Below are 42,129 nucleotides of genomic sequence, written 5' to 3'. Positions count from 1 at the left end.
TGCTCGATCATCAGGACGATAGTGAGGACGACGCAGACGTCGATCAGGATCAGGCGAGCGATGAAGGCGCGCTTCTTGGCGCGGTAGCTGCTCATTCCTGGTCTTCCGCCAATCGATAATCAAGCCACAGGTGGGCATACCACTTCTTTGTCGTGCGCCCTCCGACGTGGGCAGGAACCAGCACGCATCGCTCTGTCTTCTCGTCGAATGACTCCAAGATGTATGCGCACCCGCTTCTTTTCTTGATTACTTTTTTCCCGATGGCATCGATCGTCATCTGCTTATGAAGGGCGATCTGCTCTTGAGTGCTCATGCTGCGCGCCTCATAGCCTCAACGTGCCGCAGCACGTCGCGCAGGTTGAGCGCCTTGATCCGGATCGAGTGGCCGGCCATAACCCAAGCTAGGGCGGCGCGGGGGTCGCGAGTGCTCATGCTGCCCCCTTGTGCAACTGCTTCCAGCGTTTATCCGCCGCGGTGCTTGCCGAGGTACGCCAGTAGAGGTGATCGTTATCGGTGAGCAGGCCGAGGGCATAGGCGAGCTCGATCATCCCCTGGGCAAACCATTCACTCGGGCATTTCGATTTGCCGATTGACTCGATCTCGTGGCGGATCATCTTCTCGGCCTTAGCCTTGTCCCATGCTCGTTGCGATGCGCTCATCAGGCAGCCCTCGACTCTTCGAAGTCAAAGCGGTTGATGCTGCGAACGCGGTCCAGCTCTTCATGGCCCAGGCGCTCAATCTCGAAGGCGTCGCGCTCCAGCAACTTGCCGACCTCGCGAACGTCGTAAGGGGCATCGATCGACTCGGCGCCTGCGAATGTGAAAAGGTCTACGCCGTCCTCGCTGTAAACCTCGAGGGTTAGGCGGAGCCCGTGGTGCTCAATGGCGATTTCCATGGTGTGTCTCCTGCGTGCATGAGGATGCGCCCGGCTAGCAGGTGCATTCCGATGGAGGCGGGGGAGTGGAGGTATGGCCGGTTACGCCGGCCAGGCGGTCGCTCTGTCGCTGGGTGCGCGACTACACCCCGAAGCGGGAACCGCACGTTCATGCGGCGCCTTGGCTTGCCGTTTACTCGAACGGGGGCGCGCTTTGGTCCGGGTGTTTGCCGCACCTGACCTGCGGCTTGTAGGAGCCGCGCTAACGCCACCGCATGCCGAACGGCCACGGTGTTGCAGTGTCTGTGCCGGGAGCTGCCACCCCGCCCGGCGCGGGTTAAACGCTGACTGCTGGAGTCAGTTGCCCTCAGGGCAGATCAGAGGGGGATGCTGGGGAAGCATCGGGGAGCGAGCTGTCCGGGCCCTGACCTCCGGACTTATCCATTTCTGGTTTCCACGCCATCTACATACGCGGCAGTTCAGCTCGCTCTCCGATACCGCCCCGCAGAGCGGATCGGGCCGATTCACCGGATTACGACGTGTCGGCGCACGTCCTCAACCATCCCCGGCATTAGGGCCGTCTATTCCGGCTGTCAGATGCGGGCGGCATCGGTGGAGTGGTCTGGCCGGCGCTGATCTCGGCGACTTTCATGCCCCGCCCCCGGACTTACGAGCTGCCTGGCGGTTGTAGCGCATCAGCCTGCGCATTCAGACCACTCCCCGATGCCGCCCGGGGCTACTTGGTGCGGATGCCGGCGGCGTGGATGGCGGCGCGGCCGTGATTTTCGTGGAATCCGTAGCGCGATTCGGCCGACTTCCGTGCGCATGCGGCCTCGAAAATCGATTTATGAGATCCAAGCCACTTCAGAGATCCTCCAAGACGGATATAGGCTTGCCAACGATTAGAACCTTTGTTCCAGAAAACGCCAGTAAGGGGAGTGCTTGCACCCTTCCGCTTGGACGCATTGCGCTGGTTCTCTTGGTTAGTTGCTTCGCGTAGATTGCTGATGGCGTTATTCATGCCATTGCCGTCGATATGGTCTACGAGGCTTGGCCAGCGGCCATGAAAAATTGCGAACGCGATTCTATGTGCGAAGTAGTTCTGACCATCTACGCGCACCGTTAGATATCCCCTGTTCATATAGCCGGCCTGCTTGCCGGCGCAAACTGCGTTGGATCGCTTCATGCCGCGGTCACTATTAAAGTGACTCCTAGGTCGATGCTTCCAATAGATCAGTCCAGTATCAGTCTCATAGTCAAAGCATTCATGAAAATATCCAACGCTCGGGATTGTCTTTGACCTTACCTTGTCTTGTTCCATGTCTCTCTCCTGCTCAGGCGTTTCTGGCTTCCAGCATGGCGTCGGCGTATTCGTAGGCGAACTTGGCGAGAATCGGGACAGCTTTTGCACCGCGGTTCTCGCCATCCTTGTTCGGGTGATTTATGAGCGCAGCCAGCGCCTTCGCCGCGAACTTGTCCCGCAGCGTCTCCTCCGGCGAAATAAGCGCCTTGATTGCCGCCCTGACCTCGACTTCGCTTTGAGTCTCAAGCCAGGCGTCAAGCGCGCCATTTCCGCCGTTTAGTGCTTCGATCAGATTCATGTCTCTCTCCTGTGGGCGCCCCGTTGCCAGGGCTGGATTGTTATTCAGCGGGATCCCATGAAGTTCCAGCCGCGCCGAACTACCTCAAGACGGTAGTGGCTGGTGTGCGGGATTGATCCGTGGTGGTCGACAAGATCGACCCAGACGAACCCTTCGGTGCCTTCGTGCTTCTGCTGCTCGCCCCAGGCGAATGCCTGGGCCTGAGCGTTATGGCCGCGGAACTCGGCGCGGATCCTGCCGCCTTCTGCTGATGCGATTGCTTGGTACATGTTCTGTCTCCGGTTGCTTCCCGGATGCCCCTGTCGCCAAGGGCATCGAGGAAACGTTCGGTTTTGCTGTCTTCTTGCGCAGGATGCGGTCGCTTATCCGCTGAGGCTTTCACGGGGACCCGGGAGCGTGCCTCTGTCGGCTGTCCCGTTACTCGCCTCAACACGCCTCGCCGGCGTGCCCTCGCTTGAGTGTCCTGTGCCCAGCACCGGGATATGCCCGGCTACTGCCTGCCGCTGCCCGGCAGGTGCGCTGGCTATGCATCGGCCAGCTCGGCGTTCTCGATTGTGTAAAGAGCGTTCCCGGAGAACCGGAGGCATCGCTGCCTGTCTCTGCGCTGGGGTGCGCTTCGATGGGGTAAATATAAGCAGGCTTATCTGGATGGTCAATAAGTTTGCTTATATTTTTTCTCGACCAGCAAAATAGCCCTATCGGAACGGTTGTGACCGAGTTCGCAGTAATGGCTTGGCGCTGTGTGTGTAAATGGATACTGTATACTTATACAGTACAAGGAGCAGCGTATGGCCAAGAGGAAAGCCCAGCAGCAGCCCCAGGAACTCACACCGCTGGAAAGGCTTGGGCTACGGGTTTCGTCGATGATCAACGCGCCGAAGGCGCAGCTGGAGCGCCGGGTAACGATTCACCGGCTGGACACAGATTCGGATGAGGCGTGGGAAGGGGTGATGGAGCTGCTGGCCGAGACGGATGGCCTGGAGATAGCGGCAAATGAGGACGGCAGCGTAACGCTGAAGTGGGAGCGCCAAACGGACGATGATGCCCCGGCAGATGATCGGGAGTTCGAGATGGTCGACGGCGGCGAAGCCCAATTCTGACGGTGCGAGTAGGAAGGGAGTAGCTGCGGACGGCCGCAGTGCGTGAACCAGGCGGCATCTTCAGCGCTCGCTATGGCACAGCCCCGAGCAACTGCTACCTTGGGTTAATCGATTCTGCCAAGGAGGGCGCCGATGATGATCAACTCAATCCTTTCTCTTGTGCTCGCTTGCTGCCTGCTTGTCTTGGGGGGATACCTGGCAGTCAGGCCTGGGGCTGGACAGCAAGGTCATGGCCCGGATCTGGATACTGTCGACGACGATGGGCTGTTTGATGGCTGGGACGCTCTCACTCCCAGAGAGCGGAGGAAGCGCCTGGCGGTATATCAGCGGCGGGTGAGGGCGCGGATCGCCGAGCAGGAGAGGGAGTGGCTACGGGTGCGGCTGAGGGAGTGCGCGAAGGGGTAAGACGAAAAGCCCCGCGCGGGGCGGGGCTAGAAGGTCAGGCAGCGAGCGCAGAAAGTAAGTGCGCCGGGGTGGTGTAGACGATAACCGAGGCGGCATCGGCCAGAGCTGTTGCGGCCTTGCGGTTTTCCTCTTCGTCGCTGGCTTCCAGGATGACCCGCCGTCGCGTGCCAAGGTGTGCATTTTTGATGTCCAAGAGCTTTCCCACGGCGCGATAGACGAGGCTCCAGTCCACCTTGCCATCTTTGGCGGGCACGGTCTGGATCAGCGTCGGCGCTTCTCCATCCGTCTCAATAGCGAACGGCAAGGTCAGTTGGTGCCCGCTGGCACCGGTGATGCGGTAGTCGATCTTGAGCTGCGGGTATGCGCTCTTCAGCGTCGATTCGATTATGCGGTCAAAGCGCGACGCCGGCGTCGGGCGCATCGCGCTGCAGGCGTAGCCAACATGCTCGGCGGCCTCAATGAAGCGCGCAAGGTAGAACCCCACCTGTTCCTCAGCGCAGATCTTGAAAATTTCGCCGTCGTCGGACAGCTCAAGGCCGCGCTCCGCGACCAGAGCGGCCAGCCGGCGCCCCTTCTCGGCGGTCGGTTTTACGCCGTGAGTCATGGCTGCGAACAGGGTGTCGGCATTGTCGCTGATGCGTACGCGTCCAGCTCCGAGCTCTTGCACGTAGGCGCCAATGAGCAGGCCGTCAAAGGCCAGCGCTAGAGGGGATTGCAGATAAACTACGCCGTCCGCCACCGGTTTGCATTTGAAGCCCAGCTGGCTCCCAATTAGTGTGCAGTTCATAGGCTGAATCCCATTTGGCCTTGCTCAGGCAGTTCGAACGGCGGCGCCCCGGATATGTTCGCTTTCGCCAAGAATAGCCGCCACAGCGCCTGATCGGTAGAGCTGACTAGGGGTTCGGCGTAGCCCTCACTGCCATCAGGTACTGGTATGTGCAGGTGGGGATGGTCGATCTGCTGCTGGAAGAAAGGTAGTCCTGCGCCCACTGCGTTGACGTGCACCGACGGACCGTTGTCGTCGATAGCGATGATCCTGGTGCTGTTGGCAATCAGCGCCATGGACAGCGTGTCTCTGGCGCCAGGAATACGGGAGCGCTTGAAGTAGAGGTCGACGAACCAGCCTTCAGCCGTCTTCCCATTGACCTCTAGGGCGGCGCGGAAGCTGTAGGGCGCAGGAAACCTACGGGCTGAGGTTGATCGCCAGACGATCCGGGTGCCGCCGGCCCATACCTTCGGCTGACTGGCGGCATGGATGGCTTCATCGTAGGGGATGGTTTTCGGACTGGCCATCGTGCTGGCTCGGCTTCCTTGCGTTGGTGGTTGTACTGAGTGCCCTACACCCCGACCTTGCCGGCGGGCAGACGGCGCCGGCTATGGCTTGTCGTTTCCGGCCAAGCCAGCCCCTGCATCGCTGAGGGTTTTCAGGAGTTGGCGCAGGCCCTCCATGTCACCATCGGATATCTGGCCTTCCTCTCCGCACACCTGAAACTCAACCTTCTTTGCTGCTGCAATTACGGGGATGAGCTCCTTCGGGGGCTCAACGTAGAAGTACTCAATTCCTGATCCTGGGTCGCTCTGGTATCGAGTCTTTATTTCTTGAGTTCTTCGGCCATCGATCAGCCAGTGAGTGTGATGGCAACTCGAAAATCTAGCGCGATCGCCATAGGTGATTAGCCAGGCAGCTACCATTGTTCTACCGCCGTTTGCTGGAATTCTTGCGTCTGCGCCGAACGCAAATTTTCCGCTTCCGTCTGGTATTGATCGCCAAGCGATATCCCTATCGCCAGTGAACCTGTTCACCTCGTCTTTAAGCACTCCGGCCATTGCGAAACTTGAAAAGCAAGCCATTCCAATAGCTGCAAGCAAAAGGCTGCGCATAAATCCTCTCGTCATCAAATCTCTCTCAGGCAGGCTGCTGGCTGCTCACAGCTTCTTGGCGTTCCAGACCAGCAGAACGCGAGCCTGGATGTAGGTATCGTCGATCCGGATCAGTCGGTCCTTGTGATTCGGGTTGTCCGAAATCATCTCGAAATGCTCCGCGTCGGCCACCTGTAGGCGCTTGGTGTAGAAATGGCCTTGCCAGACGAATGAGTAGATCCCGTCACCCTCGAACTCGCGGATGCTCACATCGACGATCATCGGGTCGAGGTGCTGGATTGTGGGCGCCATGGACTGGCCGTAGCCTGTCAGCATCTTGAGGTGGCAGGGGTCTTTGTAGATGACGCCAAGCTCCTGCAAGTGCTGCTTGCTGACGAGCAGATCCGGCATTATCTCGGGGTAGTCCGGGACCAGTTGTCCGCTGCCTAGAGCTGTCCGAACGTCGTAGTGCGCGATGCGAATTGCGTCACCGGGCGGGGCGGGGGGCAGGAAGTCGGCGATGATCACGTCGCTTGGCTGGCCGGCCGCCTGCTCTTCCTCGGTCAGGGAGTTAGCGACGGCATCGACGATCTTCTGCTGAGCCTCTGCACTCAGTCCTTTGCCATGCCTCTGCAGCATCTCCATCACCTTGGCCGCAGCAGCTTCCTTGTGATTTTCGAGTGCGGGCGCGATTAGGCCTGTCTCGATGCTCAACTCATGGCCTGTATCGCCAGGAAGCATCTCTCCCTCGCCACTGGCAAGCCAAATAGCGCTGACTCCGCACACCTTTGCCATTTGGGCCATGTGCGCACTTTTGAGCGTTTTCCCTGTTTCAAGCTGAGAAATCAGGGGCTGCTCGACATTTACAGCTTCCGCAAGCTGCCGCTGGGTAAGCCCAGCGTGCTTTCGGGCTGCCTTCATGCGCTGAGATAGATTCATGCGCTGGAATGTATAAGCGAGCTTATGGGCTTGCAAATAAGGCTCCTTATTGCCTACGATATAAGCAGGCTTATCAAGGGTGATGGAAATGAAAAACCCTATTCAACGACTGGTTGCCCACTTCGGAGACCAGATGAAAACAGCGAAGGAGCTCGGTGTTACTCAGCCGGCTGTATCGCAGTGGCTTTCGGGTGCATGCCGCATGAGTGCGGCCATCGCCTTTCGTGCTCAAGAAAAAACCTGCGGAGCTATCCAGGCCTGGGAGCTCTGCTCTGACATCCCAAGACCAAAGGCTGCATAACCATGACGATGACATTAAGCCCCGAGCAGGAAGCAAGGGCACGCGAGTATGAATCCCTCATTTTGCAGAGGGTTTCGTCCATCGGGCAGAAAACCATTGCAGACGCAACCGACCTGAGCATTTCGACGATCAGTCGCTGGGGGGACGGGGAATACGCCCGCTGGTGCAAGGTTCTTGCGCTGCTGGGTCTTCAGGTGGTTCCGGATGACGCGCGCTGCCATCCGGCCGACTACATCGACTCGCTTCGGGCATTGGCCAAGCGCTGCCTTGACCACGAGAGCAAGCGTCCCGGTCCGCTGGGGTGGGACTGATGAGCACTTTCCTGCAGGCACAAAAAACCCCGGACAAGCGTGGCAGCAGCCGGGGTTCTGTTGACGCAGCTAAGCACAGCAATCAACGAGGTGAATTGTGACCAACATCGTTCAACTACGCAACACCGGGGGGTTTACCCGGATGGACAACGAGCTGTACGAGGCGCTGATCGGCGCCGATCTGTCCGGGCGCGAGCTGCGTGTCGCCCTGGCGGTGCATCGCTTCACTGCCGGCTACAACACCGAGACGGCGCGCATCCCGGCAGCAACCATTGCCAGCCTGGCCAATCTTGCCCGGGAAAACGTCTCCCGGATCATTGGCGAGCTGATCCGTCAGCGGGTGCTTTACCGTGCCGGAGGCAGCAAGGCGCCCATCGGCATTTCCCCTGTTTCGGAGTGGAAGATTGACCCGAAACACGAGGACAAGAAGGCCAAGCCGGAAACGACACTTAGTGTTAAATCCGACACGTCCTTAGTGTCATTTCCGACACACATTAAAGACAGTAAAGACATTAACTCCCTTACGGGAGTCGTCGACGCCGAGCGTCAACCCGAGCAGCAGCCGGCCGAAGTTCCCGAGGCCAAGCCTGTTCGCCAAAAGTCCTCGATGCCTGCCTGCCCGCACCAAGCCATTGTCGACCTATACCACGAAATCCTCCCCGAGCTGCCGGCCGTCGCCATCCTGAACGACACCCGCAAGCGTCACCTGCAGAGCCGCTGGCGTGAGAACGCCGTCCACCGTGATCTGGACTTCTGGCGTGAGTACTTCGGCATGGTGAAGGCCTCCGCCTTCCTGACTGGCAAGGTTGCCGGCCGCATGGGTGCCAAGCCCTTCCGCGCTTCGTTCGACTGGCTGATCAACGCCAGCAACTTCGTGAAGGTCGTGGAGGGCAACTACCATGCGTGATCCCTACAGCCTCGAAGCCGAGAACGGCGTCCTGGGCGCGATGATCAAGCGGCCCGAGCTGATCGACGTCCTGTCCGCTGACCTGTCCGCCGAGGATTTCTACTGGCCTGAGCATGCAGGCGTGTTCCGCGCCATCCTTGGGCTGGTTTCCGCTGGCCAGCCTGTCGACGTGCTGACCGTTGGCGATGCGCTGACCAACGTACCGGACGGCCACACTGGCCTGTCCTTCGCCGGCGAGATCGTCCACAACACGCCGAGCGTGGCCAATGCCGCCCGCTATGCCGAGATCGTGAAGGAACGCTCCCTTGATCGCGCCCTGATCCTCTGCGGTGATCGCCTGAACGAGATTGCCCACGGCAACCAACCAGCCGCCGACAAGGTTGCCGCCGCGCAGGCCGAGGTGCTGGCTCTCGACGCCGATGCCGCGACTGCCGAGGTGATCATGGCGGGCGACGTGCTTCGCAGCCACCTGCCGGTCCTTGAGCGGCGGGAGGAGTTGAGGGGCGAACTGGACGGCCTGAGCACCGGCATTCCTGACTTGGACGAGAAGCTGCAGGGTCTCAAGCCTGAGCAGCTGATCATCCTGGCCGGCCGGCCGGCGATGGGCAAAACGACCTTGGCCATGAACATCGCCGGGCATTCCGCCATTCGCCTGAAGAAGCAGGTGCTGGTGGTCAGCCTGGAAATGAGCAACGGCCAGCTGATGGACCGCTTCCTCGCCGCCGAGGGCAAGATCCCGCTGCAGGACATCAAGAGTGGCCGCGCTGCGGCTGGGGAGAATGGCCTGCGCCTGACGGTGGCCGCCGGGAAGATCGATGCCTCCGGCCTTGCCATGTCGGAACGCCCTGGGCTGACCATGAGCCGCATTCGCTCGATGGCTCGCCGCCATAAGCGCCGCTACGGCCTAGACCTGATGGTCATCGACTACCTGCAGTTGGTGGATGAAGAAGACCGGTCTGGCAACCGCACCGAAGCCGTCAGCGCAATGACCCGTGCCGCGAAGCTGATGGCTCGTGAACTGCAGATTCCGGTGATCCTCCTTTCCCAGCTCAACCGTTCTCTGGAGCAGCGCCCCAACAAGCGCCCGGTGAACTCCGACCTGCGCGAGTCTGGCTCTATCGAGCAGGACGCCGACATCATCCTGTTCGTGTACCGCGATGAGGTTTACCACCCGGAAAGCGAGTTCAAGGGCATCGCCGAAATCATCATCGGCAAGGGCCGGGACATCGAAACCGGCACCGTCCGCACTGCCTTCCTGGGCCAGTTCAGCCGGTTCGAGCAACTGGCCGCCGGCTGGCAGGAGCCAGAAGAGCAGCAGCCCAAGGTCACCAGCTTGGCCGGCCGTTATTCGCGTGGTGGCAAGTGATGATCCTCCCCGACCAAGAACAGCAACGCCGCTGGCGAGAACTCCGCGACGAGACCAAGCGCAAGCAGGCCGAGTCTCGCCGGCAGCGCGCCGAGCAGATCCGCGCCGAAATCGAATCTTTAGAGGCCCTCAAGGCCGAACACGCCGCCGCCGTCGAGGCGCTGATGAAGAAGGAGGCCAGGGCATGAAAGTCGGCCACGAAATCCCCGTCAACTCGACAGCCGCCCGCGTGATGGGGCGGGGCGAGGTTTACGAGTCTCGAAAGAAGTATTCCGCCATTTGCCAGGACGTGCCGCCGGCCATGCGCAAGCCGACTTCGCAAGAGCTTGGCAGCCAGTCATGGGCTGACCTGAGCGGCGTCCGCTTCGGGCGTTTCACGGTTATCGCTCAAGCCGCAGAGGTCAAGGGGTGGGTGGTCCGCTGCTCCTGCGGCAACTACTCGACCCGCAGCGCCAAGTCGATCCGCAATCCGAACAACTCGACCGACTGCTGCGAGGAGTGCCGGCACCTGCTGTACCTCAAGCGATCCGAAATCTGGCGCAGGACTGGTAAGCACGTCGAGTGGGGGGAGCTGGCATGAACAAGAAACTCAAGGCCCTGTGGCGGGCGCACATCGTCGACGACGAGCCCGTGGAGGTCCGCATCGTGCGGCCGAAGCTATCCGAGATGCGGTTCGGCGAGCTGATGCAGAGCCTCAAGAAAGGCGTCGACATCGAGGATCTGAGGAGGGCTGAGCGTGGCTGATATCGAGAACCTGAAGCGGCTGGCTGAGGTCGCTAAAAATCTAATGTGGAAAGAGCTTGTCGATGCGTCGCGCCGACCTGGGGAAATATCGAATGCCTTTATGAAGGCCGCCAACCCCGCCGCCATCCTGGAGCTGATCGCCGAGAACAAAGAGCTTTGCGAAAGCCACGACCGTCTGCTGTCAGCGAACTTGAAGCTTCATCAGGAGCGCGACCGGCTTCGTGATGAGTTGACGAGGATCAAGGCTGAACAGGGGGCGAAGCATGCTTGAGTCGTCACGATTACGCGAACTTTTCGACTACAACGCAGAGACAGGGGTTTTTATCCGCAAAGTGCGGACAACCAATAACGTCAAGGTTGGGCAGGTAGCGGGCTGTATTCGTCCTGATGGGTATCTCGGAATCTATGTGGATAACCAATCTTACCAAGCGCATCGCCTTGCGTGGCTCTATGTGCATGGCAGATGGCCTGACGGCCAGATCGATCACATCAATGGAATTAGAACAGATAACCGCATTGCTAACTTGCGCGATGTTTCACATGTAGAAAATGGCAGAAATCAGCGCCTAGCCAGAAATAACACTTCAGGCGTGAACGGCATTCATTGGTTCAAGCGGCGCAATAAGTGGCGAGTTGAAATCACGGTAGATAGGAAAAAGCGGCACATAGGCTACTTCGAAAATCTTGAGGACGCAGTCGCTGCCAGAAAAGCTGCTGAGCAGTCATTCGGGTTCCATGAGAATCATGGCCGAGCCATCGACGCCGCGATGGGCAAGGGAGGGCGCGCAGATGACTGACCACATCATCCGCACCGAGCACGACCGCCGCCGGCTCATCGCCTTCCTGCAGGGCCTGGACCTGACCAAGCCGCGCAAGGTCTCCATTGCCGAGATCCGCAGCAAGCGCAGCGATGCCCAGAACCGCCTTCTCTGGTCGTGGAACGGGCTGATCCAGCGGCACCTGCGCGATTCGTTCGGGCAGATCGCCAGCGCAGAGGAGTGGCACGAGATCCTGGTGGCCAAGCTATGGCCGGCCGAGGTGCGCCCAGTCCATCTACCGGACGGCACCCGCTACCGCGTCGGCCGAGCCAAGACTCGCGGCTTCAGCATCCCGCAGATGACCACCTATCTGGAGTTGCTCGACCAGTACTGCGCCGAGCACCTGGGCCTGCTGCTGCCGCACCCCGAGGATTTGATGCTGGCGATCTACGGCGAGAGGAGGGCGGCATGACCAAGGCCGAGAAGCTCCACCTGTCCCGCGTTGCCGGCCTCGGCTGCATCGTCTGCCGCCAGGAATACGGCCAGCGCTCGCCGGCCGCAATCCATCACATCCGCGCCGGCCAGGGAATGAGTCAGCGCGCAAGCCATTTCGAGGTCATCCCGCTTTGCAGTCTTCATCACCAGAACGGCGGCCATGGGGTCGCCATCCATGCCGGGCAGAGGGCCTGGGAGGCGAGATTCGGCACGGAGCTGGAGCTGCTGGCTCAAGTGCGCCGACTGCTGGAAAGGGAGGATGCCGCGTGAAAGCTGAATACGTCGCCTGGAACCGCAGGCTGCTGGAAGAGATGGGGCTGATACCGAGGGGTGAGAACGAATGAATGCTGCCAGCCAACTTGAAACTGTGAATTTCCACGGCGACGAGCTCTCCGTGGTGATCGGGCCGTCTGGCGAGCATCTCGTCGCGATGCGGCCCATCTGCGAATACCTGGGGCTGCAATGGGAGGCGCAGCTCAAACGAATCAGGCGTCATGAGGTGCTCAAGACCTGCGTGTCCATCATGGACATGCAGATGCCTGGAGATGACCAGCGTCGCGGGATCGTTTGCCTTCCCCTCGAGTATCTAAATGGCTGGCTATTCGGCGTGGATGCCTCCCGCGTCAAAAAGGAGATCCGGCCGAAGGTAATCGAGTACCAGCGCGAGTGCTTCCAGGTGCTGCACGATCACTTCCATGGTGGCGGCCACGCCAGGAGCGCCATGCAGGCCCTTGGCGAAGCCATCGCCCTCATGGAGGCCGACAAGCGCGTTGCCAGCCTGAGCGGCATGGCCCTGGCCCGCTGGAAGAAGATCCGCAAGGAGCACATCAAGGCGGTCGAGCAAGCCACTCGCCGAGCTCAACTGCTGCTGGGGTTCTGACCATGAGCATCCGCAACCTGGAGTGGACCAAGGGCGCCCCTGAGCGGCTGGAGCCGGGGATGGTGGTGCTGATCGATAACTGCGTGCTGCTGGTTGGTAACGCCTCCCCGAGCGGGAGGCTTTGGGGTGGCCAGGCAAGCGAAGAGGATCTGGCGACTGTTGACGCCTGGGCCTGGCTGGTCAAGCCGCACACGCTCGAATGGATCGCCGACATGGCCAAGGCGCACGGGGTGGGCAGATGAAGGCCTGCCCGAAGTGCGCCGGCCCGCTGGTCCAGCTGCGGAGCCTCAACCTGCGCATCTGCAACGACTGCAAGGCCGAGTTCGACTGGAACCTGAAGCCGGGCCAGCCGCCGCTGATCACCAACAACCGCGACAGGAGAGCCAAATGAAAGCCCACGAGATCCTGGAAGCCGGCATCAGCCACATGAAGGACCGTGCCGCCACCTACGACAAGCCCGAGGGCGAGCGCAGCATGAAGGCGACGGTGGAGGCCTTCAAGGTGATCACTGGGCATGAGCTGACAGAGGAACAAGGCTGGCTCTTCATGGGGCTGCTGAAGATGGTGCGCAGCCAGCAGGGCTCGTTCCGCGCGGACAGCTACGAGGATCTGGCCGCCTATGCCGGGCTGATGGGCGAGGCGGCCCATGCGGAGCGTGCACAGTGAAAATTTCCCGCATCGACGTGATTGGGCAGAACGGAAATGACGGAGAGCACTACAGCAACGAGCCGTTCGGAGGCCGCTGGCTCATGGAATTTGGCCTTATCGACTGCGGAGAGCCGCCAGCAGATCGAGGCGCACAAGGCAGCCTGCCTGGCGCGCTGGAAGGCCGCGCAGGAACTGGCCTGCCAGATCCACGCCCAGCGCAGGGACAAGGGGAACGGATGGCGGATGTGGGCGGAAAGGGAATTGGTGGCAAGGCCGGAGCTGGAGAGGGAAGCGCGGGAGAAGCTGAACCGGTTGATGAAGGGGAAGGGCATTGACGGTGATCGGCATTGATCCAGTACCGAAGCCGCGCATGACCCAGCGGGACAAGTGGGCCAAGCGGCCTGCTGTCCTGCGCTACCGGGAGTTCTGCGACCAGGTGAGAGGCGCCGGCATGGCTCTCCCGGAGAGCGGGGCGCACATCGTGTTCCATCTGCCGATGCCGACCTCGTGGAGCAAGAAGCGCCGGGCCGAGATGGCTGGGCAGCCGCATCAGCAGAAGCCCGACGTCGACAACCTCGCCAAGGCGCTCCTAGATGCCTGCCTAGCCGAGGATCAAGGCGTCTGGGACGTGCGGGTGACGAAGCGCTGGGCAGAGCAAGGCGGAATTGAGATTCGACAGGGGGAAGTAGCATGAAACTGATCAGCGCTCGGCAAGCGTGGGGCGACGCTTACCACCATAGCCAGAAGTCCATACTGGAAGCTGCCGCTCAGCGGGCAGAACTTGAGCTGAAGAAGGATCGCATTCGGGCGAAGCGGATAGAGAAGGGCCGCCAAGTGATGCCGGCTAATGAGACTAGGTGGGGCGTCGATCATTCCATTGCACGCTGCGAACACATGCTTGCCGCTGGTCTTGTGCAGTCGGCTATCGCCACCCTGGCCCCACCTCTCCAGCATCTGGGGCATTTCCTGTACTCGCCGATCGCCACGGGCATCGACCAAAACCGTGCCCACTCTTACCTGTACTTTTCGACAGACCTGCCGAAGATGCACAAGTCCAGGCAGGAAACGGCATACTGGCTTGCCTTGGCTGCTCTGTATTCATGGCGTGGCATGGTCAGTGGCCAAGAAGAATGGTGGCCAGCAAAGATCGCTGGCTTTCTGTCGGACTACGGTGGAGTCAAGATCTACGTATCTCAGTGGGCGAGGGATTGGGCTGATACGTGGGAGGCCTTTTTGAGCAAGGTGAATGAACTTGACGCGAAGGCGCTGGCCCCTGTTGCAAACGTGGTGCAAAAACAGCGGGAAGCTGCTTGACTTTTTGTCGAGGTTTTCGATACCATTTTCCCATCATGTGAAAGTTCGCCATGACGGATTTTCATAGTGTTGTTGCGTGGTGGAGCAGTGGTAGCTCGTCGGGCTCATAACCCGAAGGTCGGCGGTTCGAGTCCGTCCCTCGCATCCAATCAAGGCCCCAGCCGTCGCGCTGGGGCTTTTCATTTCCGGCGCACCCAGGCGACGGCAGAAGTCACTGCCAGCGACAAGCGAAACAACAGCCGGGCTCGTCACCCTGCGCCAATCTATTCCAGGCCCAGCCATAGCGCTGGGTTTTTTCGTTGCTGGGGGCAGGAAAAGTCGACGGCGGTAGCGCTTGTCCTATTGGACGACCGGCAAGCCCCGCGGCCGAACGCCATGCCCATCCAGCCCATCTCACCTACAAGGCTCATCTGCGGGCCGGTAGAGAGGTGCGTATGAATATGCAGTCGCAAGACAACCCTCAGAAGCAGGAAGATCCGGGCAGCCCGATTCCAAAGAGGGAGCCGGAGCCAGGAAAGCCGCTCGAAGATCCAACAGAGCCCGAGACCCTGCCAACCGACCCGGACATCAATGATGGCGAGCCGCTTGCCTGATCTGAGTTGATTTAAAACACACTAAGAGCCCCGACTTCGAGCGGGGCTTTTTCGTTCAGGCTGCCTCGACGGAAACAGACAGGCGCTTGCCGAGAGCTGCCAAGGCCCGCTCGATCTGCTCCATCTTCGAGGTGTGCAGAAAGTCCACCAGGCGGTCGACGGCAACCGGCTTGGCGTCCAGCAGGCGGCACAGATCAGCCTTGCGCATGCCGCGCTCCATCATGGCGTTCCAGAGGGCGATCTTGGCGACGGTGACGGCCGGCAGGTGCACGACGCGCTCGCTAGGCTCGGGATCCGAGGCTGCCGGGATCGGCCGGCGCTGGTCGACGTAGATGCTCAGGGCAGACTCGATGCCGTCGATGGCTTCGCGGAGCGCCTCCTCGATGGTATCGCCATAGCTGTTGACCTCGGGCAGGTCGCGGCAGGTGATCGCCACGCCTGGGTTGTCGTCGGTGTGCAGGGTCACTGCGTAGTTGTACATGGATCCTCCTGGGTGATGAATTCTGCGAGCGGCGAAGGGGCTCATTCGAGCCCCAGTTGTTTGATGATTCCTTTGCGGGTCGGCTCCTTCATTTCCTTACTGCCGTGGTCCGCGAAGATCGTCGTTTTGCCGTTCGGTGCAGTGACTTTCCAGTGGCTGCCTTTGGCAGGTTCGAACGTCACCCCTTGGGCCTTCAACCATCGCCTGAACTCGCTGTACTTCATCACCTCGTCTCGTTTGTGTTGATGGGGTTATTATGCAACACAAATGATGTTAATGCAACACTTTTGATTATTTTTATGCCGCCAAATCCTGTCACCCTCCCAGCGGTGAGGGTGGCGCCCTATTGCCCCGCGCGGGGATATCGAGATGCCCATGCCAGAGAAGTCTCCCGAGTTCTGGGTCGGCGTCGTGTTAGCCCTTCGTGAGCAAGGTCTGGCCATGATGCTGACATTCATCCTCTCCTACCTCCGGATCAGGCTGTACGGCGATCAGCCAAGCATCCTGCGCTCGCTGCTCGAGGCGGCGGTCGGCGCGCTGCTCGTGATGATCGTCGGCCTTGCCGTGAAGGAAGCCGGACTGAGCGTGGCGTGGACCCTGTTCACTGCCGGCTTCGTTGGCATCCTCGGCATCGAGCAGGTGCGCGTCCTGGCCAAGAAGTGGGCCGCGCGGAAGGTCGCCGGCTGATGGCCTGCGCTGCGTGTGAGAGACGGAGAGCTTGATTGGAGTAAGCAATGACCACGAAGCAACCCGACTGGGAGGCCATTGAAGCGGCATTCCGGGCCGGTTCGTTGTCCATCCGCACTATCGCCGATCAGCATGGCATCAGTGACACGGCAATCCGCAGTCGCGCCAAGAAGCACGGCTGGCAGCGAGACCTTACCGAGCAGGTTAGGCAGACCACAAATAGCAAGCTGGTTCGCGCAGAGGTTCGCAGCGATAGTTCGCACGAACAGGTGCGAACCGACGCCGAGATCATCGAGGAGGCCTCCGACGCTGCCGCTGCCGTTGTCCTAGCTCACCGTTCCGGCCTGGCGCAGTGGCGTGGCATCGCCAACAAGCTGTGCGTTGCCCTAGCCGAGATGGATGTCACCGCAGAGAACCACGACAAGTTCGCCCGGTCGCTGAATGCCGGTGTGGATGCCCAGCTGAAGGTCATCAAGGGCGAGCGGCAGGCCTACAACCTCGACACCGAGGAAGGCGACAAGACGGTAGGCGATCTGTCCGCCCTGATGGACGAGCTATCAAGCGAGGCGTGACCCGTGGCGATGAAGGTCGAGCACCTGAAGTTGCTTCGGGACAAGCTATGGCGGCTGAACAACCTCTACTTCATCACGAACAAGCAGGGCAAGAAGGTCCGCTTCCGCATGACGGCGGAGCAGCTGGAGTACTTCGAGGGCCTGCACACCCGGAATATCATCCTCAAGGCCCGCCAGCTCGGTTTCACCACTGAGCAGTGCATCATCCAACTGGACGCAGCGCTGTTCGAGTCGGCCAAGTGCGCCCTGATCGCCCACACCCTGAACGACGCCAAGCGCCTGTTCCGGGAGAAGATCAAGTTCGCTTACGACCATCTGCCTGCTGAGATCAAACTGGCCAACCCGGCGCGCAACGATGCGGCCGGCGAGTTGGTGTTTGCCAAGGGCGGCTCGCTGTACGTCAGCACCTCCTTCCGTGGCGGCACGCTGCGCTACCTGCACGTCTCAGAGTTCGGGAAGATCTGCGCCAAGTTCCCGCACAAGGCGCGGGAGATCGTGACCGGCGCCTTCGAGGCGGTGGCCACCGATTGCTTCGTCACCATCGAGTCGACGGCAGAAGGGCGCGCCGGGTACTTCTTCGAATACTCCCAGACTGCCGAGAAGCAACAGCTGGCAAGACAGCCGCTGGGCAAGCTGGACTGGAAGTTCTTCTTCTTCAGCTGGTGGAAGAACCCGGAATACGCCATCACGCCGAACGGGCCGCTGCCGAGTCGGCTGGTGGATTACTTCGCCGAACTGGAGGCGAAGCACAGCATCGAGACGACGCCCGAGCAGCGCGCCTGGTATCACGCCAAGGAGAAGACCCTCGGCGAGGACATGAAGCGGGAATACCCGTCGATACCGGCCGAGGCCTTCCAGCAGTCGGTCGAGGGCGCCTACTACGCCAAGCAGTTTGCCAAGCTCTATGCCGGACAGCGCATCGGCGAGCTGCCAGACAACGGCCATCAGCCGGTGCACACCTTCTGGGATATCGGTGTCGGCGACTCGACGGCGATCTGGTTCGTTCGGTTCGTCGGAGAAGAGTTCCACGTCGTCGACTACTACGAAAACAGTGGTGAGGGCCTGCGGCACTACATGAAGGTGTTGAAGGACAAGGGCTATGCCTACGGCGAGCACTGGGGCCCGCACGACATCGATAACCGCGAGTTCGGCAGCGATGGCAAGACCCGCCGCGAGCTGGCCAGGGAGGGCTACGAGATCGATGGCCAGAAATACAGCATCCGGTTCAGTGTCGTCCCGAAGCTTGGCGTAGACGATGGCATCGACCAGGTGCGCGAGATCCTGCCGAATTGTGCCTTCGATGCGGCCACCTGCGAGGATGGCATTGCCTGCCTGGAGAACTACCGCAAGGAATGGGACGACAAGCGCGGCTGCTGGAAAGACAAGCCGCTCCATGACTGGTCAAGCCACGGCGCCGACGCCTTCCGCTACTTCGCGGTGGCGATGAAGCGGCGCAAACCCGTAACGCATACTCAACCTCTCCGGATGTAACTCATGAGCAACGACCCGAGCCAAACCATCCCCGCCGTGGATGCCATGCGCGAGGACTGGGCGGTGGTCGCGCCGCTGATGGGTGGCACAAAGGCCATGCGCGCCGCCGGCAAGCTGCTGCTGCCGCAGTACCCGGCCGAGGATGACGATACCTACAAGACGCGCCTGAGCCTCTCCACGCTTCTGCCGGCCTATGCCGAGACGGTGGGCAACATGACCTCTCGCGTCTTCGCCGAGCCCCTGCAGTTGGGCGACGATGTGCCCGAGCAGATCAAGACGCTGTGCCTAGATATCGATCGGGCCGGCAATGACCTCAACAGCTGGGCGGTGGAGTGGTTCAAGGCCGGCCTGAGCCATGGCCTGTGCCACGCGCTGGTGGACTACCCGCAGACTGGCGAGCTACGCACCCGGGCAGACGAGATCGCCGCCGGCGTGCGGCCTTATGCTGTGCTGATCAAACCCGAGCAGGTGCTTGGCTGGCGATCCGAGGGCGGCCAGCTGACGCAGGTGCGCTACATCGAGGCGGTCGAGGAGCCGGACGGCGAGTTCGGTGTGGCCTGCGTGCAGCAGATCCGCGTGCTTGAGCTAGGCGCTTGGCGTATCTATCGCCGGCCTGATAACGGCGGTGCCTGGGTGCTGCATGATGAGGGCACCAACAGCCTGTCGCGCATCCCATGGGTGACCTTCTACGCCGGGCGCACCGGGCTGATGACGGCCAAGCCGCCGCTGCTCGAGCTGGCCCACCTGAACGTCAAGCACTGGCAGTCGCAGAGCGACCAGGACAACCTGCTGCACGTCGCCCGGGTACCGCTGCTGTTCATCTTCACCAACGATGAGCAATTCCAGCTGGTGATCAGCGCCGGCAGTGCTACTCGCATGCCGGAAGGTGGTGATGCCAAGTACGTCGAGCACACCGGCGCCGCGATAGAGGCCGGCCGGCAGTCGCTGCTGGACCTGATCGACGAGATGCGGATGGCAGGGGCCAAGCTGCTCCAGAAGGACAAGCAGCAGACCAAGACGGCCACCCAGGCAGAGGAGGAGGCTGCACAGGACCTGTCGCCGCTGGCTCGCATGGCGGCTCAGTTCGCCGACTGCCTGGCCAATGTGCTTCAGCTGATGGCCGAGTACCGCGGAGAGGCCAATGGTGGCTCGGTCGAGATGCGCGGCAACTTCGACACCGACTACGCACCTGAAGTGAGCTTGCCGCAACTGCTGGCCATGGCCAATGCCGGCCGGTTGAGCGACGAGACCCTGTTCGCCGAGTTCCAGCGCCGCGGGGTGATCAGCGATGAGTACAGCTGGCAGGACGAGCAGGCGCGCATCGCTGAGCAAGGGCCTGCGCCGGGAGCGCTTTGATGGCAACTGTCAATGAGATCCTTGCCGATGAAGCGGTCGGTCATGCCGTAGACCTGCAGCAATACTCGGCCGGCGTCTTGCAGCGCATGGTCGCCCTGCTGAATGCCGTGGATACCGACCTGGCGGCCGCGCTGGCCGAGGCGCTGGAGCGCATGCCGGCCGAGTCGTTCACGGTCGAGCGTATGGATGCGCTGCTGGCATCGGTCAAGGAGCTGAACGCGCAGGCTTATGCCGCGGTGTCTCAGGCGCTGGAAGGCGAGCTACAGGCCCTGGCCGAGTACGAGGCCGGCTACCAGCTGAGCCTGTTCGAGGAGGTCATCCCCGAGCCTGTGCAGGTGCGATTCCCGATTGCCTCGGTCACGCCGGCGCAGGTCTACGCGGCGGCCATGTCGAGGCCTTTTCAGGGGCGCTTACTGCGCGACTGGGCCAGCCAGATCGAGGCGGGCAGGATGACCAAGATCCGCGAGGCGGTGCGTGTTGGCTACCTGGAGGGCGAGACGGCCAGCCAGATCGTGCGGCGCATCCGTGGTACCCGGGCAGAGAAGTACGCCGACGGCATCCTGCAACGTCCCAGGCGCGACCTGATGGCCGTGGTGCAGACCGCCATCGGCCACACGGCTTCCGTTGCACGCGAGCAGTTCGTCGAGACGAACCAGGACATCATCAAGGCCGAGCGCTGGGTGAGCACCTTGGACAACAAGACCAGTGAGCCCTGCCGCATTCGGGACCGGTTGCAGTACGCGGTCGGCACGCACAAGCCCGTCGGCCACAAGATTCCATGGCTGGCCGGTCCGGGCCGCATCCACTGGAATTGCCGCGCCACGTCAACGCCCGTCACCAAATCGTGGCGTGAGCTTGGCATCCCCATCGACGAGATGAGCCCGGGCGAGCGGGCCAGCATGGACGGCCAGTTGCCGGCCGAGACAACCTACAGCCAGTGGCTGCAGCGGCAGAGCGCGGCCCGGCAGGATCAGGTACTCGGCCCGGAACGTGGCCGGCTACTGCGGGAGGGGGGCCTGAAGCTCGAGGATTTATACTCGCCCACCGGCCAGTGGCTGACCCTGGATGAGCTGCGCAAGCGAGACGCCGAGGCATTCACGAGGTGACCAAGCCGACTGGCGGAACCAAGCAGCTGCTGTGCGCGCTGTGTTTCCTGCGCGGGGAGCGAGTCGTGCTCTGCTGAGTTACTGATTGACCTCAAGACCAGGCCACGCGCCGGGTTTTCCATTTTTGGCCCAGCCATCGCGCTGGGCTTTTTTATGCCTGCAGTTCGGATGGACGGGGCGTCACTGGGCCGGATGGCTCAACAGCAAATGGCCGGATGGCCGGAGAACGACGAGATGAAACTGAAACTGGACGAGCAAGGCCATGCGGTGCTGCAGGATGGCAAGCCGGTGTATGTGCACGACGATGGCAAGGAGGTGGCTTTCGACGCCCCCGCAACCGTCGCCACTATTACTCGGCTGAACTCTGAAGCCAGGACCCACCGCGAAGGCAAGGAGGCTGCCGAGAAGGCGCTGAAGGCTTTCGAGGGGATCGAGGATGGTGCTGCCGCCAAGAAGGCCCTGGAGATCGTTGCCAACCTCGATCAGAAGAAGCTGGTGGATGCCGGCGAGATCGAGAAGGTGAAGGCGGAGATCGGCAAGGCCTATCAGGCTCAGCTGGAAGAAGTCAGCACCAAGGCGCAGGCGTTCGAGAAGCAGCTCTATGACGAGAAGATCGGCGGGGCATTCGCCCGTTCTAAGCTCATCGCTGAAAAGCTGGCCATTCCCGCAGACCTCGTGCAGGCCCGTTTCGGACAGGCCTTCAAGATCGAGGACGGAAAGACCGTCGCCTATGACGCGCAAGGCAACAAGGTATTCAGCCGTGCGCGCCCTGGCGAACTGGCCGACTTCGACGAAGCGCTGGAAACCCTCGTCGAGCAGTACCCCTATCGCGACCACATCCTCAAGGCATCCGGCGCCAATGGCGGCGGCGCGCCGGCAGGCAATGGTGGCAACCCCGGCAAGAAAACCCTCAACCGTGCTGCATTCGATCAGTTGGACCCTGCCGGCAAGGCCGCGCATGTCCGCAGTGGCGGCGCGGTGATTGACTGATTCAGGAGAATCCCATGAGCAATACCCTCACCGGCCTGACGACCACCATCTACAACGCCCTGGATGTCATCTCGCGCGAGCTGGTTGGCTTCATTCCGTCTGTGTCGTCCGACATGACCTACGAGCGCGCAGCCGTCGGCCAGACCGTCACCTCTCCAGTCGCTCCGGCCGCCACCGCCAGCGACATCACCCCGGCCGTGACCCCGCCGAACGATGGCGACCAGACCATCGGCAAGGTGGACATGACCATCACCAAGGCCCGCCGCGTGCCGGTGCGCTGGAATGGTGAGGAGAAGCGCGCCCTGGACAACAACGGCGCCGCCTACAACGTCATCCTGCGCGACCAGTTCGCCCAGGGTATGCGTGCTCTGGTCAACGAGGTGGAGGCCGACCTGGCCGCCCTGCACCTGAAGGCCTCCCGCGCCTACGGAACCGCAGGGACTACTCCGTTCGCCAGCTCCCTCGGCGACACCGCCCAGATGCGCAAGATACTGGCCGACAACGGCGCCCCCATGGGCGACCTGCAACTGGTGATCGACACCGGCGCCGGTGCCAACATGCGTACCCTGGCCAACCTGACCCGCGCCAATGAGGCGGCCGACGACAACCTGCTGCGCCGCGGCGTGCTGCTGGACCTGCACGGCTTCGCTATCCGCGAGTCGGCGCAGGTCAAGACCGTTTCCGCTGGCACCGGCGCATCCGCCACCACCAACGCCGCCGGCTATGCCGTGGGCGCAACCACCATCACTCTTGCCTCTGCCGGTACTGGCACCGTCATTGCCGGCGACGTGATCACCTTCGCAGGCGACTCGAACAAGTACCTGGTGGTGACTGGCGATGCCGATGTATCCAACGGCGGTTCCATCACCATCGCGGCACCTGGCCTGCGCAAGGCCATCCCGGCCTCGGCTACCGCTATCACCGTGACTGCGGCGAGCACCCGCAACATGGCATTCGCCCGCTCAGCTATCGCCCTGGCCACCCGTGCACCGGCACTCCCAGACGGCGGTGACAGCGCTTCCGACCGCATGGTTGTGACTGATCCTGTCAGCGGCCTGTCGTTCGAGATCTCGCTCTACAAGCAGTACCGCCAGATCCAGTACGAGATCGCGTTATCGTGGGGCTGCGCGGCCGTGAAGCCCGAGCATATCGGCCTGCTGCTGGGTTGATTGATTGCCTCCGGGGCTTCGGCCCCGGTCTTCCCCTGACAGGAGGGCACCATGAACACCGTGAAAGTGAAGCCTTGGGGCAAGGATCAGGGCGAGTTCGTGCTGATCAATGAGGACGACTTCGATCCGAAGGCCCATGAACTGCTCGAGCCTGTCTCCAAGGACAGGCCTTCTTCCAGGCGCACCGTCAAGGCTGAGGTAGGCGAGGGGGCAGAATGACGACTGTCACCCTATATCCGGGAAATGCTCTGTCCGTTCAGGCGGACAGCGTCTCGTCGGGGCGCGTCTACCGCATGCCGACGCCTGGTGCTGCGCCGATCAATGAGTCGACCGGCATCGCCGTCGGCGAAACCCGGGTGTTCGGCCCCTTTCGCGATGTGCGGAACTACGACGTCGTGAGCGAGCGAGGGCAGCTCACCTATGCGCTAGCTCCTGCCGAGCAGGCTGTCTCGGCCCAGCAGGTGCAGGAACTCCGGGCTTCGGTATGGGGAGACAGCCGAGGCCGGCACAACTGGAACACGGGTAACACGAACGTTCCCGCTCCTTTGGCGCGCGGCTGGCTGTGGTACTACGAGACGCTGTCGCAATGCGTCCGCCTGGCCCACGATTTCGACCAGGCGGTGCCGGGCGACCTGATCAGCGACCTCTGGTTTCGCATCCAGAACGATGTGCCGAATGCCTACGGTGTGCGGCCGAGCCAAGTTCCTCCCGGGGTGGCATGTCTGCTTATCGGTACCAACAGCGTAAATGCTGGTGTGCCTCTCCCCGAGATGCAGCGGGTCTATCTGCTCGTCCTAGAGTGGCTGATCAAGCAGGGCCATAAGGTCCAGGCCGTCGCCGAATGGCCGCGCGGCAGCGATGCAGCCAACAGCGGCCTGCTTACGCCCGACAATCAGAAACGGATGTACGCCTTCGCCGAATGGATTCGCGGTCTGCGCGGACGGCCGAACGTATGGATCGCTGATGTGTGGCCACGGACTGCCGATCCGGCCTACACCGACTGCCGGCCGCTGCCCAACATGCTCAATGAGGATGATCTGCACAGCGCGCCCGGTATCAGCTTCGTTACCGGCGACGAACTGGCCAGGGTGGCCCGCGAGGAGATGGCCCTGCCGCGCTTCAAGCTGTGCCCGTCGAGCAATGGTGACCAGTACGATGCTGCGCTCAACCCGCGCGGCTGCCTGAACGTCAACCCGATGTTGGTTCAGGGGACGGGCGGAACACTGGGCGCCAATGCTGCCGGTCTCGTCCCGCAGAACTACACCCTCAGCGCTTCAACCGGACTGACCGTGACAGGAAGCTTCGTGGAGGTGGTGATCAATGGGGTAAAGCGCAAAGCCTACCGAATGGTCGTGACCGGCACGCCGACGGCAGCCAACAGCTATGCCTCGCTTCGGCAGACAGGTATGCATACGAAGCTAGCGGTTGGCGATGTGGTCGAGTCGGGCTACGAGGTCTACGTCAACGATAACCACGTCAATTTCGGATCGCCTGGGCTCATGCTGGACCCCGGCACGACAGCCCTGCGCTGCCATGGCGGCCTCTCCCTGACGGGAGATCGGCAGATGCCGGCCGAGGTGGTCAAGGCCTTCTATGGTGTACCGCGCGCCGCAGACTATCCGGTGGGCAATTCGCTGCCGGCCTCGCTGGCCATCGACCTGCGCCCGTATTTCACGGCCTCTGGCGTGGCCTCCAGCCTGACCATCGACCTCCTGAGCGTATTCGTCAGGAAGAGGTGACCGATGACCGACTACATCACTGTCTCGCAGGTGGACGAACTGCTGGGCGCCGGCTGGGAAGGCACTGGCGACAAGGATCGCGCCGTGCTGATGGCCAACGCCTGGCTGTCGGCCAAGCCGCTGCCGGAGTTCGACGAGGTGCCGGCGGCGGTGGTGCAGGCCGGCGCCGAGGTGGCCCGGGAGGCCGCGGCCGGCAAGCTCTATGCGGCGACAGAGGTCGGCGTGTTGAGCAAGTCGGTCGAGGCCGATGGGGTGTCCAGCAGCAAGACCTACGTCGCCGGGGCGCGCGCCGTGACCGCGGGCGAGGCCTTCGCCATGGCCCTGCTGGCTCCGTACCTGTCCTATGGGCAGATCAAGCTGGTGAGGGGCTGATATGGGCCTGCGTGACGATCTTCAAGCCGATCTGGCCGAGGCCTTTGATGGCGATTTGGCCGATGCAGTGACCACCTTCACGGCGTCGCACCCGGGGCCGCCGGCCTACGATCCGGCCACCGGCGGGGTGACTGCCACCCCGATCGCCTACAGCGGCCGCGGCGTGTTCGCCGGCTACCGGCTAGACCAGGTCGACGGCACGCTGATCTTGGCCACTGACAAGCGCCTGACGGTCCTACAGAACGAGGTGACGCGAGCGCCGGCCGTGGGCGACACCATCGCCGGCATGCAGGCGGTGCGCGTTGAGACCGATCCGGCAAACGCCACCTGGCGCGTCCAACTGAGGGCCTGACCATGTCCTTCGAACTCGACCTGCGCGCCTTCATCGAGAAGGCCAAAGGGAATGCGGATGAAGTGGTCAAGAATGTGGGCATCGGCATCCTGACCAAGATCATTTACCGCTCGCCGGTGGGGAACCCCGATCTGTGGGCTGTTAACTCGATTGCCAAGCAGTACAACGAAGAGGTGTTCCGCTACAACGCCGAACTGCGGAAAAATCCTGAGAATTTGACGAAGGCTGGGCGGCTTAGGCCGGGCCTGAAAGTCAACGACAGCATGGATATCAAAGCGCCTGAGGGCTACGTCGGTGGACGCTTCCGGGGCAACTGGCAGGTGACCTTCGGCGTGCCGGCCTCTGGAGAGACTGGGCGCATTGATCCCAATGGAGGGGATACGCTCGCGGCCGGCATTGCGGTGATCGCTGCCTACAACAGCAGCATCAATTCAATCTGGATAACAAACAACGTCCCGTATGCGATTCCGCTTGAGTATGGCCATTCGAGTCAGGCACCACGGGGTGTTGTCCGCGTCACCATGGCTGATGCACCGCAAGACATCAATCGCGCCGTTCAGGAGCTAGACCGTTGAGCCAGAAGCTGATCCGCAGCCTCTACGAGCAGCGTCTCGCTGCCTGGGCCGCTGCACGATCGCTGCCTGTGGCCTGGCAGAACGTGCCGTTCACGCCGCCGGCGACGGGCGTCTACCTGCGCGCCTTCCTGCTGCCGGCCGATACTGACAGCCTGGACCTGGAGGGAGCGCACCGGCTCTACACCGGGGTATTCCAGATCAGCATCGTCGCGCCGAACGGCAATGGCTCGGGCGCTGCCGAGCAGTTGGCTGCCGACATCGATGCCGAGTTTCCCCAGAACCTGCGCCTGACCTCCGGCGCCTTCGCCGTGCAGATCGTCTCGCCCTGCAGCCAAGGGCCGGCAATTCCGGGCGACGTCACCTACATGATTCCGGTGTCGTTCCGGTACCGGGCTGATGCCACTTGATAGAACTCTGCGTCGACTGCCTTGCCTCAATACAGAGTGTCCGTTGGATAAGCACTGCTGTATAGGAGCGACCATGTGGACAGATGAAGACAAGTTCGATCTTGAACATCAAGGCCTCCTTGATAGCGAGGCCGACAAGTCTCTGAGGAAGCTTGAAGATGATGGCCTCGACTATTCGTTCGAGGACGAAGTCTTGGAAACCCTGGTAGAACTAGAGCCAGAAGATGAAGACGGCTGGGATGAGGACATCGAAAGCTGGGATGACCTCTAGCCAACATTTTCCCTAAGAGCCCGCCCTGTGCGGGCTTTTGTCTTTCTGAGCCCCGCCCTGAGCGGGGTTTTCTTTTTCGCCGCAAGGCAACCAAAAACGCAGCCTAGATCGGCCAATCGAAAACCGGTGTCCGCTCATCCGCCGGCCCGGCTGCGCTCCTATTCGACTGATGGGCGAGGTAACGCCATGAGCAATGTCATCCCGTTTCACTACCAAGGCCAGCCGGTGCGGTTCAACAGCGACGGGTGGATCAATGCAACCGATATCGCGGCAGGTCACGGCCTGCGGCTTGATAACTGGCTGCGCAACAAAGAGACAGAGGCTTACATCGCCGCGCTGGCTCGCCATTTAAATACCTCAGATTCGAGGGATTTGATTCGTGCCCAGCGCGGCCGCAGCGGCGGCACCTGGCTGCATCCGAAGCTCGCTGTGGCGTTAGCCCGCTGGATTTCGCCTGACTTCGCCGTGTGGGCGGACCTGCACATCGACGCATTGCTGCGCGGCGAGCTGACCGAGAAGCAGCAATTCGACCGGGCCTGCAAAGCACTTTCCGATGGCCAGTCGATGGCCAGCCTTAATGCCAAGGAACTAGCCAAGTGGCGATGGCGCAAGCCGGGCCTCGAGCACGAAGTCGACCACTGGCGTCACCAGCTACAGCTGACGCTCGGCTTTGATGCCGCCTGACCACACAGAACACCCAAACACCCGCTCCGGCGGGTTTTTTATTGCCCACGAAACGCCGCCGAGGCGGCATAGGAGACATTCATGGGATACAAGCTCCCTGACGGCGGCACATTCCAACACGCCGCCACCTACGGTAGCCCCATCGCCTTCAGCGCTATCAGCAACGCTGCAGAGGCGGTCGCAACTATCGCCAGCGGTACGCTCGCGGCTGGCGATATCGTCCTACTCGAGTCCGCGTGGAGCGCCCTGAATGGTCGCGTAGTGCGCGTCAAGGCTGCGGATGTCACCACCGTTACTCTGGAGGATATCGACACCACCAATACCAGCATCTATCCGGCCGGCTCAGGCGCTGGGAGCATGAAGAAGGTCGAGACTTGGGTGCAGGTCCCACAAATCACCGGCCTGGATTTTTCTGGCGATGAACAGCAATACATCGACGTTGTGTTCCTTGAGGACCGCCAAGGTCGCCAGGTCCCCACAGAGCGCTCGGCTGCCCTCATGACACTGACCGTGGCTGACGATCCGAGCCAGGCTTATGTGCCTGTCCTGCGGGCGGCAGACGATGGTAAGCAGGTACAGGCTGCGCGCCTGAATCTGCCTGGCAACGACACCATCTTCTATGGGGCCTTCACTTCGTTCTCGCGACAGCCGACCGTGGCCCGCGGGAATGTTCTGACTCGCACCATCAGTCTGGCCCTACAGGCCGAGCCGACTCGCTACAGCGCCTAAGGAGCTCTACCCATGGCTGTGAAATTCAAGCTGGTCCCCGCACCGACCTTCAAGGCGAAGGTCAGTATTCCGGTGCACGGCGGCGAGGCCGTGCAGGTGGAGTTCGAGTTCAAGCACCGCACCCGGGACGAGATGGCGAAGTGGCTGGAGGGATCGTCCGGCCGCAGCGACGTCGATTCTCTGCTGGACGTGCTCGCCGGCTGGGAGCTGGACGACCCGTTTGGTAAGGGGTCCGTCGAACTCCTGGTGCAGAACTACTGCGGCGCCGCGCCGGCCATCGTCGCGCGCTACGTTGACGAGCTGATTCAGGCCCGCCGGGGAAACTAGCCGAGGCCGCACGCAGGCTCTACGAGGGCGGCCCTAGTGAAAAGGAACTGGCCGCCTTCGGCTTCTCCAGGGAGGACTTTGCAGGGGAAGCCGAGTTTGCGGTGTGGCCCGACAACTGGCCGGCCCTGAGCGTGTTTCTGGACATGGACACCCAGTGGCGCGTCGGCATGTCCGGGCCTGTGGGACTGGACTACTCCGCGCTGGAGCCGGTCATGCGCCTGCAGGGCGTGAAGAAGCGCGCCCGGCAGGACGTGTTCGCCGCGGTGCGGATCATGGAGGCCGAGGCGCTGAGGGTGATGCGGGAGCAGGCGAAGTAGGGGGCGGGGCCTCGATGGATAGCCCCCGGCGCTGGGCCGGGGCTGTACTTGGTCAGGCGTGAGCGGCTTCTGCTTCGGGAACCAGGCGAACCTCGACACGCTGTCCGAGCGCCCTGGCGGCATTGGCCAGGGTCGCCAGGGTCATGCTGGCGTCGCCTTGATCGAGCGCGCGGTCAACTGCGGCGCGGCTGGTGTGCATGCGGGCTGCGAGAGCCTTTTTGGTCACTTTCTGGGCCTTCATGGCTTCGGACAGTTGCCAGGCGATGACGCGCTTGAGGGCGGCAGCGGAAACCTCCTCAAGAAGGCCTTGTTCTGACAGGAAGTCATCGAAGTCTGAGCCGATGTGATTGTTCATGTGCGGTCACCTCATAACCTTGATTTGCGCTGTTTGGCGGTCTTCAGGTCGCCTGGAGGGGTTTTCTGGCTTTTCTTGATGAAGCCGTGCAGAAGCACCATTTCGGTATCGACCAATGTGAAGATCACCCTGGCGATGGTGTCGCCAAGGTCGGTCCTGACCTCCCATAGCCCAGGTTCTAGCTTGCGGACTACCGGCATACCAATGGGCCAGCCGAGTTGAACGGTCTTGATGTCCATGCCGATCAACCGGCGCGACTCCTTGGGCAGGTCAGCCAGCCATTCGCGGACGGGCTCGTTTCCCGCTTCAGTGCGGAAGAATTTGACGCCAAGGATGATGGGATTGTCTGCCATGCAGGCAGTGTATCAAAAATGATGCACACGGCAAGCTTGCGCATGGCCTAGCGATGGGTTTTGGCCATGGCGTTTTGGCGTAGCCCCGCGCAAGGCGGGGCCGGGTAGATTTCAACCGAGAGTCAGGTAGGTGAAAGCATGAATCAAGACTGTTGGTATGAGCTGACAATCCATTCCCTTGGCTTGGAAAGCGGCGGCAAGCAAGCAGAGATATCCATATTTGAAGATGGCATAGAGATCGATCGGCTAGCATTCCGTGGCAGGGTATCAATGGAGGGGCCTGGCTACCGAAAGTTCTACAGCGGGCGTCCTGGCCTCACTGCCGAGGCAGCATCAGGAGATTTCGAGTTCACGTTCAGGCCGATCAGTCATCAGCGTTTAGGGAAGATGACAGATTCGCCCCAGCATCATGCCTAGCCAAAGCTGACAAAGTCGTCGCTGCCAAGGCGGTGCGATCCGTACTTGGCCGAATAGCCTTCTCCTAGACGAGCAGCCTCGATCTCTGCCACTTCTTTCGACGCGTAGATGTCGATGAAGCTCCAGGGGGCATTCCTTACCACGGCCCACCCGAGCACCCAGCCGGGATTGTCTGGGTCTTTGGGGAGGGCTTTCGACAGGCTCTTGATTGACATAGCGAGTCCTTTGGATGGGTTATTCCTTGGTCTGGCAAGGCGGGGCCGGGCGGGCGGGCGGATTAGGTCTTGATCAGTCTAACGATCCGGCACTTTAGGCCAAGCGCCATGAGCACAGGAATAGTAAGCCGCTGATGCGGAGTTAGCCGATCTTTGACTTTGACTTCGACAAGCATGACCTCTTTCCCATTGGTAATTTCAAGGTCTGGCCATCCATTGCTAAGGCTGCCGTCTTGTCTGGCATAAATTTCAAGAAGCGAATGCCAGAACTCTCCTGGGATAGCTGACAGGTATTGATCGATATGAAGACCTGAATGGGGAGTTTTTGGCCACACTTCGCCATGCGACTTGGCGACGATGTCAAAGTCACCTTGAATCACGCAGGACGGAAGAGAAAGCCTGTAATCGATGAGTCGATGCATTTCCTCAATGGGAGCACGAGGGACCTCCTTGCTATTGGCAAGCATTCGATCAAGGCCGGCAGCCGTCATGGGGATCAAGTAATGAATCGCATGGCATAAGGGGGTGCTGAGAGGGTCGACTGCCTTATAGGGGTTATGCTCTATAAGGTATGGAAGAAGCAGGGCCCGAAAGATGCACCGGATTGTCTGCCCTTCCGAATGGATTCCGGTCCAACCGTTCTGTGACAGCAGGGTTAGGGCAACCTGCTCTGGAGATCCTTCAAGTGGTATGGAAATCTTTTCTTCCTTGATAGGCCATCCGCTTGATGGGCAAGGAAGCTCAGAGACTGGAGCGTATGCCTCGGGGGAGAATGGATTGATAGGCTTTCTGGGCACAGAATCTGGAGAAAAAAGCGATCTCAGATATAGCTCGTTCTCTCCAAAAAATTGCATGGTGTCACGTAGGTAGAGAAGCTTCTCGCCTTTGGTCACGTTCTCAATTGACTCTACCCCGTCCCTCACTATGGCCATTCGAATCGCGAACTTATCTTCTGTAGTCAGCAGAAATTTCGGATCGCTTAGGTCTGTGGATGTCTGTTTTACCCTTGGGCGGTCGTGATCTTGGTTAGGCGTGGCGCCTGTTACGGCTATCGGGCTGCGTGAGAGTAGCCCCATGAAACGCTCAAGCAGGGACATGACCGGTCCTTGGCAATATCTGGTGGATTATTCCTGGCGGTAACGCTTCGCTGGCTTTGGCCCGTGTCCGTTCCAAGTTGGTCGTTTGCCTTTTTCGCGCCCGGTTGTCTCTAACCGCTGAAAGACCTGCGTAATCGCCTGCTTAATGTCGTCGGCGGTATAGAGCTTTTCGGGCTCATCGCCGGCCTTCATGGCTTCAATCACTTCAAGGTCTTCCTGATTCATTTCGCTAATTTTGGATAGATCCTCGAGGTGGAAGCTTTCTTCCAGGCGAGCAAGGATCTCGGCAGTCGCCGATCGCTTGTTTGCCTGAGCAGCTGCCGTGACCCGATCCCGCAGGAACTGCGGGATGCGGAGATTGAACTGAGGGTCAGTGCGGCTCATGGACATCTATCCAAATGACAGGCGATTTCGGTTTACAAAAGCATGCATCACCGTGCTATTGACAGCAATGCATCACGGTTATAGGATTTTGCTGCATCACGGTGATGCATTTGGAGGCGCAATGAGTAGAAAAGACCCGCAGGTAAACATGAGGATCCCAGAGGAGCTGCTGGAAATCCTTGATGAGAAGGCAAAAGCAAACTGCCGAAGCCGTACGGCAGAGGTGATCTTCAGGCTTAAGCAGTCGGTGGAGAGCGATGAGCAAAGCAAGCAGGCAGCGGCCTGAAATGAAAAAGCCCCAGCGTGTACGAGACGCCGGGGCTTCGGAAGACAACGTCAAAACCGCACAGGAAATGAACGTCATGAGCAAGAATAGCACAGCAGCAACCCAGATCATCCCCTTTGACTTTCGCGGGGAGAGCGTCCGCGCCATCCCGATCAATGGCGATCCGTGGTTCGTGGCATCCGATGTATGCCGCATCATTGATGTGGCAAACACCACGCAGGCCTTGCAGGCCCTGGATGACGATGAACGGTCTATGTTCAACATAGGTCGTCAGGGAGAGGCCAATATCGTCAACGAATCTGGCCTGTACACCTTGATCCTTCGCTGCCGCGACGCAGTGAAGAAGGGCAGCAAGCCGCATGCATTCCGCAAGTGGGTCACTGCCGAGGTCCTCCCGGCCATCCGCAAGCATGGCCGCTATGAGGACGCCAAAGGCACCATGACGACCTTGGTTGGTGATGTCATCGGCAGCACGGGCGAGATCGTCCTTGATCGGGTGATTGAGCAGAAGGGATCCCGGATTGACCCGGCCCTGCAGCGCAGCTTCAAGCACACGATGAAAAGCCGCCTTCGCACCCGATTCAACGTGCAGAAGACATCGCTCATCCCGGCCGACCAACTGGCAGACGCTTGCAACTTCATCGCCGCCTATGCCATCGAGGGTGAGTGGATGGGCAAGGAGCCTGAATCTGGCCACCTGCTGACTGATATGCAGCTCTACGACGTCTGGTTCGTGGCGCACCATTTCGAGCGCCTCTACGAAATCTTCAAGCGATCCAATCTGCACGTGCACCTGGGCGGCCTCGGCAGCCGTATCGGAAGCGATATGATCGGCCACTTCCTGGACGGCTACACAGGCGTCATCAAGCTCAAGAAGCTGGCCACTGAGTTCGACGCCGTGCAGCGCCGCCTTGGGCTGAATCGGTATTCCGAGAGTCGTGGGGTGGCAGCATGAGCGCGCTGATGACCAAGCCTGTAACCATGTCTTCCCGCGAGATCGCTAAGCTGACCGGGAAGGAGCATAAGAACGTCCTTCGCGACATACGCGAAATGCTGGATGCTTTGGAAAAAGATGGCTCAGATTTGAGCCATGTCGGCGAGGACAAAGACGCGCGCGGCTACACGAAACAGTTCCATCTTGACCGCGAGCTGACCGAGACGCTGGTGACCGGCTACAGCATCCCACTTCGCCATAAGGTCATCCGCCGCATCCATGAGCTTGAGCAGAAGGTTCCAGATCATGTGCCTGCGATCGCTGCAGACATGCAAGATACTGTCTCGGCTCTACTGCTTATCGGCGAGGCCATCAAGCAGGTTCCGGGCATAAAGCCGGGCATTGCCATGGCTTGCACCCTGGGCATGATCGAGGTGAATACCGGGCTTGATGTAACGGAGGCCCGCAAGGCGCTTCCGGCCAAGAACGATCCGGTATGCGACCTGAATGCCACAGCCCTCGGAAAACTGGTAGGGATGTCTGGCAAGGCCGCAAACCTTGCTCTGGCCGGAGCAGGCCTGCAACTCAAGAATGATCGTGGCGACTGGGAGCTAACCGAGGCCGGCCGTAGGTGGGCTGAGGCAATGCCGTTCGAGCGGCGCGGGCATGCAGGTTATCAGATCCTGTGGAATAGAGACGTTCTTGGGGTTCTTGGGCTCGACGAGCCTGGGCCGCAGGTGGCTTAATCCACCGGCCAAGGACGGCCACCGAAGTGTGTTCCCCGCGTGAGCGGGGATGAACCGGATGTGCAGGACAAAGTTGGTGATTTCGTTGCCTGTTCCCCGCGTGAGCGGGGATGATCAAGGGCCCAGCCTAGCGCTGGGCTTTTGTGCTGGCGGTTTGGTACTCTCCCGGCTTTCGACTGGGGAGGGAACCATGCGCAAGATCATAACCATCAGCATGCTTGCTGCTGCGCTGTGCGGCTGCACGGATGGCGACATTAGCAAGGCCAGGAGCGAGCTGAAGCGCAAGCTGTACGATGGGGATTCGGCGCAGTTCCGCAATGAGCAGGTCTATCGCGTGGACGGCATAACGACCGTTTGCGGCGAGGTCAACGCGAAAAACAGGATGGGTGGCTATACAGGGTTCCAGCCGTTCGCAGTCGCAGCAGGCGTCACTGTGAACATAGGGGCAAGCGCGACACTCGACTGCCAGTTTGCCGAAGTGAATTCGCGCCTGAAGAAGTAAGGCGTACAAGCAACAACAGAAGCCCGCCGCTGAGCGGGCTTTTTCATGCCCGGAGGAAACCAATGGTCGACATCGCTAGCCTGTCCATCGAGATCAACACGCGTGATGTGGCTAGGGCTGAGTCGGCGCTCAACGACTTGGCTCAGGCAGGAGGTCGCGCGGAGTCTGCCGCTGGTGACGTGCGGGACTCCATGCGCTCAGTCGGAGAGAGCGCCGGCCGGGCAGGTGCTGCGGCGGCTGCGGCTGCTGGCGGCCTTGACCGAGTATCTGCGGCATCCCGGCGGCAGGCCGACATCATGCAGCGTGCCGGACTATCCGCCGGACAGTATGAGCAGGCAATGCGGATGCTGCCCATGCAGCTCACTGACGTGGCTGTCAGCATAGCAAGCGGCATGCCAATCTGGATGGTTGCAATTCAGCAGGGCGGGCAGGTCCGCGATTCGTTTGGCGGAATCGGCAACGCTGCTCGGGCTGTTGTCTCCACGCTGGGACCGCTGAATCTCGCCTTTGGTGGCGTGGCGGCAACCCTTGGCGCGCTGCTTCTGGCCTACCAGCAAGGGCAGAACGAGGCGCAGGCCTACCAGCAGGCTTTGGCCATGACCGGCAATGCGGCCGGCACCAGCGCAGATCAGCTGGCCAACATGGCTCAGGCCATGGATGAGATGGGCGGCACGCAGCGGCAGGCGGCCGCAGCGCTTACCGAGGTCGCCGCTACCGGAAAGTTCGCCTCCGACCAGATTCAGCTGATCGCCCAATCGGCCATCGACATGGAGCGCGCTACCGGGCGGGCCGTATCGGAAACCGTCAAGGAGTTCGCCAAGTTGGCGGACGAGCCATCCAAGGCAGCGGCCACGCTCAACGAGCAGTACAACTTCCTGACCGGTAGCGTCTACGAGCAGATCCGCGCCCTGGAAGAACAAGGCCGCACCACTGAGGCGGCCAAGCTGGCGACCGACACCTACGCCGCGGCGGTCCAGCAGCGAGCAGCCCAGGTAGAGGGCAGTCTCGGTCTACTCCAGCGCGGATGGCGATCAGTCACCAGCGCTGCCGCCGAGGCATGGGATGCCATGCTTAATGTTGGGCGGCCGGACACGCTTGAAGAGCAGTTGGCCGCTGTTGAGGAGCGCATCAAGACCGCCCAATCCCGCACCGGGATGCAGGCCTCAAGAGGCGCATCGGAAACCATGTCAGGCCTAGAGCAAGAGCGCACTAGGCTTTTGCTACTGAAGGAGCAGCGCGACACCGAAGCTGCATGGCAAGGAGAGCTGGCAGGTATCAACAGGGATTCGGTTGATTCCCAGCAGAAACTGAACGCCGCGCTTGATCGATCAGCCAGCAATGCCGACAAGCTAAAGCAGCGCTATAGGGAAATCGACGAGCAAGTGAAGGCTGCCGCCGAGACTGGCGTCATCTACTCGGAGGCGCAGATCCGACAGCTTCGAGAGGCTGCGGAAAAGCAGTTCAGTGATCCTGCTCCGCGCCGCCAGCGCGCCTTCACCGACGACGCCGCCACCCGCATGCTCCAGCAACTGCGCGAGCAGGAAGCCAGCCTGCAGGCCCAGCTAGCCGGAAACGACAAGCTGACCGCAGCCCAGCGCGCCCAGGTCGAGTGGGCGCAGCAACTGGCCGACCTGAAAGAGAAAAAGATCCTCACTGCAGACCAGAAGAGCCTGCTGGCCAACCAGGGTGCAATCACCGCCCAGCTTGCCGAAAATGCCGCCCTTGAGGAGCAGATCAAGGCCAGGGACAGGCTGGCCGAGCAGGCCCAATGGATGGCCACGCTGCAGGAGCGCGTCGGTAACCGCCAGAACGCAGTCGACATCGCCGTTCAGGGCGTTGGCCTGGGCGACCGTGCCAGGCAGGAGCTGGAGCAGGTCAACGCCATTCAGCGGGAGTACGCCAAGAGCCGCGAGGAACTGGCCCGTCAACAGGGCACCGCCAACGGCCTGCCCGAAGATCAGTTCAAGACGCGAATAGACGCTCTTCGGGCCGCCGAGGAGCAGGAGATTGCCATCATCCAAGAGGGGGCTCAGCGCAAGAAAGAGGCTGAGGCCGATTGGACGAATGGGCTCAGCAGTGCTTGGCAGAACTACCTTGACGAGCAGACGTCAGTCGCAGCGCAGAGCGAGCAGCTATTCGCCACCGCATTCGGTGGAATGGAGGAAGCGCTGTTCGGCTTCGTCACCACCGGAAAGCTTTCCTTCCAGGATCTGCAAAAGGCTTTCGTGGGTACCGCCCTGCAGATGCTGATCCGCTGGGCGACCGCTCAGGTGAGCATGGCGGCACTGAACGCCTTCACCTCAATGGCCGCAACCCCGATTGTCGGTCCGTTCGCCGCTCCGGCTGCTGCCGCGACGGCCGCGGCATCGGCAGCCACCTTTGCGGCAGATATCGCCTCAGTCGCTGGCATGGCCCACGACGGCATCGACTCTGTGCCGCGCGAGGGCACCTGGCTGCTCGACAAGGGGGAGCGCGTCGTGGATAGCCGCACGAACCAAGACCTGAAGCAGTACCTGAGCGGGCAGCAGCAGGGTGCAGGCGGGATGAACGTCGTGGTGAACAACTACAGCAACAGCCGGGTGGAGACTCAGCGGAACCGGAGCGGAGAGCTTGAGGTTGTCATCAGGGCCGTCGAGGACAGGCTCGTTGGCGGCATCGCTGCCGGTGATTCGAGACTCGGGACGGTGATGGAGCGCTCGTATGGCATGCAGAGACAGGGGCGATAAATGATCGAGTATCCAGACTACCTGCCGATCCCGCTGCGCGACTCGTTCGGCTATCAAGCCATATCGCCGATGGTCCGCTCGGATCTGCAGAGCGGCAGGGCCAGGCAGCGGCGCAGGTTTACGTCTGTTCCGACTGTCGCCTCGGTCCAGTGGCTGATGACGGACCTGCAGGCGCGCATGTTCGAGGCATGGTTCGAGGAGGTGCTTGTATCGGGCTCCGAGTGGTTCGAAATGCCACTCAAGACGCCTATGGGCGGCCTGCAGAACTTCGCCTGCCGCTTCACCGACATCTACCGCGGCCCGACGCTGGTCGGCGTCAGCCTGTGGCGGTTCACGGCTGAGCTGGAGCTGCTCGAGCGGCCGATCCTGCCGCCAGGCTGGATCACCATCGCGCCAGACTTCATTCGCTACGCCGACATCTTCGACCGAGCGCTCAATCAGGAGTGGCTGCAATGACTATCCTCGCCAGAGTTTACGCATCCGGCGGGCCCGAGGTGATCATCCCGACCATCGAGCTGACCTGCGCGGCCTGGGCCGAGCCGATCCTGATCTGTGCGGGGTTCGAGGACCAGGTGTGCACGACCGAGGACGCGCGCACGCTGGCCTTTATCGCCGCCGGCATCGACGTGGCACTGCCGAAGAAGGGCAGCAGCGGGTCGCAGACGCTGACCTTCGCCATCGACAACGTCTCCGGCGAGGCCCAGGCCAAGATCGACGCCGCGCTGGAGGCCGAGGAGCGGGTGACGCTGATCTATCGGACCTACCTGTCCAGCGATCTGAGCGCACCGGCAGAGCCTCCTCTGCGCATGACCGTGATGGGTGGGACGATCACCGGGACGCAGGTGCAGATCCAGGCCGGCTATTTCGACCTGATCGGCGTCGGCTGGCCGCGTGACCTCTACACGCTCCAGTTCGCCCCGGGCCTGCGCTACCTGTAACGCGAGAGCAAGCAAACCAGACCCCGCCATCGAGCGGGGTTTTCCATTTCTTGGCCTCGGCAACCGCCGGGGCTTTTTGTTTTGCGCGGTCTAGGGTCGCTCCTGAATGCGGGTGTTCGCTCATCCACCCGCCCGACCGCGCACCTTATTTCCCGGTGAGCGAGGACTACTTGATGCGCGAACTGACTTTCGGCGACTGCCATATTGAGATGATCACCCGCGACGGCGAGCTGTGGGCAAGGCTGCCCCAGATTGGGGCAGCCCTTGGCTACGCCAATCCCTACAAGGTCCAGCAGCTCTATGAGCGCAACGCCGACGAGTTCACCGATTCGATGACGGCGGTGATCGATCTGCCGTCCGCCGGCGGCATGCAGAAGACCCGCATCTTCTCCCTGCGCGGCGCCCACCTTTTGGCCATGTTCGCCCGCACCAAGGCGGCCAAGGAGTTCCGTCGCTGGGTGCTCGACATCCTGGACGCCCTGCACAAGGGCGGCGAGTACGTCATGCAGCAGTACCGGCGGGCGCGCGATGAACTGATGCAAAGCCAGGAGGCCGCCAGCGAGTGCGGCAAGGGCCTGAGCCGCTGGAAGCAGATCAAGGCGCCGCTGCAGGCCAGCCTCAACTATTGGAGCGAGCGCCGGCAGCTGGTACTCGCCCTTGAGTAGCTGGATCGATCGATACCTGGCAACGCCCTACCGAGACGGCGCAATGGGGCCGGACGCGCTGAATTGCTGGGGGCTCGCCCGGGCGGTGCGCCACGAGGTCTACGGCTTGCCGCTGCTGCCGGAGTACGGGCGGCACGAGAAGGCCAGCCCGGGCGCTCAGCGGGATTACCAGTTGCAGGCCGATCTGATGGAGCAGTGCGCGCCGGATCCGGGGGCCATCGCCGCCGTGTTCCGCGGGCAGCTCTGCATTCACGTCGGCGTGGTGATCGAGGCCGAGGGCCGGCTCGCCGTGCTCGAGACGAACCAGCGCACAGGCTGCCGCTGGCTCCGCATCACCGACTTCGAGCGCCGCTACCTGCGCGTCATCTACTACCGAGACAAGCCCAATGCCGATTGAAATCTACCCGTCGAAATTGGCCGGCGGGCCGCTTGAGGTCCACCAGACCGCCGAGCGCATGACGTTGGAGCAGTGGCTGCGCGCCAAGGTGCCGAGCTTCGAGGCTCGCGAGGCACCGCCGGTCAGCATCAGCGTCAACGGCTGCCGCGTGCCGCACGCCTGCTGGGGGGAGTTCCGCTTCCGCCCCGAGGATAAGGTTTCGATCTACATCGAGCCGGCCGGCGGCGAGCTGGTCATCGCTGCCGTGACGCTGCAGGCCGCGGTGAAATTCGTCACGGGCCTGTTCATGCCCAAAATGCCCAAGCTGCCCAAGAGCGCAGGGCAGGGCGACAAGCTGGGCGAGGCGAACGCCAAGGGCAACCAAGTCAAGATCAACACCCCGATCCGCGAGGTCGCGGGCCGGCGCAAGGTCTACCCGGACTACCTGCTTCCGCCCAGGCGCTACTTCGACGCGACCGACCCGAAAGCCCAGTGGGTTGACCTGATGCTGTGCATCGGCAAGGGCAAGTACCAGATCGAGCCGAGTGAAGTCCAGGTGGGCGATACCCCGATCATCTCGCTTGGCGAGGATGCCGAGTACACGATCTATCAGCCGGGCGCCGATCTGAGCGGAAATCCCGTGTCGACGTGGTGGCACTCTGCGACCGAGGTCGGCAGCACGTCGAGCGGCACGGCCGGCCTTGAGCTGCGGGCCACTTACGAGGTGGAGCCCGTGCCGACCGCAACTGCCTATCTGTTCAGCGGCGACACGATCACCATTCCGGCCGGTGCCGGAGAGTTCCCGGACGGCTGGGCGGCCGGAATGATCGCTCGAATCGAGGCCGAGTATCCCTACACCGTCATTGATGGCGGGGCATCGCGCGACATCATCGAGGCCGACTTCGACCAGCTCCAGCCCTTCGTCGGCATGCAGATCGAGATCGTTGGCGACAATGCGGGCCTGTACGAGATCGAGTCCTACACGCCAGGAAGCCCGGATCAGATCACGCTGAACTACCCAGACGGCTCGCCGGTGCTGGACCTGCTGACTGGCTCGCGGCTGATGGGAATCGGCTATGCCGGACTGCGGTACAGGCTCACAGCGGCGAGCACTACGGCTATCAGCGTCGAGCGCCTGACCGACACCGGCGGCACCGATCCGTCGACCTGGCCGGGATTCGATCCGCTGACCAGCTACGATGCGCTCATCTCGCTGGACGCCTCGACGCAGGAGGGAGACTGGGCCGGCCCGTTCGCCGCCTGCCCGGCCGGCGAGACGACGAATCAGCTGGAGTGGGACGTGTTCTTCCCCGGCGGCCTGATTCGCATCAGCAGCAAAGGCTCGCTGCGATTCAAGGATGTGACTGTCGAGCTGCAGTACAGGGACATGGCCACGGCCGGCGCATGGACAAGCGTCACGAAAACCTACTCGGCGAAGACGCTCGACCAGATGGGTTTTACCGAGGAACTGACGCTACCGGCGGCCATGCGCCCGGAGGTCCGCATCCGCAGGATCGGGGCAAAGAGCACCGACCCCAATACTCAGGACACTGTGCAGTGGTACTCGCTGCGCTCGAAACTGCAGGGGCCGACAAGCTACGCCGGTGCGACGACGATCGCTCTGCGCCTGCGCGGCGGACACAGGCTGGCATCGCAGTCCGAGCAGCTGGTATCGGTGATCGCAACCCGTGTGCTGCCCGTGCGAAACGGCGGCGCCTGGGATATCGAAACGCCGACGCGCGGGATCGCTCCATGGGTCGCGTACGTTGCAAAATCCATCGGCTATACCGATGCCGATATCGACTTCGACGAACTGGACCGGCTCGACCTCATCTGGCAGGACCGCGGCGACCATTTCGACGCCATTGTCGATGCCTCAAGCACTGTCAAAGAGACGCTCAATGACGCGCTAGCCGCTGGCTTCGCCGAGCTGACCATAAATCGAGGCCTGATCCGTCCGGCCCGCGATGAGCCGCGCTCTGTTTTCGAGCACATGTACACGCCGCAGAACATGACCGAGGGTCTGTCCAGGCAGTTCAGCGCGCCGCAGCCTGATGATTTTGACGGCGTGGACGTGGAGTACACGGATGGCGTGACGTGGCAGGTCGAGACGGTCGAGTGCCGCCTCCCAGGCGACATCGGCCGGCGCGTCGAGAAGATGAAGCTCGAGGGCGTGACCGATCGCACCAGAGCATGGCGGATCGGCATGCGCCGCAGGATGGAGCAGAAATACCGCCGCACGCAGTACAGCTGGGGCACTGAGCTTGACGCCTGGAACTCTGGCTACATGAGCTACTGCGCTGTCGGCGACGACGTGCCTGGCTACGGCCAGAGCGCGCTACTGATGAGTGTCGAGACGGTCAGCGGCGGCTATCTGCTGGAGTCCTCGGAGCCTCTGACGTGGGGCGACGGCTCGCACGTCGTCGCCCTGCGCCGGCCCGACGGAACGCTCTCCGGCCCGTATACCGCAACCAGCGTCGACGACTACCGGCTGACTGTTCCGGAGCTGGATTTCACGCCGGACACGAGCTGGAGCATCGAGCCGCCGCACCTGCTGTTCGGCCCCGTTACCCGCTGGAGCTACCCGGTGCTGGTCACATCGATCAGCCCGTCCGGCGACGGCGCATCTGTCGAGGCGGTCGGGTACGACCCGCGCATCTACACATACGACGACGCCACACCGGCCTAGCCGAAAACATCGATTCTCGAGCCCGCCACTGAGCGGGCTTTTTCATGCCCGGAGATTTTCATGGCCTATAACACTGGCAACGCGATCGGCAGTAATGACCCGCGTGACCTGTTCGACAATGCTGGAAACCTGGACAAGCTGGTCAATGGGCCGGCGCAGTCCTACCCGGATCGGCTCGGCGTTTCGCGCAAGTCGTGGGCGGGGATGGAGGCCGACTTTCAGGCATTCCTGCTCGCGTCCGGCTACCAGTTCCTCGGCGACTACGCCGCAGCACTGACGCTGACCGCGCGCAACCAGATCGTCCGCTACTCCGGCGAGTATTACCGTGCTGCCGCGGCAACCGAGCTGCCGTACACGCTGACCGGCACCTGGGCGACCGACGCGCCGTTTCTAGTCGCAATGGGTGATGCCGTGCTGCGGCAGGACCTGAGCGAGGCGGCGGGGGCCGCCATGGTCGGCGCGCTCGATATCACCGGCGCGGCCAGTACCGTCGCCGCTGAACTCGCCGCCCTGCGCGCAGACCAGTACGCACGCCGAAACGCCGAGAATCTGCGGGCCGCGTACAAGCGCATGCGGATCGACCAGCTTCCCGTCACTATCGTCTGCCAGGGCGACAGCGTGACGGGCGGTTACGACATCACGTCGCCTGACGTTATCCCCGGGCCGGACGGCGTAACACGCGCACCGATCACATACCCAGGCTCCATGCAGTACCTGTTGCGCCT

At 61.7% G+C, this 42,129-nt stretch carries 66 protein-coding genes, 1 tRNA gene and 1 pseudogene; 51 read left to right on the top strand and 17 right to left on the bottom strand.

Translation table 11 applies throughout. The annotated features are described in order from the left end of the window. Positions 1-91 precede the first annotated feature (91 nt). The 6 genes from EV691_RS18370 to EV691_RS18345 form a co-directional block, all read right to left on the bottom strand. Positions 92-313: a hypothetical protein gene (locus EV691_RS18370; RefSeq protein WP_131299032.1), complete on the bottom strand. Its 222-nt coding sequence runs from the start codon at positions 311-313 to the stop codon at positions 92-94. Positions 314-428: 115 nt separating this feature from the next. Next, positions 429-659 (bottom strand): hypothetical protein, encoded by a 231-nt coding sequence (locus EV691_RS18365; protein ID WP_131299033.1) that lies wholly within the window; start codon positions 657-659, stop codon positions 429-431. After that, a complete protein-coding gene (locus tag EV691_RS18360) occupies positions 659-895 on the bottom strand; it encodes a hypothetical protein (RefSeq protein ID WP_131299034.1) in 237 nt (78 codons plus the stop codon). The genes EV691_RS18365 and EV691_RS18360 overlap by 1 nt, the downstream gene beginning before the upstream one ends. A 715-nt stretch (positions 896-1,610) precedes the next feature. After that, positions 1,611-2,195 carry an HNH endonuclease gene (locus tag EV691_RS18355; protein WP_165496566.1) on the bottom strand — a complete coding sequence of 195 codons (585 nt, stop codon included), beginning with the start codon at positions 2,193-2,195 and terminating at the stop codon, positions 1,611-1,613. A 13-nt stretch (positions 2,196-2,208) separates the two neighbouring features. Continuing rightward, complete coding sequence (locus tag EV691_RS18350) at positions 2,209-2,475, bottom strand: hypothetical protein (protein ID WP_131299036.1); 267 nt, start codon at positions 2,473-2,475, stop codon at positions 2,209-2,211. A gap of 44 nt (positions 2,476-2,519) precedes the next feature. Then, entirely contained in the window at positions 2,520-2,744 is a 225-nt protein-coding gene (locus EV691_RS18345) for a hypothetical protein (RefSeq protein ID WP_131299037.1), read from the bottom strand. 519 nt (positions 2,745-3,263) lie between these two features. Here EV691_RS18345 and EV691_RS18340 point away from each other — a divergent pair. After that, positions 3,264-3,575, top strand: coding sequence for a DUF1654 domain-containing protein (locus tag EV691_RS18340; protein WP_131299038.1), 312 nt, complete (start codon positions 3,264-3,266; stop codon positions 3,573-3,575). Positions 3,576-3,707: 132 nt separating this feature from the next. Continuing rightward, on the top strand, positions 3,708-3,980 hold the full coding sequence (locus EV691_RS18335; RefSeq protein WP_131299039.1) for a hypothetical protein: 273 nt from the start codon (positions 3,708-3,710) through the stop codon (positions 3,978-3,980). 34 nt (positions 3,981-4,014) lie between these two features. On the opposite strand, the gene EV691_RS18330 is transcribed toward EV691_RS18335, so the two are convergent. The 4 genes from EV691_RS18330 to EV691_RS18315 all read right to left on the bottom strand — a co-directional run bounded on the left by EV691_RS18330 (position 4,015) and on the right by EV691_RS18315 (position 6,815). Beyond that, positions 4,015-4,767 (bottom strand): DUF1828 domain-containing protein, encoded by a 753-nt coding sequence (locus EV691_RS18330; protein WP_131299040.1) that lies wholly within the window; start codon positions 4,765-4,767, stop codon positions 4,015-4,017. Further along, positions 4,764-5,273 (bottom strand): hypothetical protein, encoded by a 510-nt coding sequence (locus EV691_RS18325; RefSeq protein WP_131299041.1) that lies wholly within the window; start codon positions 5,271-5,273, stop codon positions 4,764-4,766. The genes EV691_RS18330 and EV691_RS18325 overlap by 4 nt, the downstream gene beginning before the upstream one ends. A gap of 81 nt (positions 5,274-5,354) precedes the next feature. Next, a complete protein-coding gene (locus EV691_RS18320) occupies positions 5,355-5,861 on the bottom strand; it encodes a hypothetical protein (protein WP_131299042.1) in 507 nt (168 codons plus the stop codon). Between the two features lie 45 nt (positions 5,862-5,906). After that, positions 5,907-6,815 (bottom strand): XRE family transcriptional regulator, encoded by a 909-nt coding sequence (locus EV691_RS18315; RefSeq protein WP_242672572.1) that lies wholly within the window; start codon positions 6,813-6,815, stop codon positions 5,907-5,909. Positions 6,816-6,861: 46 nt separating this feature from the next. Between EV691_RS18315 and EV691_RS18310 the strand changes: the two genes are divergently transcribed. From EV691_RS18310 to EV691_RS23425, 20 genes are all read left to right on the top strand, one after another. Continuing rightward, a complete protein-coding gene (locus EV691_RS18310; RefSeq protein WP_341539291.1) occupies positions 6,862-7,080 on the top strand; it encodes a Cro/CI family transcriptional regulator in 219 nt (72 codons plus the stop codon). Positions 7,081-7,082: 2 nt separating this feature from the next. Continuing rightward, the gene (locus tag EV691_RS18305; protein ID WP_131299044.1) at positions 7,083-7,391 is read left to right on the top strand and encodes a CII family transcriptional regulator; all 309 of its coding nucleotides are present in this window, start codon (positions 7,083-7,085) and stop codon (positions 7,389-7,391) included. Positions 7,392-7,488: 97 nt separating this feature from the next. Next, positions 7,489-8,298 carry a replication protein gene (locus EV691_RS18300; protein WP_131299045.1) on the top strand — a complete coding sequence of 270 codons (810 nt, stop codon included), beginning with the start codon at positions 7,489-7,491 and terminating at the stop codon, positions 8,296-8,298. Further along, positions 8,291-9,664, top strand: a complete 1,374-nt coding sequence (gene dnaB, locus EV691_RS18295; RefSeq protein WP_131299046.1) for a replicative DNA helicase — start codon at positions 8,291-8,293, stop codon at positions 9,662-9,664. The genes EV691_RS18300 and dnaB overlap by 8 nt, the downstream gene beginning before the upstream one ends. Beyond that, positions 9,664-9,852: a hypothetical protein gene (locus tag EV691_RS18290; protein WP_131299047.1), complete on the top strand. Its 189-nt coding sequence runs from the start codon at positions 9,664-9,666 to the stop codon at positions 9,850-9,852. Before dnaB ends, EV691_RS18290 begins: the two co-directional genes overlap by 1 nt. Next, positions 9,849-10,244, top strand: coding sequence for a hypothetical protein (locus tag EV691_RS18285; protein WP_131299048.1), 396 nt, complete (start codon positions 9,849-9,851; stop codon positions 10,242-10,244). Before EV691_RS18290 ends, EV691_RS18285 begins: the two co-directional genes overlap by 4 nt. Then, on the top strand, positions 10,241-10,408 hold the full coding sequence (locus EV691_RS23435; protein WP_165496567.1) for a hypothetical protein: 168 nt from the start codon (positions 10,241-10,243) through the stop codon (positions 10,406-10,408). The genes EV691_RS18285 and EV691_RS23435 overlap by 4 nt, the downstream gene beginning before the upstream one ends. Further along, positions 10,401-10,679 (top strand): hypothetical protein, encoded by a 279-nt coding sequence (locus EV691_RS18280; protein WP_131299049.1) that lies wholly within the window; start codon positions 10,401-10,403, stop codon positions 10,677-10,679. Before EV691_RS23435 ends, EV691_RS18280 begins: the two co-directional genes overlap by 8 nt. Next, a complete protein-coding gene (locus EV691_RS18275) occupies positions 10,672-11,205 on the top strand; it encodes an HNH endonuclease (RefSeq protein WP_131299050.1) in 534 nt (177 codons plus the stop codon). The genes EV691_RS18280 and EV691_RS18275 overlap by 8 nt, the downstream gene beginning before the upstream one ends. Continuing rightward, complete coding sequence (locus EV691_RS18270) at positions 11,198-11,638, top strand: recombination protein NinB (RefSeq protein ID WP_131299051.1); 441 nt, start codon at positions 11,198-11,200, stop codon at positions 11,636-11,638. Before EV691_RS18275 ends, EV691_RS18270 begins: the two co-directional genes overlap by 8 nt. Further along, a complete protein-coding gene (locus tag EV691_RS18265) occupies positions 11,635-11,931 on the top strand; it encodes a Ref family recombination enhancement nuclease (RefSeq protein ID WP_131299052.1) in 297 nt (98 codons plus the stop codon). The genes EV691_RS18270 and EV691_RS18265 overlap by 4 nt, the downstream gene beginning before the upstream one ends. 70 nt (positions 11,932-12,001) lie before the next feature. Next, positions 12,002-12,541 carry a phage antirepressor N-terminal domain-containing protein gene (locus tag EV691_RS18260; protein ID WP_131299053.1) on the top strand — a complete coding sequence of 180 codons (540 nt, stop codon included), beginning with the start codon at positions 12,002-12,004 and terminating at the stop codon, positions 12,539-12,541. A gap of 2 nt (positions 12,542-12,543) precedes the next feature. Continuing rightward, positions 12,544-12,783, top strand: a complete 240-nt coding sequence (locus EV691_RS18255) for a hypothetical protein (protein WP_131299054.1) — start codon at positions 12,544-12,546, stop codon at positions 12,781-12,783. Beyond that, positions 12,780-12,932: a hypothetical protein gene (locus EV691_RS23430; RefSeq protein WP_165496568.1), complete on the top strand. Its 153-nt coding sequence runs from the start codon at positions 12,780-12,782 to the stop codon at positions 12,930-12,932. Before EV691_RS18255 ends, EV691_RS23430 begins: the two co-directional genes overlap by 4 nt. Further along, positions 12,929-13,207 (top strand): DUF6378 domain-containing protein, encoded by a 279-nt coding sequence (locus tag EV691_RS18250; protein ID WP_131299055.1) that lies wholly within the window; start codon positions 12,929-12,931, stop codon positions 13,205-13,207. The genes EV691_RS23430 and EV691_RS18250 overlap by 4 nt, the downstream gene beginning before the upstream one ends. A gap of 36 nt (positions 13,208-13,243) precedes the next feature. Beyond that, positions 13,244-13,540: a hypothetical protein gene (locus EV691_RS18245; RefSeq protein ID WP_131299056.1), complete on the top strand. Its 297-nt coding sequence runs from the start codon at positions 13,244-13,246 to the stop codon at positions 13,538-13,540. Beyond that, the gene (locus tag EV691_RS18240; RefSeq protein ID WP_242672578.1) at positions 13,527-13,883 is read left to right on the top strand and encodes a RusA family crossover junction endodeoxyribonuclease; all 357 of its coding nucleotides are present in this window, start codon (positions 13,527-13,529) and stop codon (positions 13,881-13,883) included. Before EV691_RS18245 ends, EV691_RS18240 begins: the two co-directional genes overlap by 14 nt. Further along, the gene (locus tag EV691_RS18235) at positions 13,880-14,503 is read left to right on the top strand and encodes a hypothetical protein (protein WP_131299057.1); all 624 of its coding nucleotides are present in this window, start codon (positions 13,880-13,882) and stop codon (positions 14,501-14,503) included. The genes EV691_RS18240 and EV691_RS18235 overlap by 4 nt, the downstream gene beginning before the upstream one ends. 73 nt (positions 14,504-14,576) lie before the next feature. Then, positions 14,577-14,651: transfer RNA gene (locus EV691_RS18230), tRNA-Met, on the top strand. Positions 14,652-14,937: 286 nt separating this feature from the next. After that, a complete protein-coding gene (locus EV691_RS23425) occupies positions 14,938-15,096 on the top strand; it encodes a hypothetical protein (RefSeq protein WP_165496569.1) in 159 nt (52 codons plus the stop codon). Positions 15,097-15,151: 55 nt separating this feature from the next. Here the strand turns inward: EV691_RS23425 and EV691_RS18225 are convergent, their stop codons facing one another. Both EV691_RS18225 and EV691_RS18220 read right to left on the bottom strand, forming a co-directional pair. Beyond that, positions 15,152-15,577: a type II toxin-antitoxin system HicB family antitoxin gene (locus EV691_RS18225; RefSeq protein ID WP_131299058.1), complete on the bottom strand. Its 426-nt coding sequence runs from the start codon at positions 15,575-15,577 to the stop codon at positions 15,152-15,154. 41 nt (positions 15,578-15,618) lie between these two features. Then, a complete protein-coding gene (locus EV691_RS18220; protein WP_131299059.1) occupies positions 15,619-15,801 on the bottom strand; it encodes a type II toxin-antitoxin system HicA family toxin in 183 nt (60 codons plus the stop codon). 151 nt (positions 15,802-15,952) lie between these two features. On the opposite strand from EV691_RS18220, the gene EV691_RS18215 reads away from it, so the two are divergent. The 18 genes from EV691_RS18215 (at position 15,953) to EV691_RS18135 (ending at position 28,721) form a co-directional block, all read left to right on the top strand. Next, a complete protein-coding gene (locus EV691_RS18215; protein WP_242672573.1) occupies positions 15,953-16,264 on the top strand; it encodes a phage holin, lambda family in 312 nt (103 codons plus the stop codon). Between the two features lie 47 nt (positions 16,265-16,311). After that, positions 16,312-16,836: a hypothetical protein gene (locus EV691_RS18210; RefSeq protein ID WP_131299061.1), complete on the top strand. Its 525-nt coding sequence runs from the start codon at positions 16,312-16,314 to the stop codon at positions 16,834-16,836. Between the two features lie 9 nt (positions 16,837-16,845). Continuing rightward, positions 16,846-18,327, top strand: coding sequence for a terminase (locus EV691_RS18205; RefSeq protein WP_131299090.1), 1,482 nt, complete (start codon positions 16,846-16,848; stop codon positions 18,325-18,327). 3 nt (positions 18,328-18,330) lie between these two features. Next, positions 18,331-19,683: a DUF4055 domain-containing protein gene (locus EV691_RS18200; RefSeq protein WP_131299062.1), complete on the top strand. Its 1,353-nt coding sequence runs from the start codon at positions 18,331-18,333 to the stop codon at positions 19,681-19,683. After that, positions 19,683-20,789: a structural protein gene (locus tag EV691_RS18195; RefSeq protein ID WP_131299063.1), complete on the top strand. Its 1,107-nt coding sequence runs from the start codon at positions 19,683-19,685 to the stop codon at positions 20,787-20,789. The genes EV691_RS18200 and EV691_RS18195 overlap by 1 nt, the downstream gene beginning before the upstream one ends. A gap of 234 nt (positions 20,790-21,023) precedes the next feature. Further along, positions 21,024-21,779, top strand: a complete 756-nt coding sequence (locus EV691_RS18190; protein ID WP_131299064.1) for a DUF6651 domain-containing protein — start codon at positions 21,024-21,026, stop codon at positions 21,777-21,779. 14 nt (positions 21,780-21,793) lie between these two features. Beyond that, positions 21,794-22,948 (top strand): major capsid protein, encoded by a 1,155-nt coding sequence (locus EV691_RS18185; RefSeq protein ID WP_131299065.1) that lies wholly within the window; start codon positions 21,794-21,796, stop codon positions 22,946-22,948. 51 nt (positions 22,949-22,999) lie between these two features. Beyond that, the gene (locus EV691_RS23420; protein WP_165496570.1) at positions 23,000-23,167 is read left to right on the top strand and encodes a hypothetical protein; all 168 of its coding nucleotides are present in this window, start codon (positions 23,000-23,002) and stop codon (positions 23,165-23,167) included. Next, entirely contained in the window at positions 23,164-24,687 is a 1,524-nt protein-coding gene (locus tag EV691_RS18180) for an SGNH/GDSL hydrolase family protein (RefSeq protein ID WP_131299066.1), read from the top strand. Before EV691_RS23420 ends, EV691_RS18180 begins: the two co-directional genes overlap by 4 nt. Before the next feature lie 3 nt (positions 24,688-24,690). Next, the gene (locus EV691_RS18175; RefSeq protein ID WP_131299067.1) at positions 24,691-25,059 is read left to right on the top strand and encodes a hypothetical protein; all 369 of its coding nucleotides are present in this window, start codon (positions 24,691-24,693) and stop codon (positions 25,057-25,059) included. 1 nt (position 25,060) lies between these two features. Next, positions 25,061-25,411, top strand: coding sequence for a hypothetical protein (locus EV691_RS18170; RefSeq protein ID WP_131299068.1), 351 nt, complete (start codon positions 25,061-25,063; stop codon positions 25,409-25,411). A gap of 2 nt (positions 25,412-25,413) precedes the next feature. Next, entirely contained in the window at positions 25,414-25,986 is a 573-nt protein-coding gene (locus EV691_RS18165) for a hypothetical protein (RefSeq protein WP_131299069.1), read from the top strand. Continuing rightward, positions 25,983-26,393 (top strand): DUF4128 domain-containing protein, encoded by a 411-nt coding sequence (locus tag EV691_RS18160; protein WP_131299070.1) that lies wholly within the window; start codon positions 25,983-25,985, stop codon positions 26,391-26,393. The genes EV691_RS18165 and EV691_RS18160 overlap by 4 nt, the downstream gene beginning before the upstream one ends. Before the next feature lie 73 nt (positions 26,394-26,466). Further along, positions 26,467-26,664 carry a hypothetical protein gene (locus EV691_RS18155; RefSeq protein ID WP_131299071.1) on the top strand — a complete coding sequence of 66 codons (198 nt, stop codon included), beginning with the start codon at positions 26,467-26,469 and terminating at the stop codon, positions 26,662-26,664. Between the two features lie 186 nt (positions 26,665-26,850). Next, a complete protein-coding gene (locus EV691_RS18150) occupies positions 26,851-27,348 on the top strand; it encodes a KilA-N domain-containing protein (RefSeq protein ID WP_131299072.1) in 498 nt (165 codons plus the stop codon). An 81-nt stretch (positions 27,349-27,429) separates the two neighbouring features. Further along, the gene (locus tag EV691_RS18145) at positions 27,430-28,077 is read left to right on the top strand and encodes a phage tail protein (RefSeq protein WP_131299073.1); all 648 of its coding nucleotides are present in this window, start codon (positions 27,430-27,432) and stop codon (positions 28,075-28,077) included. Between the two features lie 12 nt (positions 28,078-28,089). After that, on the top strand, positions 28,090-28,404 hold the full coding sequence (locus EV691_RS18140; RefSeq protein WP_131299074.1) for a phage tail assembly chaperone: 315 nt from the start codon (positions 28,090-28,092) through the stop codon (positions 28,402-28,404). A gap of 47 nt (positions 28,405-28,451) precedes the next feature. Then, positions 28,452-28,721, top strand: a complete 270-nt coding sequence (locus tag EV691_RS18135) for a DUF1799 domain-containing protein (protein WP_131299075.1) — start codon at positions 28,452-28,454, stop codon at positions 28,719-28,721. A 52-nt stretch (positions 28,722-28,773) separates the two neighbouring features. On the opposite strand, the gene EV691_RS18130 is transcribed toward EV691_RS18135, so the two are convergent. The 5 genes from EV691_RS18130 to EV691_RS18110 all read right to left on the bottom strand — a co-directional run bounded on the left by EV691_RS18130 (position 28,774) and on the right by EV691_RS18110 (position 31,542). Next, positions 28,774-29,076 carry an XRE family transcriptional regulator gene (locus EV691_RS18130; RefSeq protein WP_131299076.1) on the bottom strand — a complete coding sequence of 101 codons (303 nt, stop codon included), beginning with the start codon at positions 29,074-29,076 and terminating at the stop codon, positions 28,774-28,776. A gap of 11 nt (positions 29,077-29,087) precedes the next feature. Next, positions 29,088-29,429 carry a type II toxin-antitoxin system RelE/ParE family toxin gene (locus EV691_RS18125; protein ID WP_131299077.1) on the bottom strand — a complete coding sequence of 114 codons (342 nt, stop codon included), beginning with the start codon at positions 29,427-29,429 and terminating at the stop codon, positions 29,088-29,090. Between the two features lie 413 nt (positions 29,430-29,842). After that, entirely contained in the window at positions 29,843-30,061 is a 219-nt protein-coding gene (locus tag EV691_RS18120) for a hypothetical protein (protein WP_131299078.1), read from the bottom strand. Positions 30,062-30,123: 62 nt separating this feature from the next. Then, the gene (locus tag EV691_RS18115; protein WP_131299079.1) at positions 30,124-31,158 is read right to left on the bottom strand and encodes a VRR-NUC domain-containing protein; all 1,035 of its coding nucleotides are present in this window, start codon (positions 31,156-31,158) and stop codon (positions 30,124-30,126) included. 27 nt (positions 31,159-31,185) lie between these two features. Next, positions 31,186-31,542 carry an Arc family DNA-binding protein gene (locus EV691_RS18110; RefSeq protein ID WP_165496572.1) on the bottom strand — a complete coding sequence of 119 codons (357 nt, stop codon included), beginning with the start codon at positions 31,540-31,542 and terminating at the stop codon, positions 31,186-31,188. On the opposite strand from EV691_RS18110, the gene EV691_RS18105 reads away from it, so the two are divergent. The 11 genes and pseudogenes from EV691_RS18105 to EV691_RS18055 form a co-directional block, all read left to right on the top strand. Next, positions 31,541-31,828, top strand: coding sequence for an Arc family DNA-binding protein (locus tag EV691_RS18105; RefSeq protein WP_131299081.1), 288 nt, complete (start codon positions 31,541-31,543; stop codon positions 31,826-31,828). The genes EV691_RS18110 and EV691_RS18105 overlap by 2 nt on opposite strands. Then, entirely contained in the window at positions 31,800-32,783 is a 984-nt protein-coding gene (locus EV691_RS18100) for a BRO-N domain-containing protein (protein ID WP_242672575.1), read from the top strand. The genes EV691_RS18105 and EV691_RS18100 overlap by 29 nt, the downstream gene beginning before the upstream one ends. Continuing rightward, positions 32,780-33,508: a Rha family transcriptional regulator gene (locus tag EV691_RS23965; RefSeq protein WP_242672576.1), complete on the top strand. Its 729-nt coding sequence runs from the start codon at positions 32,780-32,782 to the stop codon at positions 33,506-33,508. The genes EV691_RS18100 and EV691_RS23965 overlap by 4 nt, the downstream gene beginning before the upstream one ends. A gap of 190 nt (positions 33,509-33,698) precedes the next feature. Then, positions 33,699-34,010, top strand: a complete 312-nt coding sequence (locus EV691_RS18090) for a hypothetical protein (protein ID WP_131299082.1) — start codon at positions 33,699-33,701, stop codon at positions 34,008-34,010. A gap of 62 nt (positions 34,011-34,072) precedes the next feature. Further along, entirely contained in the window at positions 34,073-36,736 is a 2,664-nt protein-coding gene (locus EV691_RS18085) for a phage tail tape measure protein (protein WP_131299083.1), read from the top strand. Further along, positions 36,737-37,192, top strand: coding sequence for a hypothetical protein (locus EV691_RS18080; RefSeq protein ID WP_131299084.1), 456 nt, complete (start codon positions 36,737-36,739; stop codon positions 37,190-37,192). Continuing rightward, complete coding sequence (locus EV691_RS18075) at positions 37,189-37,674, top strand: DUF1833 family protein (RefSeq protein WP_131299085.1); 486 nt, start codon at positions 37,189-37,191, stop codon at positions 37,672-37,674. Before EV691_RS18080 ends, EV691_RS18075 begins: the two co-directional genes overlap by 4 nt. Positions 37,675-37,847: 173 nt before the next feature. Then, a complete protein-coding gene (locus EV691_RS18070) occupies positions 37,848-38,339 on the top strand; it encodes a BRO family protein (RefSeq protein ID WP_131299086.1) in 492 nt (163 codons plus the stop codon). Next, complete coding sequence (locus EV691_RS18065) at positions 38,332-38,736, top strand: hypothetical protein (protein WP_242672577.1); 405 nt, start codon at positions 38,332-38,334, stop codon at positions 38,734-38,736. The genes EV691_RS18070 and EV691_RS18065 overlap by 8 nt, the downstream gene beginning before the upstream one ends. Then, positions 38,726-41,404: a host specificity factor TipJ family phage tail protein gene (locus EV691_RS18060; protein WP_207390222.1), complete on the top strand. Its 2,679-nt coding sequence runs from the start codon at positions 38,726-38,728 to the stop codon at positions 41,402-41,404. Before EV691_RS18065 ends, EV691_RS18060 begins: the two co-directional genes overlap by 11 nt. 60 nt (positions 41,405-41,464) lie before the next feature. Beyond that, positions 41,465-42,129, top strand: a pseudogene (locus tag EV691_RS18055) (hypothetical protein); the annotation flags it as partial.

Origin of the sequence: Azotobacter chroococcum, assembly GCF_004339665.1 — a bacterium.
GTDB classification, from domain to species: Bacteria; Pseudomonadota; Gammaproteobacteria; order Pseudomonadales; family Pseudomonadaceae; genus Azotobacter; species Azotobacter chroococcum.
The sequence above is the reverse complement of the archived record's forward strand: the minus strand, read 5'-3'. Positions and strand labels throughout refer to the sequence as shown.

Bases quoted from the DNA above. Each gene is read 5' to 3' on its own strand.
- EV691_RS18075 (WP_131299085.1), top strand. From the start codon at position 37,189: ATGACTATCCTCGCCAGAGTTTACGCATCCGGCGGGCCCGAGGTGATC.
- EV691_RS18305 (WP_131299044.1), top strand. From the start codon at position 7,083: ATGACGATGACATTAAGCCCCGAGCAGGAAGCAAGGGCACGCGAGTAT.
- EV691_RS18180 (WP_131299066.1), top strand. From the start codon at position 23,164: ATGACGACTGTCACCCTATATCCGGGAAATGCTCTGTCCGTTCAGGCG.
- EV691_RS18220 (WP_131299059.1), bottom strand. From the start codon at position 15,801: ATGAAGTACAGCGAGTTCAGGCGATGGTTGAAGGCCCAAGGGGTGACG.
- EV691_RS18265 (WP_131299052.1), top strand. From the start codon at position 11,635: ATGACCAAGGCCGAGAAGCTCCACCTGTCCCGCGTTGCCGGCCTCGGC.
- EV691_RS18090 (WP_131299082.1), top strand. From the start codon at position 33,699: ATGCGCAAGATCATAACCATCAGCATGCTTGCTGCTGCGCTGTGCGGC.
- EV691_RS23420 (WP_165496570.1), top strand. From the start codon at position 23,000: ATGAACACCGTGAAAGTGAAGCCTTGGGGCAAGGATCAGGGCGAGTTC.
- EV691_RS18085 (WP_131299083.1), top strand. From the start codon at position 34,073: ATGGTCGACATCGCTAGCCTGTCCATCGAGATCAACACGCGTGATGTG.
- EV691_RS18225 (WP_131299058.1), bottom strand. From the start codon at position 15,577: ATGTACAACTACGCAGTGACCCTGCACACCGACGACAACCCAGGCGTG.
- EV691_RS18145 (WP_131299073.1), top strand. From the start codon at position 27,430: ATGGGATACAAGCTCCCTGACGGCGGCACATTCCAACACGCCGCCACC.
- EV691_RS18310 (WP_341539291.1), top strand. From the start codon at position 6,862: ATGGAAATGAAAAACCCTATTCAACGACTGGTTGCCCACTTCGGAGAC.
- EV691_RS18200 (WP_131299062.1), top strand. From the start codon at position 18,331: ATGAGCAACGACCCGAGCCAAACCATCCCCGCCGTGGATGCCATGCGC.
- EV691_RS18120 (WP_131299078.1), bottom strand. From the start codon at position 30,061: ATGTCAATCAAGAGCCTGTCGAAAGCCCTCCCCAAAGACCCAGACAAT.
- EV691_RS18195 (WP_131299063.1), top strand. From the start codon at position 19,683: ATGGCAACTGTCAATGAGATCCTTGCCGATGAAGCGGTCGGTCATGCC.
- EV691_RS18365 (WP_131299033.1), bottom strand. From the start codon at position 659: ATGAGCGCATCGCAACGAGCATGGGACAAGGCTAAGGCCGAGAAGATG.
- EV691_RS18140 (WP_131299074.1), top strand. From the start codon at position 28,090: ATGGCTGTGAAATTCAAGCTGGTCCCCGCACCGACCTTCAAGGCGAAG.
- EV691_RS23425 (WP_165496569.1), top strand. From the start codon at position 14,938: ATGAATATGCAGTCGCAAGACAACCCTCAGAAGCAGGAAGATCCGGGC.
- EV691_RS23965 (WP_242672576.1), top strand. From the start codon at position 32,780: ATGAGCGCGCTGATGACCAAGCCTGTAACCATGTCTTCCCGCGAGATC.
- EV691_RS18340 (WP_131299038.1), top strand. From the start codon at position 3,264: ATGGCCAAGAGGAAAGCCCAGCAGCAGCCCCAGGAACTCACACCGCTG.
- EV691_RS18345 (WP_131299037.1), bottom strand. From the start codon at position 2,744: ATGTACCAAGCAATCGCATCAGCAGAAGGCGGCAGGATCCGCGCCGAG.
- dnaB (WP_131299046.1), top strand. From the start codon at position 8,291: ATGCGTGATCCCTACAGCCTCGAAGCCGAGAACGGCGTCCTGGGCGCG.
- EV691_RS18250 (WP_131299055.1), top strand. From the start codon at position 12,929: ATGAAAGCCCACGAGATCCTGGAAGCCGGCATCAGCCACATGAAGGAC.
- EV691_RS18285 (WP_131299048.1), top strand. From the start codon at position 9,849: ATGAAAGTCGGCCACGAAATCCCCGTCAACTCGACAGCCGCCCGCGTG.
- EV691_RS18370 (WP_131299032.1), bottom strand. From the start codon at position 313: ATGAGCACTCAAGAGCAGATCGCCCTTCATAAGCAGATGACGATCGAT.
- EV691_RS18175 (WP_131299067.1), top strand. From the start codon at position 24,691: ATGACCGACTACATCACTGTCTCGCAGGTGGACGAACTGCTGGGCGCC.
- EV691_RS18330 (WP_131299040.1), bottom strand. From the start codon at position 4,767: ATGAACTGCACACTAATTGGGAGCCAGCTGGGCTTCAAATGCAAACCG.
- EV691_RS18335 (WP_131299039.1), top strand. From the start codon at position 3,708: ATGATGATCAACTCAATCCTTTCTCTTGTGCTCGCTTGCTGCCTGCTT.
- EV691_RS18255 (WP_131299054.1), top strand. From the start codon at position 12,544: ATGAGCATCCGCAACCTGGAGTGGACCAAGGGCGCCCCTGAGCGGCTG.
- EV691_RS18060 (WP_207390222.1), top strand. From the start codon at position 38,726: ATGCCGATTGAAATCTACCCGTCGAAATTGGCCGGCGGGCCGCTTGAG.
- EV691_RS18325 (WP_131299041.1), bottom strand. From the start codon at position 5,273: ATGGCCAGTCCGAAAACCATCCCCTACGATGAAGCCATCCATGCCGCC.
- EV691_RS18110 (WP_165496572.1), bottom strand. From the start codon at position 31,542: ATGAGCCGCACTGACCCTCAGTTCAATCTCCGCATCCCGCAGTTCCTG.
- EV691_RS18210 (WP_131299061.1), top strand. From the start codon at position 16,312: ATGACCACGAAGCAACCCGACTGGGAGGCCATTGAAGCGGCATTCCGG.
- EV691_RS18245 (WP_131299056.1), top strand. From the start codon at position 13,244: ATGACGGAGAGCACTACAGCAACGAGCCGTTCGGAGGCCGCTGGCTCA.
- EV691_RS18235 (WP_131299057.1), top strand. From the start codon at position 13,880: ATGAAACTGATCAGCGCTCGGCAAGCGTGGGGCGACGCTTACCACCAT.
- EV691_RS18070 (WP_131299086.1), top strand. From the start codon at position 37,848: ATGCGCGAACTGACTTTCGGCGACTGCCATATTGAGATGATCACCCGC.
- EV691_RS18350 (WP_131299036.1), bottom strand. From the start codon at position 2,475: ATGAATCTGATCGAAGCACTAAACGGCGGAAATGGCGCGCTTGACGCC.
- EV691_RS18105 (WP_131299081.1), top strand. From the start codon at position 31,541: ATGGACATCTATCCAAATGACAGGCGATTTCGGTTTACAAAAGCATGC.
- EV691_RS18185 (WP_131299065.1), top strand. From the start codon at position 21,794: ATGAGCAATACCCTCACCGGCCTGACGACCACCATCTACAACGCCCTG.
- EV691_RS18190 (WP_131299064.1), top strand. From the start codon at position 21,024: ATGAAACTGAAACTGGACGAGCAAGGCCATGCGGTGCTGCAGGATGGC.
- EV691_RS18275 (WP_131299050.1), top strand. From the start codon at position 10,672: ATGCTTGAGTCGTCACGATTACGCGAACTTTTCGACTACAACGCAGAG.
- EV691_RS18215 (WP_242672573.1), top strand. From the start codon at position 15,953: ATGCCAGAGAAGTCTCCCGAGTTCTGGGTCGGCGTCGTGTTAGCCCTT.
- EV691_RS23435 (WP_165496567.1), top strand. From the start codon at position 10,241: ATGAACAAGAAACTCAAGGCCCTGTGGCGGGCGCACATCGTCGACGAC.
- EV691_RS18260 (WP_131299053.1), top strand. From the start codon at position 12,002: ATGAATGCTGCCAGCCAACTTGAAACTGTGAATTTCCACGGCGACGAG.
- EV691_RS18270 (WP_131299051.1), top strand. From the start codon at position 11,198: ATGACTGACCACATCATCCGCACCGAGCACGACCGCCGCCGGCTCATC.
- EV691_RS18080 (WP_131299084.1), top strand. From the start codon at position 36,737: ATGATCGAGTATCCAGACTACCTGCCGATCCCGCTGCGCGACTCGTTC.
- EV691_RS18100 (WP_242672575.1), top strand. From the start codon at position 31,800: ATGAGCAAAGCAAGCAGGCAGCGGCCTGAAATGAAAAAGCCCCAGCGT.
- EV691_RS18355 (WP_165496566.1), bottom strand. From the start codon at position 2,195: ATGGAACAAGACAAGGTAAGGTCAAAGACAATCCCGAGCGTTGGATAT.
- EV691_RS18155 (WP_131299071.1), top strand. From the start codon at position 26,467: ATGTGGACAGATGAAGACAAGTTCGATCTTGAACATCAAGGCCTCCTT.
- EV691_RS18170 (WP_131299068.1), top strand. From the start codon at position 25,061: ATGGGCCTGCGTGACGATCTTCAAGCCGATCTGGCCGAGGCCTTTGAT.
- EV691_RS18205 (WP_131299090.1), top strand. From the start codon at position 16,846: ATGAAGGTCGAGCACCTGAAGTTGCTTCGGGACAAGCTATGGCGGCTG.
- EV691_RS18115 (WP_131299079.1), bottom strand. From the start codon at position 31,158: ATGTCCCTGCTTGAGCGTTTCATGGGGCTACTCTCACGCAGCCCGATA.
- EV691_RS18165 (WP_131299069.1), top strand. From the start codon at position 25,414: ATGTCCTTCGAACTCGACCTGCGCGCCTTCATCGAGAAGGCCAAAGGG.
- EV691_RS18125 (WP_131299077.1), bottom strand. From the start codon at position 29,429: ATGGCAGACAATCCCATCATCCTTGGCGTCAAATTCTTCCGCACTGAA.
- EV691_RS18290 (WP_131299047.1), top strand. From the start codon at position 9,664: ATGATCCTCCCCGACCAAGAACAGCAACGCCGCTGGCGAGAACTCCGC.
- EV691_RS18130 (WP_131299076.1), bottom strand. From the start codon at position 29,076: ATGAACAATCACATCGGCTCAGACTTCGATGACTTCCTGTCAGAACAA.
- EV691_RS18320 (WP_131299042.1), bottom strand. From the start codon at position 5,861: ATGCGCAGCCTTTTGCTTGCAGCTATTGGAATGGCTTGCTTTTCAAGT.
- EV691_RS23430 (WP_165496568.1), top strand. From the start codon at position 12,780: ATGAAGGCCTGCCCGAAGTGCGCCGGCCCGCTGGTCCAGCTGCGGAGC.
- EV691_RS18360 (WP_131299034.1), bottom strand. From the start codon at position 895: ATGGAAATCGCCATTGAGCACCACGGGCTCCGCCTAACCCTCGAGGTT.
- EV691_RS18150 (WP_131299072.1), top strand. From the start codon at position 26,851: ATGAGCAATGTCATCCCGTTTCACTACCAAGGCCAGCCGGTGCGGTTC.